The 57,671-nt window shown below is 42.2% G+C and carries 57 protein-coding genes and 1 other RNA gene (1 of these 58 only partly in view); 25 read left to right on the top strand and 33 right to left on the bottom strand.

Annotation, left to right across the window (positions count from 1 at the left end):
- Positions 1 to 74: 74 nt before the first annotated feature.
- From FGG15_RS04520 to FGG15_RS04470, 11 genes are all read left to right on the top strand, one after another.
- Entirely contained in the window at positions 75 to 902 is an 828-nt protein-coding gene (locus tag FGG15_RS04520; RefSeq protein WP_138833646.1) for an outer membrane protein assembly factor BamD, read from the top strand.
- Positions 903 to 921: 19 nt separating this feature from the next.
- Complete coding sequence (locus FGG15_RS04515) at positions 922 to 1,248, top strand: DNA-directed RNA polymerase subunit omega (protein WP_097046104.1); 327 nt, start codon at positions 922 to 924, stop codon at positions 1,246 to 1,248.
- A gap of 3 nt (positions 1,249 to 1,251) precedes the next feature.
- Positions 1,252 to 2,457, top strand: coding sequence for a bifunctional phosphopantothenoylcysteine decarboxylase/phosphopantothenate--cysteine ligase CoaBC (coaBC, locus tag FGG15_RS04510; protein ID WP_138833645.1), 1,206 nt, complete (start codon positions 1,252 to 1,254; stop codon positions 2,455 to 2,457).
- Positions 2,450 to 3,340 carry a type IX secretion system protein PorD gene (gene porD / locus FGG15_RS04505; RefSeq protein WP_138833644.1) on the top strand — a complete coding sequence of 297 codons (891 nt, stop codon included), beginning with the start codon at positions 2,450 to 2,452 and terminating at the stop codon, positions 3,338 to 3,340. Before coaBC ends, porD begins: the two co-directional genes overlap by 8 nt.
- Before the next feature lie 46 nt (positions 3,341 to 3,386).
- Positions 3,387 to 5,039: a DNA repair protein RecN gene (recN, locus tag FGG15_RS04500; RefSeq protein WP_138833643.1), complete on the top strand. Its 1,653-nt coding sequence runs from the start codon at positions 3,387 to 3,389 to the stop codon at positions 5,037 to 5,039.
- A gap of 92 nt (positions 5,040 to 5,131) precedes the next feature.
- Entirely contained in the window at positions 5,132 to 5,944 is an 813-nt protein-coding gene (locus tag FGG15_RS04495; protein ID WP_138833641.1) for an enoyl-ACP reductase FabI, read from the top strand.
- Positions 5,945 to 6,000: 56 nt separating this feature from the next.
- Positions 6,001 to 7,011, top strand: a complete 1,011-nt coding sequence (locus tag FGG15_RS04490; protein ID WP_138833639.1) for a glycosyltransferase family 2 protein — start codon at positions 6,001 to 6,003, stop codon at positions 7,009 to 7,011.
- Positions 7,011 to 7,967 (top strand): CdaR family protein, encoded by a 957-nt coding sequence (locus FGG15_RS04485; RefSeq protein ID WP_138833637.1) that lies wholly within the window; start codon positions 7,011 to 7,013, stop codon positions 7,965 to 7,967. Before FGG15_RS04490 ends, FGG15_RS04485 begins: the two co-directional genes overlap by 1 nt.
- Positions 7,964 to 8,551, top strand: a complete 588-nt coding sequence (gene coaE / locus FGG15_RS04480) for a dephospho-CoA kinase (protein WP_138833635.1) — start codon at positions 7,964 to 7,966, stop codon at positions 8,549 to 8,551. The genes FGG15_RS04485 and coaE overlap by 4 nt, the downstream gene beginning before the upstream one ends.
- 77 nt (positions 8,552 to 8,628) lie before the next feature.
- Positions 8,629 to 10,215 carry a sensor histidine kinase gene (locus FGG15_RS04475; protein WP_138833633.1) on the top strand — a complete coding sequence of 529 codons (1,587 nt, stop codon included), beginning with the start codon at positions 8,629 to 8,631 and terminating at the stop codon, positions 10,213 to 10,215.
- A gap of 5 nt (positions 10,216 to 10,220) precedes the next feature.
- Positions 10,221 to 10,934, top strand: coding sequence for a response regulator transcription factor (locus tag FGG15_RS04470; RefSeq protein ID WP_138833630.1), 714 nt, complete (start codon positions 10,221 to 10,223; stop codon positions 10,932 to 10,934).
- A 276-nt stretch (positions 10,935 to 11,210) separates the two neighbouring features.
- On the opposite strand, the gene FGG15_RS04465 is transcribed toward FGG15_RS04470, so the two are convergent.
- The 8 genes from FGG15_RS04465 to FGG15_RS04430 are packed head-to-tail and all read right to left on the bottom strand — an operon-like array spanning position 11,211 to position 18,618.
- Positions 11,211 to 11,702, bottom strand: coding sequence for a gluconokinase (locus tag FGG15_RS04465; RefSeq protein WP_237561745.1), 492 nt, complete (start codon positions 11,700 to 11,702; stop codon positions 11,211 to 11,213).
- Positions 11,695 to 12,618, bottom strand: coding sequence for a tRNA (adenosine(37)-N6)-dimethylallyltransferase MiaA (gene miaA, locus FGG15_RS04460; RefSeq protein ID WP_138833628.1), 924 nt, complete (start codon positions 12,616 to 12,618; stop codon positions 11,695 to 11,697). Before miaA ends, FGG15_RS04465 begins: the two co-directional genes overlap by 8 nt.
- On the bottom strand, positions 12,615 to 13,454 hold the full coding sequence (locus FGG15_RS04455) for an ion transporter (RefSeq protein WP_138833626.1): 840 nt from the start codon (positions 13,452 to 13,454) through the stop codon (positions 12,615 to 12,617). Before FGG15_RS04455 ends, miaA begins: the two co-directional genes overlap by 4 nt.
- A complete protein-coding gene (locus tag FGG15_RS04450) occupies positions 13,451 to 14,812 on the bottom strand; it encodes an exonuclease domain-containing protein (protein ID WP_138833624.1) in 1,362 nt (453 codons plus the stop codon). Before FGG15_RS04450 ends, FGG15_RS04455 begins: the two co-directional genes overlap by 4 nt.
- A gap of 21 nt (positions 14,813 to 14,833) precedes the next feature.
- Entirely contained in the window at positions 14,834 to 15,493 is a 660-nt protein-coding gene (locus tag FGG15_RS04445; RefSeq protein WP_138833622.1) for a YggS family pyridoxal phosphate-dependent enzyme, read from the bottom strand.
- Positions 15,494 to 15,497: 4 nt separating this feature from the next.
- Complete coding sequence (locus tag FGG15_RS04440; RefSeq protein ID WP_138833620.1) at positions 15,498 to 16,733, bottom strand: DUF1015 domain-containing protein; 1,236 nt, start codon at positions 16,731 to 16,733, stop codon at positions 15,498 to 15,500.
- A 3-nt stretch (positions 16,734 to 16,736) separates the two neighbouring features.
- Entirely contained in the window at positions 16,737 to 17,624 is an 888-nt protein-coding gene (locus FGG15_RS04435; RefSeq protein WP_138833618.1) for a 3-hydroxyacyl-CoA dehydrogenase family protein, read from the bottom strand.
- 28 nt (positions 17,625 to 17,652) lie between these two features.
- Positions 17,653 to 18,618 carry a Gfo/Idh/MocA family protein gene (locus FGG15_RS04430; RefSeq protein ID WP_138833616.1) on the bottom strand — a complete coding sequence of 322 codons (966 nt, stop codon included), beginning with the start codon at positions 18,616 to 18,618 and terminating at the stop codon, positions 17,653 to 17,655.
- Between the two features lie 115 nt (positions 18,619 to 18,733).
- Here FGG15_RS04430 and FGG15_RS04425 point away from each other — a divergent pair, with 115 nt between their 5' ends.
- Positions 18,734 to 19,375, top strand: coding sequence for a protein-L-isoaspartate(D-aspartate) O-methyltransferase (locus FGG15_RS04425; protein WP_138833615.1), 642 nt, complete (start codon positions 18,734 to 18,736; stop codon positions 19,373 to 19,375).
- A gap of 4 nt (positions 19,376 to 19,379) precedes the next feature.
- Here the strand turns inward: FGG15_RS04425 and smpB are convergent, their stop codons facing one another.
- On the bottom strand, positions 19,380 to 19,841 hold the full coding sequence (gene smpB, locus FGG15_RS04420; RefSeq protein WP_138833613.1) for an SsrA-binding protein SmpB: 462 nt from the start codon (positions 19,839 to 19,841) through the stop codon (positions 19,380 to 19,382).
- 68 nt (positions 19,842 to 19,909) lie between these two features.
- On the opposite strand from smpB, the gene FGG15_RS04415 reads away from it, so the two are divergent.
- On the top strand, positions 19,910 to 20,650 hold the full coding sequence (locus FGG15_RS04415; RefSeq protein ID WP_138833611.1) for a DUF6503 family protein: 741 nt from the start codon (positions 19,910 to 19,912) through the stop codon (positions 20,648 to 20,650).
- Here FGG15_RS04415 and FGG15_RS04410 read toward each other — a convergent pair whose 3' ends face one another.
- On the bottom strand, positions 20,651 to 21,178 hold the full coding sequence (locus FGG15_RS04410) for a SixA phosphatase family protein (RefSeq protein WP_237561744.1): 528 nt from the start codon (positions 21,176 to 21,178) through the stop codon (positions 20,651 to 20,653).
- Between the two features lie 80 nt (positions 21,179 to 21,258).
- Here FGG15_RS04410 and FGG15_RS04405 point away from each other — a divergent pair, with 80 nt between their 5' ends.
- Entirely contained in the window at positions 21,259 to 22,824 is a 1,566-nt protein-coding gene (locus tag FGG15_RS04405) for a PorP/SprF family type IX secretion system membrane protein (protein WP_138833607.1), read from the top strand.
- Between the two features lie 12 nt (positions 22,825 to 22,836).
- Here the strand turns inward: FGG15_RS04405 and FGG15_RS04400 are convergent, their stop codons facing one another.
- The 5 genes from FGG15_RS04400 to clpB all read right to left on the bottom strand — a co-directional run bounded on the left by FGG15_RS04400 (position 22,837) and on the right by clpB (position 29,161).
- Positions 22,837 to 23,433, bottom strand: coding sequence for a TetR/AcrR family transcriptional regulator (locus FGG15_RS04400; protein WP_138833605.1), 597 nt, complete (start codon positions 23,431 to 23,433; stop codon positions 22,837 to 22,839).
- 72 nt (positions 23,434 to 23,505) lie between these two features.
- A complete protein-coding gene (locus FGG15_RS04395; protein ID WP_138833603.1) occupies positions 23,506 to 24,570 on the bottom strand; it encodes a dipeptidase in 1,065 nt (354 codons plus the stop codon).
- 51 nt (positions 24,571 to 24,621) lie between these two features.
- Positions 24,622 to 25,089 carry a RidA family protein gene (locus FGG15_RS04390; RefSeq protein ID WP_138833601.1) on the bottom strand — a complete coding sequence of 156 codons (468 nt, stop codon included), beginning with the start codon at positions 25,087 to 25,089 and terminating at the stop codon, positions 24,622 to 24,624.
- Between the two features lie 5 nt (positions 25,090 to 25,094).
- Positions 25,095 to 26,408, bottom strand: coding sequence for a gluconate:H+ symporter (locus tag FGG15_RS04385; RefSeq protein ID WP_138833599.1), 1,314 nt, complete (start codon positions 26,406 to 26,408; stop codon positions 25,095 to 25,097).
- 152 nt (positions 26,409 to 26,560) lie between these two features.
- Positions 26,561 to 29,161 carry an ATP-dependent chaperone ClpB gene (clpB, locus tag FGG15_RS04380; protein WP_138833597.1) on the bottom strand — a complete coding sequence of 867 codons (2,601 nt, stop codon included), beginning with the start codon at positions 29,159 to 29,161 and terminating at the stop codon, positions 26,561 to 26,563.
- Positions 29,162 to 29,305: 144 nt separating this feature from the next.
- Here clpB and ytxJ point away from each other — a divergent pair, with 144 nt between their 5' ends.
- The gene (gene ytxJ, locus FGG15_RS04375; protein ID WP_138833595.1) at positions 29,306 to 29,695 is read left to right on the top strand and encodes a bacillithiol system redox-active protein YtxJ; all 390 of its coding nucleotides are present in this window, start codon (positions 29,306 to 29,308) and stop codon (positions 29,693 to 29,695) included.
- Between the two features lie 76 nt (positions 29,696 to 29,771).
- Here ytxJ and FGG15_RS04370 read toward each other — a convergent pair whose 3' ends face one another.
- Positions 29,772 to 30,977 carry a hypothetical protein gene (locus FGG15_RS04370; protein ID WP_138833593.1) on the bottom strand — a complete coding sequence of 402 codons (1,206 nt, stop codon included), beginning with the start codon at positions 30,975 to 30,977 and terminating at the stop codon, positions 29,772 to 29,774.
- A 251-nt stretch (positions 30,978 to 31,228) separates the two neighbouring features.
- Here FGG15_RS04370 and glyA point away from each other — a divergent pair, with 251 nt between their 5' ends.
- The gene (gene glyA / locus FGG15_RS04365) at positions 31,229 to 32,503 is read left to right on the top strand and encodes a serine hydroxymethyltransferase (RefSeq protein WP_138833591.1); all 1,275 of its coding nucleotides are present in this window, start codon (positions 31,229 to 31,231) and stop codon (positions 32,501 to 32,503) included.
- A 46-nt stretch (positions 32,504 to 32,549) separates the two neighbouring features.
- Here glyA and FGG15_RS04360 read toward each other — a convergent pair whose 3' ends face one another.
- The 9 genes from FGG15_RS04360 to FGG15_RS04325 all read right to left on the bottom strand — a co-directional run bounded on the left by FGG15_RS04360 (position 32,550) and on the right by FGG15_RS04325 (position 40,649).
- Positions 32,550 to 33,197: a hypothetical protein gene (locus tag FGG15_RS04360; RefSeq protein WP_138833589.1), complete on the bottom strand. Its 648-nt coding sequence runs from the start codon at positions 33,195 to 33,197 to the stop codon at positions 32,550 to 32,552.
- 174 nt (positions 33,198 to 33,371) lie between these two features.
- On the bottom strand, positions 33,372 to 34,040 hold the full coding sequence (locus FGG15_RS04355) for a response regulator transcription factor (RefSeq protein WP_138833587.1): 669 nt from the start codon (positions 34,038 to 34,040) through the stop codon (positions 33,372 to 33,374).
- Between the two features lie 18 nt (positions 34,041 to 34,058).
- Positions 34,059 to 36,149: a tetratricopeptide repeat-containing sensor histidine kinase gene (locus FGG15_RS04350; protein WP_138833584.1), complete on the bottom strand. Its 2,091-nt coding sequence runs from the start codon at positions 36,147 to 36,149 to the stop codon at positions 34,059 to 34,061.
- A gap of 107 nt (positions 36,150 to 36,256) precedes the next feature.
- On the bottom strand, positions 36,257 to 36,466 hold the full coding sequence (locus FGG15_RS04345) for a hypothetical protein (protein WP_138833582.1): 210 nt from the start codon (positions 36,464 to 36,466) through the stop codon (positions 36,257 to 36,259).
- 20 nt (positions 36,467 to 36,486) lie between these two features.
- A complete protein-coding gene (locus FGG15_RS20055) occupies positions 36,487 to 36,645 on the bottom strand; it encodes a hypothetical protein (protein WP_161991920.1) in 159 nt (52 codons plus the stop codon).
- A 139-nt stretch (positions 36,646 to 36,784) separates the two neighbouring features.
- Complete coding sequence (locus FGG15_RS04340; RefSeq protein WP_138833580.1) at positions 36,785 to 37,519, bottom strand: LytR/AlgR family response regulator transcription factor; 735 nt, start codon at positions 37,517 to 37,519, stop codon at positions 36,785 to 36,787.
- 129 nt (positions 37,520 to 37,648) lie between these two features.
- Positions 37,649 to 39,145 carry a hypothetical protein gene (locus FGG15_RS04335; RefSeq protein ID WP_237561743.1) on the bottom strand — a complete coding sequence of 499 codons (1,497 nt, stop codon included), beginning with the start codon at positions 39,143 to 39,145 and terminating at the stop codon, positions 37,649 to 37,651.
- Between the two features lie 41 nt (positions 39,146 to 39,186).
- Complete coding sequence (locus FGG15_RS04330) at positions 39,187 to 39,582, bottom strand: acyl-CoA thioesterase (protein ID WP_138833576.1); 396 nt, start codon at positions 39,580 to 39,582, stop codon at positions 39,187 to 39,189.
- Positions 39,582 to 40,649, bottom strand: a complete 1,068-nt coding sequence (locus tag FGG15_RS04325) for a glutaminyl-peptide cyclotransferase (protein WP_237561742.1) — start codon at positions 40,647 to 40,649, stop codon at positions 39,582 to 39,584. Before FGG15_RS04325 ends, FGG15_RS04330 begins: the two co-directional genes overlap by 1 nt.
- Before the next feature lie 76 nt (positions 40,650 to 40,725).
- On the opposite strand from FGG15_RS04325, the gene ffs reads away from it, so the two are divergent.
- The 4 genes from ffs to fsa all read left to right on the top strand — a co-directional run bounded on the left by ffs (position 40,726) and on the right by fsa (position 42,905).
- An RNA gene (ffs, locus tag FGG15_RS04320) (signal recognition particle sRNA small type) lies at positions 40,726 to 40,824 on the top strand.
- 58 nt (positions 40,825 to 40,882) lie between these two features.
- Complete coding sequence (locus FGG15_RS04315) at positions 40,883 to 41,692, top strand: SDR family oxidoreductase (protein ID WP_138833574.1); 810 nt, start codon at positions 40,883 to 40,885, stop codon at positions 41,690 to 41,692.
- 36 nt (positions 41,693 to 41,728) lie between these two features.
- Positions 41,729 to 42,145: a hypothetical protein gene (locus FGG15_RS04310; RefSeq protein WP_138833572.1), complete on the top strand. Its 417-nt coding sequence runs from the start codon at positions 41,729 to 41,731 to the stop codon at positions 42,143 to 42,145.
- 103 nt (positions 42,146 to 42,248) lie between these two features.
- A complete protein-coding gene (fsa, locus tag FGG15_RS04305; protein ID WP_138833570.1) occupies positions 42,249 to 42,905 on the top strand; it encodes a fructose-6-phosphate aldolase in 657 nt (218 codons plus the stop codon).
- A 35-nt stretch (positions 42,906 to 42,940) separates the two neighbouring features.
- Here the strand turns inward: fsa and FGG15_RS04300 are convergent, their stop codons facing one another.
- Positions 42,941 to 44,326, bottom strand: a complete 1,386-nt coding sequence (locus tag FGG15_RS04300; RefSeq protein ID WP_138833568.1) for a TlpA family protein disulfide reductase — start codon at positions 44,324 to 44,326, stop codon at positions 42,941 to 42,943.
- A gap of 171 nt (positions 44,327 to 44,497) precedes the next feature.
- On the opposite strand from FGG15_RS04300, the gene FGG15_RS04295 reads away from it, so the two are divergent.
- Positions 44,498 to 46,129, top strand: coding sequence for an ABC-F family ATP-binding cassette domain-containing protein (locus FGG15_RS04295; protein ID WP_138833566.1), 1,632 nt, complete (start codon positions 44,498 to 44,500; stop codon positions 46,127 to 46,129).
- Here FGG15_RS04295 and FGG15_RS04290 read toward each other — a convergent pair whose 3' ends face one another.
- Complete coding sequence (locus tag FGG15_RS04290; RefSeq protein ID WP_138833564.1) at positions 46,130 to 46,849, bottom strand: hypothetical protein; 720 nt, start codon at positions 46,847 to 46,849, stop codon at positions 46,130 to 46,132.
- Between the two features lie 224 nt (positions 46,850 to 47,073).
- Between FGG15_RS04290 and FGG15_RS04285 the strand changes: the two genes are divergently transcribed.
- Positions 47,074 to 47,625 (top strand): fasciclin domain-containing protein, encoded by a 552-nt coding sequence (locus FGG15_RS04285; protein ID WP_138833562.1) that lies wholly within the window; start codon positions 47,074 to 47,076, stop codon positions 47,623 to 47,625.
- Here the strand turns inward: FGG15_RS04285 and pheT are convergent.
- Complete coding sequence (gene pheT, locus FGG15_RS04280) at positions 47,617 to 50,037, bottom strand: phenylalanine--tRNA ligase subunit beta (RefSeq protein ID WP_138833560.1); 2,421 nt, start codon at positions 50,035 to 50,037, stop codon at positions 47,617 to 47,619. The two genes, FGG15_RS04285 and pheT, sit on opposite strands and share 9 nt — an antisense overlap.
- Positions 50,038 to 50,166: 129 nt before the next feature.
- On the opposite strand from pheT, the gene FGG15_RS04275 reads away from it, so the two are divergent.
- On the top strand, positions 50,167 to 51,408 hold the full coding sequence (locus tag FGG15_RS04275; RefSeq protein WP_138833558.1) for a peroxiredoxin family protein: 1,242 nt from the start codon (positions 50,167 to 50,169) through the stop codon (positions 51,406 to 51,408).
- On the opposite strand, the gene leuB is transcribed toward FGG15_RS04275, so the two are convergent.
- Complete coding sequence (gene leuB, locus FGG15_RS04270; RefSeq protein WP_138833556.1) at positions 51,401 to 52,519, bottom strand: 3-isopropylmalate dehydrogenase; 1,119 nt, start codon at positions 52,517 to 52,519, stop codon at positions 51,401 to 51,403. The genes FGG15_RS04275 and leuB overlap by 8 nt on opposite strands.
- Positions 52,520 to 52,545: 26 nt before the next feature.
- Entirely contained in the window at positions 52,546 to 53,718 is a 1,173-nt protein-coding gene (locus tag FGG15_RS04265; protein WP_138833554.1) for a 2-isopropylmalate synthase, read from the bottom strand.
- 146 nt (positions 53,719 to 53,864) lie between these two features.
- Here FGG15_RS04265 and FGG15_RS04260 point away from each other — a divergent pair, with 146 nt between their 5' ends.
- Positions 53,865 to 55,409 (top strand): hypothetical protein, encoded by a 1,545-nt coding sequence (locus FGG15_RS04260; protein WP_138833552.1) that lies wholly within the window; start codon positions 53,865 to 53,867, stop codon positions 55,407 to 55,409.
- Here the strand turns inward: FGG15_RS04260 and FGG15_RS04255 are convergent.
- The 3 genes from FGG15_RS04255 to panB form a co-directional block, all read right to left on the bottom strand.
- Complete coding sequence (locus tag FGG15_RS04255) at positions 55,399 to 56,079, bottom strand: RluA family pseudouridine synthase (protein WP_237561741.1); 681 nt, start codon at positions 56,077 to 56,079, stop codon at positions 55,399 to 55,401. The two genes, FGG15_RS04260 and FGG15_RS04255, sit on opposite strands and share 11 nt — an antisense overlap.
- A gap of 41 nt (positions 56,080 to 56,120) precedes the next feature.
- Entirely contained in the window at positions 56,121 to 56,471 is a 351-nt protein-coding gene (locus FGG15_RS04250; protein ID WP_138833550.1) for a four helix bundle protein, read from the bottom strand.
- 107 nt (positions 56,472 to 56,578) lie between these two features.
- On the bottom strand, positions 56,579 to 57,397 hold the full coding sequence (gene panB, locus FGG15_RS04245; RefSeq protein WP_138833548.1) for a 3-methyl-2-oxobutanoate hydroxymethyltransferase: 819 nt from the start codon (positions 57,395 to 57,397) through the stop codon (positions 56,579 to 56,581).
- Positions 57,398 to 57,468: 71 nt separating this feature from the next.
- Here panB and FGG15_RS04240 point away from each other — a divergent pair, with 71 nt between their 5' ends.
- Positions 57,469 to 57,671, top strand: the 5' portion of a protein-coding gene (locus FGG15_RS04240; protein WP_138833546.1) for a nuclear transport factor 2 family protein. It continues 280 nt past the right edge of the window; the window shows 203 of its 483 coding nt (coding positions 1–203); it begins with the start codon at positions 57,469 to 57,471; its stop codon lies beyond the right edge, outside the window.

Raw genomic sequence — 57,671 nt, 5'->3', positions numbered from 1 at the left:
AAGCTGCACGGACACTTATTTTTGGAAGTGGATTTCTATTTTTTAAATCCATTGATTATCACTAATTTTGCAAAATGTTTTTGAAAATGAGGTCGATTCTTCCTTTACTCTTTGCCGTAATTTTATTTTCATCCTGTAGCGAGTACCAGAAAGTGCTTAAAAATGAGGATGTAAAGGCTAAATATGATTTGGCCCAGAAATACTATGACGAAGGGGATTATAAAAGGGCAAAAAGATTATTTGAGCAGATTGCCCCTCGGTATGTGGGCAAACCTCAAGGAGAGCGGGTGATGTTCTTTTTCGCGGACTCTTATTTCAAGACCAAGGATTATTACTTATCTGGATACCAGTTTGAGCGATTCATTAAATCGTATCCAAGAAGTGATAAGATTCAAGAGGCTTCCTTTTTAGGAGCAAAGAGCTATTATGAATTGTCACCGGCCTATTCCTTAGATCAAACTGATACTGACAAAGCTTTGGCCAAACTACAAACCTTTATCAATACCTATCCAGAATCGGAGTTTTTTGATGAAGCCAATGCCATGGCCAAGGAGCTGACCTCCAAAAAAGAAAGAAAGCAAATAGAAGTAGCCAAGCAGTTCAACAAGTTGGGGAAATTCAACTATCCTATCTTAATTTCGGCTATCACCGCCCTGGATAATTTTATTTCTGATAACCCAGGTTCTGTTTATAGAGAAGAAGCACTCTATTATAGGATAGAGGCGTCCACCAATTTGGCAGTTAACAGTACAGAGAACAAAAAGCAGGAACGTCTGGAAGACGCGTTATCAGCGTATAACAATTTATTGCGTTATTTTCCTGAAACCCAATTTAAGAAGAAAGCGGACGACCTGTCCGAGAAAATACAGAAAGAGTTGAGTGTATACACCAGCTCCAAATAACATTTTAAACTATCCGTAAATGCAAGATTTGAAAAACACCAAAGCTCCCGTTTCTACAGTGACCCACAACAGGAACGAATTTGATGAGAAAACGGACAACATTTATGAGGCCATTTCCATCGCGTCCAAGCGAGCCATCCAAATCAATTCTGAAATAAAAAAGGAATTGCTGGAAAAGTTGGAGGAATTCGCCACTTACAGCGATAGCTTGGAAGAAGTTTTTGAAAACAAGGAGCAGATAGAAGTTTCCAAGTTCTACGAGAAACTTCCAAAGCCCCATGCTTTGGCGGTAATGGAATGGTTGGAAGACAAAATCTACTACAGAAACACAGAGAAAGACGCCTAAGAAATGCTTAGCGGTAAAAATATTCTTTTGGGCGTTACCGGGGGAATTGCCGCATATAAGACCACATTTCTTGTTAGGTTGCTGATAAAAGCTGGTGCCAAGGTCAAAGTTGTAATGACCCAGAGTGCTGGCTCTTTTGTTTCTCCTTTAACGCTATCCACACTTTCTAAAAATCCAGTGTTATTGGATTTTGTTAACGAGGAGGATGGAAGTTTATCATGGAACAATCACGTGGAATTGGGCCTGTGGGCAGACCTTATGATCATTGCCCCAGCTACAGCCAATACGCTGTCCAAAATGTCGCAAGGCATTTGTGATAACCTGTTGTTAGCAACCTATCTTTCGGCCAAATGTCCAATCTTTTTTGCACCGGCCATGGATTTGGACATGTATAAACATCCATCCACGACAACTTCATTAGAAAAACTGACTTCCTTCGGAAACACAATGATTCCGGCTGAATCTGGTGAATTGGCCAGTGGACTACACGGCGAAGGCCGAATGGCAGAGCCCGAAAATATCGTTGCTTTTATCCAAAATGAATTGTCCCAGGGCTTACCCCTCAGCGGCAAGAAAGTATTGATTACAGCCGGCCCCACCCATGAACCCTTGGATCCTGTTCGATTTTTGGGCAATCGTTCCTCTGGAACCATGGGCTTTGAATTGGCCAAAAAAGCTGCCAATTTGGGAGCAAAAGTCATTTTGGTATCTGGACCTACCAACCTATCAGTGGATGAGGAAACCATTCAGTTGATTCGAATTACTTCCGCCCAGGAAATGTACGAAGCTTGTCATGAACATTTTGATGATGTGGATGTAGTCATTGCGGCCGCTGCGGTGGCGGACTATCGACCTAAACATGTGGCCCAGGAAAAGATGAAAAAGAAAGATGGAGACCTCCAAATTGAACTGGAGCGAAATCCAGACATCCTTTTATCTCTAGGAGCGCGCAAGGACAATCAGTTTTTGGTGGGCTTTGCCCTGGAAACAGAAAACGAGCTAGAAAATGCCAAAGACAAGTTGGAGCGTAAAAATTTGGACGCTATTGTGTTGAACTCCCTTAAGGACGACGGTGCTGGTTTTGGAGGAAGCACCAATAAAATTACCTTTATCGATAAGAATTCCGGGATTAAAACGTTTGGATTGAAGACAAAGCCCGAAGTTGCTTCGGACATTTGGGAAGAAATTATCTCCAGAATCCATGCATAGGATCATTATACTTGTTTTTTTGTTTTCAATAGCACAAATCTCGTTTGCGCAAGAACTCAATTGCACCATAACGGTCAACTCTGACCAAGTGAGTCAGACCAACCAGCAGATATTCAGGACTTTGGAGCGTTCACTCAACGATTTTGTGAATAAAACCAAGTGGACCAACCGCGTGTATCGGGACAATGAACGGGTCAATGCCCGGATGTTCATAACGGTCACCCAATATGAATCGGACCGATTTGAGGCCAACATCCAAATTCAATCTTCCCGTCCGGTATTCAATACATCCTATGAAAGCCCCATCTTCAATTATAAGGATGACGCTTTCAATTTTCAATATCAGGAATTTCAACCTTTGGTATACAACGAGAACGTCTTTGATTCCAATTTGGTGGGCGTAATCACCTATTATGTGTATGTGATTTTAGGTTTGGATGCCGATACCTTTTCGTTGGAAGGCGGGGATGAAATGTTCCGTAAGGCTCAGAATATAGTCACCCAGGCACAAGGATCTAATTTCTCAGGTTGGAACCAAGAAACAGGGGAGCGTTCCCGATTTGAATTGGTAGACAATTTGATGAGCAACTCCTTTAGGGAGTATCGAATCGCCATGTATAATTACCACAGGAAAGGACTGGACATTCTTGGGGATAATAATAGCACAGGCAAACAGGTTGTTGCCGGAAGTATGCGTTTGTTTGAGACCTTGATCAAGCGCCGACCCAATGCTTTTTTGATCCAGACTTTTTTTGATGCCAAGTCGGAAGAAATTAGAAATATCTTCTCCGATGGCCCCAAGGTGGACATTGTAAAACTCAAGGAAACTTTGAATCGGGTGGCGCCATTTTATTCCAATACCTGGAACGAAATAAATTACTAGTCCATTTCTCCAAAGAGCTATATCTTTACGGTGAAAATCCGCTAAGTTGCTAACAAATCTTTCCATTCAGAACTATGCTTTGATTGATGATGTGAACGTGCAGTTCGCGGAAGGCTTTACTACCATAACAGGCGAAACAGGAGCGGGAAAATCCATATTATTGGGTGGACTTTCTTTGGTGTTGGGAAAACGGGCGGACCTAAGCTCCCTAAAAAACCAAGCACAGAAGTGCATTATTGAGGCTGAATTTGATATATCCAAATACAGGTTGGAGGGTTTTTTCCAATCCCATGACCTGGATTATGAGCATGACACCATTTTACGGCGTGAAATTTTACCAAGCGGCAAATCCCGAGCCTTTGTAAACGATTCCCCAGTTACCTTGGATATCCTAAAAGGATTGGGCGAACGTTTAGTGGATGTCCATTCACAGCATCAAACTCTACGATTGACCGAAAATGACTTTCAACTTAAGGTAGTGGACGCCTTGGCTGGAAACCAAGACAATCTACATACATATCGAGCCCATTTGGAGGCCTATAGAAAGGTATCCAAGGAATTAAGGGAACTACAGGAATTTCAATCCAACTCCAATAAAGAACACGATTACAACAGTTTTTTGCTGAAAGAACTGGAAGCTGCTTCACTTAAAGAAGGAATGCAAGAAGCGCTGGAGGTGGAATATGAGCAGTTGAACAATGTGGAGCAAATCATGGAGCAATTGTCACAAGGACATCAACTGCTGAATGACGAGCAATTGGGCTTATTAGGGAGATTGGCCGATTTAAAACGAAGCTTTCAACATTTAGCGGATTTTGGGGATACCTATGCCAAGCTAAACGAACGGGTGCAATCCATATTTATTGAAATGGACGATGTGGCAGGAGAATTGGAAGTATTAAAGGACGGGGTAGAGGCCAACCCCGAGCGCTTAGAGTCCATTAATGGACAGCTTCAATTACTTTATGATCTTCAAAAAAAACATCAGGTAAATTCTGTTGCAGAACTTCTTGCCATTAAGGAGGATTTAAGCACAAAGGTAGATGCCGTAGAAAATATCGAGTCCAATATCTTGGAAAAAGAACAAGAGCTGCAGCTGGTAGCAAAGAAAGCGGACACTTGGGCGGCAAAAATCACGGAGGCCAGAAATAAGGCCATCCCCAAGCTAAAACATACGCTTCAGGAAAACTTGTATGCATTGGGAATGCCCTCGGCTACTTTCAAAATAGAGGTACATCCTTCGGATTCCTTTAAATCCAATGGAAAAGATGACCTCATATTCCTGTTCTCCGCCAACAAGGGTTCGGAATATGGAGAGTTGAAGAAAGTGGCATCCGGAGGTGAATTGTCCAGAATCATGCTCACGATAAAGTCCCTACTGGCGCAATTTGAACAATTGCCTACCATGATGTTCGATGAGATAGATACCGGCGTTTCGGGAGAAATATCCAATCGAATGGGAGAGATTATGAAACAGATGAGCCAAACCATGCAAGTCTTTTCCATTACCCACTTGCCCCAGGTGGCATCCAAGGGGAGCCATCAATTTAAGGTTTTCAAAGAGGAGAGTGCGTCTGGTACCAGTACCCGAATGAAAAGATTGAACGAGGAAGAACGGGTAAAGGAGCTGGCAGAAATGTTGGGAGGAAAAGCGATTTCCGATTCCGCTTTGGCACATGCCAAACAATTATTGCAATAGCTTATGCCCGCAGTTGGGGGAACTTCGAGAAGAGCGGATAAAAATCAATTAGAATAAATATCTTTGCCGCTAAACCAAACAATAGAATAAGAATGGCGTACAATCTTTTAAAAGGTAAGCGAGGAATCATTTTTGGAGCCTTGGATGAAAACTCCATAGCTTGGAAAACTGCAGAGCGTGTTCACGAGGAAGGCGGAACCTTTGTGCTGACCAATGCACCCATCGCCATGCGAATGGGACAAATCAAAGAACTTGCTGCAAAGACCAATTCGGAAATTATTCCAGCAGATGCTACAAGCGAGGAGGATTTGCAGAATTTAGTAAGCCAATCCATGGAAATTTTGGGCGGTAAATTGGACTTTGTGCTGCACTCCATAGGTATGTCTGTCAATGTACGTAAAGGACGTGCCTATACCGATGAAAAATACGATTTCACGACTAAAGGATGGGACGTTTCCGCACTTTCGTTTCATAAGGTAATGCAGACCTTGTTTAAGGCGGATGCCATGAACGAGTGGGGAAGTATTGTAGCCTTGACTTATATGGCGGCCCAGCGCACATTCCCAGATTATAATGATATGGCCGACAACAAAGCCTATTTGGAATCTGTGGCCAGAAGCTTTGGTTATTTCTTCGGAAAAGAGAAGAAGGTAAGGGTCAACACCATATCCCAATCCCCAACCCCAACAACTGCTGGGCAAGGGGTTAAGGGCTTTGGAGGATTTATTAACTATGCTGAGAAAATGTCACCTTTAGGTAACGCATCAGCAGCGGATTGCGCAGATTATACCATCAGTCTGTTTTCGGATTTAACCCGGAAAGTGACCATGCAGAACCTGTTCCATGATGGTGGTTTCTCCAATACAGGGGTGAGCCAAGAAGTCATTGATGAGTTCAGCGAATAATATTAAAATAAGGTAGCGGAGGCCATCCTTGTTCAGGATGGCTTTTGTGTTTACGGATGAACCTATATTTCTCCATAATAGTCCCGGTTTACAACAGACCTGATGAGGTGCACGAACTACTTCAAAGTTTGCAAGAGCAAGAATTCACTGATGACTTTGAGGTGGTTATTGTAGAAGACGGATCTTCGGAAAGGTCCGATGATATTGTGGAAGGATTTAATGATAATCTGAATATTTCCTACTATTTCAAACCCAATTCGGGCCCTGGGGATTCCCGAAATTTTGGAATGCAAAATGCTAAAGGAAATTACTTTATCATTTTGGATTCTGATTGTATTTTGCCTCCCCAATACCTAGTTGAGGTTGAAAAAGAGCTCAAAGCCAATTTTGTACATTGCTTTGGAGGTCCGGATGCGGCACACGAGTCATTTACAACAGTTCAGAAAGCCATCAACTATGTAATGACCTCAATTTTTACCACAGGTGGAATCCGTGGAGGAAAGAAATCAGTTGGTAAATTCCAACCACGAAGTTTTAATATGGGTATTTCCAAAACCGCTTTTGAAAAAGCGGGAGGGTTTGGGAGGATTCATCCCGGGGAAGATCCAGACCTGACCTTTCGAATTTGGAAGGCCGATTTCGATTCCCGATTGTTTCCGAAAGCCTTTGTCTACCATAAACGAAGGATTGACTGGAACAAATTCTATATTCAAGTAAATAAATTTGGAAGTGTAAGGCCCATTTTAAACCAATGGCATCCTGGTACCGCCAAACTGACCTATTGGTTCCCAAGTTTTTTTATGTTGGGACTGATGACCTCGATTGCTTTGATCTTTGTCAAAATTTACCTGCCCTTACTGTTGTACGGTATTTATTTTGCTCTATTGTTTGTGGGTGCTGCAGTCCAAAACAAGAATCTTTTGGTTGCATTTTATGCCATTTTTGCGGTACTAACCCAATTCACAGGATATGGGTTGGGTTTCCTTAGATCCACAATCTTGCTTAATTTTAGTAAGAAGGAACCAGAGGAGCTGTTTCCTAAATTGTTCTTCAAAAGAAAATCATAGTGGTCAAAAAATTCTTGCAAGGCCTAAATAGAAGAAAAGTAAAAGTGTTTTTCATCTTTTTACTGTGTTCCTTCCTTGCTTGGTTTTTAAGCAACCTATCCGAATCCTATGAATCCAGGGTCAATTTTGATTTGAATTATAGGAATTTGCCTGACACCTTGCTGCTGGGGAACAATGCCGTTAATACCATGGAAGCCAAACTCCGGACCAGTGGATTTCAGTTCCTTTACTATAAGTTTTGGAACAAAAGGGTCAATGTAAATTTAGGAGACGTTCAATATCGGAACGGAAGATATATGCTTTCGGAAGATGCCCTTAAAAAACAAATTGAGCAGCAGTTGTCCCAGAATATTTCACTTTTGGATTTGGATAGAAGACAGCTAACGGTGGACTTATATCAGGTAAACTCTAAGGAGGTTCCTGTAGTGGCCCAACTGGACGTACAGTTCGCACAAAACTTTATTTTGGATGGGGCGCCTGTCATTAAACCAGCAACGGTTACTGTCAAAGGGCCAAAAAAGGAAATCGATACCATAAGGCATATTTTTACTTCCAAATTGGAAATGGCACAGGTATCTTCTGATTTTTCAGAGGAAGTGCTTTTGATATTTCCCAGAAATTTGGTCAACAGTATTTTTTCTACCAATAGGGTGGAAGTGTCCGGTGCAGTCGTGAAGTTTTCCGAAGAAGTTTTTGAGGTGCCGGTAAAGGTGGTCAATCTTCCGGAAGGGTATCAAATCCAAACGTTTCCGAACTCCGTTTCTGTACTGTGCAAGGCAACCGTGGAGCGATTAAAATCACTTTCCGCTGCTGATATTAAGGTCATTGCGGATTATCGGCAGCTTAGAAATTCCGATAGCAACGAATTGTTCTTGGAAATTCTGGAAACCCCTGAAAAAGTGTATGATCTAAGGCTCTTGGTCAACAAGGTTAATTTTGTATTGGAACAGCAATGAGGATTGTAGGGCTAACAGGGGGTATCGGGAGCGGCAAAAGCACAGTGGCCGAAATGTTTAGGGCACTAGGAATTTCCGTATATGACTCAGATGTGGAAGCCAGAAATCTGATGACCAGTTCTGCCCAAGTAAAAGAGGCTATCGTGGAATTGCTGGGAGAGGCATCCTATGAAGATGGGAATCTGAACAGAACTTTTGTGGCTTCCAAAGTATTTGCCGAGCCAGTACTGTTGAAGGCTCTTAATAGGATAGTGCATCCGGCAGTACGGGAGCATTTTGCCCATTGGGTTACAAAACAGGAAGGCCCATATGTGATTCAGGAGACCGCTTTGATTTTTGAAAATGGGATGCAGGATCAATACGATCACATCATTTTGGTGTCAGCGCCGTATGAAATTAGATTGGAGCGTGTAATGCGAAGGGACCAAGCGATAAAAGAACAGGTTTTGGAACGCATGCGCAATCAACTGGAAGATGATAAAAAGAAAGATTTATCACACTTCATAATCGATAATTTGGATTTGGAAAATACGCGCCGACAAGTGATAAAACTTCATGAAACACTTGCTAATCAAGCAAATTGAAGCATCATTTTAACATTTTTGTTAAGGTTAGGTTAAACGATAAAAGGCCTAAATGTTAAATTTCTAATTTTACCCCAATGAACAAGAAGTTATTTGTTCTTCTCGTCATTCTTATGAGCTTGTCCCTTATCGGGATAATTTTTGTTCAAGTGTATTGGATAAGAACTTCGATAAATGACAAGGAGGAGCAATTCTCAAGAACGGTCACCGATATACTGGATAGAGTAGCGAGTAGGGTGGAGAAAAGGGAGATGAAGGATTATTCGGATCGTTTGGCTTCCTTGGTAGATAGTGTTGGGCAGCCAAAGACTACGCAGTTCAGAAATTTTTTGTTTGTTGATAGAGATTTAAATTCGGATGAGATTCTCTTCTACTCCCATGGAATTTTGGAAGAGGATTACAACATATCATCAACGTTCTTTGATAACAATTTACAAGGGGATGTGGATTCCACAACCATTACCAATTTTACCAGTAAACGGACTAAGGCCGTTTTTAGGGAGGAATATGGTTTGGATGGGAAAAGTTATAGTCTAACACCTATTCAACGCGCTGAAAAAATTGGCGGACTTTCCAGTATTGAAAAATTGGCGATGGAGGATGTTTTTATGGAATACGCCAAAAGTCAGCCTATTCATAAACGGGTAAGTACCCAAGAGCTGGAACTGCTGTTGGGCCAGGAATTGGGTGATAGAAACATCGACATCGATTATGAATACGGGGTGTATAGTCAGGGTTATCCCACCAAGGTAAGGTCCAAAAAGTTCAAGTTTTCGGAATCGAAAATGTATAAGGCGCGGATTTTTAAGGATAGTGAAGGGCAGACCAGTTTTTCATTGCTGCTCACATTTCCGTCCATGAATAAGTTTTTGTTTCAGTCCATTATGGGCATGGCACTCTTATCGTTGATTTTCACCTTGGTGATCATGGTAGCCTATTCAAGTGCCATTTATCAATTGATAAAGCAGAAGCAGATTTCGGAGATCAAAACGGATTTCATCAATAACATGACCCATGAGTTCAAAACTCCAATAGCAACCATTAATTTGGCGGTAGAAGCCATTCGAAATCCAAAATCCATTGAGGACAAGGACAAGGTGTTAAGGTACTTGGGGATGATTAAGGACGAGAACAAAAGGATGCACGCTCAGGTTGAAAATGTACTTCGGATATCCAAATTGGAGAAAAATCAGTTGGACATCAGTAAGGATCGGGCGGACGTTCATGAGATTGTGGAGGATGCCATCACCCATATTGAATTGATTGTTGCAGATAGAGGCGGATATGTGCATGCACATTTGGATGCGGAACGATCGGAAATTCTGGCAAACGATACGCATTTCACCAATGTTATTGTCAACATGTTGGATAATGCCGTTAAATATTCACCAGAATCCCCCAAAATTGATGTATATACAGAACTGGCAAAGAACAACATCATAATCAAAATACAGGATCAAGGTGCAGGAATGAGCAAAGCGGTCCTCAAAAAAGTGTTTGAGAAGTTTTACCGGGAACATACCGGCGACATACACAACGTAAAAGGTCACGGCTTAGGTTTGGCCTATGTTAAACGAATAATAGAAGATCATCAGGGAGAGGTTTATGCAGAAAGTGAAAAAGGAAAAGGAAGTACTTTCTATATAAAACTCCCCTTAATTTAAAAAATATGGAGATAGAGAAAAAGAAAATTCTTTTAGTGGAGGACGACCCCAATTTTGGGATCGTGCTCAAGGATTATTTGTCCATGAACGACTTTGATGTTGTATTGGCCAAAAATGGAATGGAAGGGTTTGAAAAGTTCAAAAAGGACAATTATGACGTGTGTATTTTGGATGTCATGATGCCTTATAAGGATGGATTTACCCTAGCTCGCGAAATACGCGAAAAGAATGAAAACGTTCCAATCATTTTCCTCACGGCAAAGACCATGAAAGAAGATGTGCTAAAAGGATATAAGGCTGGAGCTGATGATTATCTGAATAAACCATTTGATTCTGAAGTGCTATTGATGAAACTTAAAGCAATACTTCAGAGAAAGGCTTCCAGTACATTGGCAGACAGCAAACAATTTGAATTTCAAATTGGTAATTTCCATTTGAATTCAAAGCTTCGTTTCCTCACCTATTTGGAAGAAGAACCTATTAAACTGTCACCTAAGGAAAACGAATTATTGCGTTTGCTTGCGTTGCATGAAAATGACCTAATGCCAAGAGAATTGGCCCTGACCAAAATCTGGAGGGACGATAATTACTTTACTTCCCGTAGTATGGACGTATATATTGCCAAACTGAGGAAATATTTGAAGCGCGATGATGTGGTAGAAATCCTGAATATCCACGGGGAAGGATTTAGATTGGTGGTCAAAGCCGAAAATCAATAGAAAACACACCTTATGTAATCAACCACCCAATTGGGTGGTTTTTTTATGCCAAAAAATCTATTTAATTATAGTTCGAGTAAAATTGCGATTATTGAATTGACCAACAGATAAATGCGATTTGTGTCGGGTCGAGAGCAGTCGAGACCTATTTGAAAAACTAAGGTTCAATGACTTCTCGACTGCCTGCCTGTCGGCAGACACGGCGCTCGAAGTGACAGATTCCCACAAATACAGAGATTGTATATCAGAATAATCATTTCTTACAACGAACTTGCGTTATTCAAGCTGTTTAATAACCTGTTCAGTAATTTCGGTGGGCTGTAAGGCAATGGATACCGTGATGGCATCCTCGGGAGGCTCCAAGGTATCAAATTGGGATTGGAGCAGGGTGGAGGTCATAAAATGCCCTTTACGGCTCTCCAACCTAGATTTTATTAATTCAAAAGAGCCTTCCAAAAATACAAATGCCAGTTTTTCGTTCATTCCTTGCCTCAGCAAATCCCTATAACTTTGTTTTAAGGCAGAACATGCGATAACCGCTCCAGTGCTTTGATATTCTTTGGCCAATTCGTTTAATCGTAGCAACCAGCCTTGTCGGTCGTGGTCATTCAAAGGCCGACCAGCCGACATTTTTTTAACGTTGGCTTCTGGATGGTAGTCGTCGCCGTCAAAAAACGGGATTCCCAATTGTTCAGAAAGCATAGTGCCAATGGTTGACTTGCCCGTTCCGGATACTCCCATGACGATTAATACCGTTATCTTACTCACTGCGTGTTTTATTTAATTCAATGTTGATTTTCTTTGAGACTTCTTTGAAATCCGTATCAAAATCCACCCATAGGATGTTTTCATTTTTACGTAACCAGGTAAGCTGTCTTTTTGCAAATCTCCGCGTATTTTTTTTGATTTCAGAAATGGCAAAATCCAACTCAAGCTGACCATCAAAATACTCAAAAAGTTCCCTGTACCCAACAGTTTGAAGCGCATTTAGCTGCTTATGGGGGTACAGATTTTTTGCTTCTTCCAATAATCCCTGATCCATCATAAGGTCAACACGCTCATTGATGCGATCGTAAATGAGCTCACGGTCTGCCTGTATTCCTACATACAATGTTTGAAAAGGCCTGGTATCTTTCTTCTGTTTAAGAAAGGAGGAGTAGGGTTTACCGGAAACGATGCAAACTTCCAACGCACGGATTAAACGATGTGGATTCTCTAAATCCACCATTTGATAATATCTAGCATCTTTGGACTTGAGTTCGGATTGCAAGGCATCCAATCCTTCTGTTTCCAATTTTTTATTTAAGAGGTCTCGAATTGAAGGGTCAACTTTGGGAAATTCATCCAAACCTTGAACAACTGCATCCACATAAAGTCCGCTTCCGCCCACCAGTACTGCGACATCCTTGGATTGAAAAAGTTCTTCCAGTTTTGTTAGTGCATCACCTTCAAAATCACCCACAGAATATGGTTCCTCAATACTTTTATGCTGAATAAAATGATGGGGGACGGTATTGAGTTCGTCTTTGGAAGGTACTGCGGTACCGATTCGCATTTCCTTGAAAAACTGACGTGAATCCGCTGAAAGGATTTCGGTGTCAAAATATTGGGCAATTTGTATGCTAAGGGCAGTCTTTCCAATGGCAGTAGGCCCCACCACGGCAATCAAGGTCTTGGAATTCATAATAAATCGCCACAGTTATAACAGTTGGTGGCATCGTCCCGATGCCCTTCAGCTGCACAGCTAGGGCAGGCTTGGGTATTGGTGTGTACCACACTGGCGGCCGTTTGCCCCTTTTTATGTCTGGAGAATTCAACGGTAACAATCCCAGTAGGTACCGCAATGATCCCATAACCCAAAATCATGATTACGGTGGCCAAAAACTGTCCCAGGTTGGTTTGAGGGGCAATGTCGCCATAACCCACGGTAGTCAAGGTCACTATGGTCCAGTAAATACTTCTGGGAATACTGGTAAATCCGGCTTCGTCACTTTCTATTAGGTACATTATGGTTCCCATAATTACAGAAAGAATAAGGACCACATAAATAAAAACGGCAATTTTGGCCCTGCTTGCTTTCAGTGCTGCTTTTAACTGGGACGCCTCGCCCATAAACTTCACCAACTTCAGAATCCTGAAAATCCGCAATAACCTAAAGGCCCTTACAGCCAATAGCACTTGGGATCCAGCCAAGATATAGGAGAGATATAGTGGAATGGTGGAGACAAAATCGATAATTCCGTAAAAGCTGAAAACGTACTTCCATGGCTTTTTTATACTGATGAGACGGGCAATGTACTCCAGCGTAAAGAAAATGGTAATGACCCATTCCAGGGTAAGTAGCACTTTGTGATAGTGCACATCTATCTCCTTGACACTTTCCAGCATTACCAAAACAACACTGAGCACAATTAAAATGATCAGGACCAAGTCAAATAGTTTACCCAAGGGGGTATCGGCTTCATAAATTATCTCATGAAGCGTGTTCTTCCAACCCGAATGTATTTTATGTGCTTTCAAGCGGTAGAGGTTAACTCCAAAACCTTGAGCCTACTGTTTTTTCTTAGGTACGATTCTACAATAAACGTAGTATTCTCGTCGCTGGTCATAGGGGTTATAATGGATTCTAAGATATGAATATTATTTATTTGATGGTTAAGCTCCACATATCCAAAACCTTTTAAAATGCCATCCTTAATCAAGATAAAACTACGTTCTCCCACTTCCCGGCCTTTGTCCAAAACGGCTATGCTTTTGCCCAACAAGCTGTATTTTTGGAATGCTGAACTGGCTTTTTGGTTGTAAACCGGAGCATTTTCGATATCGGTGCACCCTTGGGCGCATCCATTTTGGATATGTTTGCATTCAACATCCAATCCCAAAGAAGAGGGGCAAAGCTCGAACTCCTCGCTAATTTTTTTTAGAAAATTTTTGGCCGAAACCGCTCCGCTAAATCCAAGGTTCTGCTTTCTCCGAAATTTATTTTTTACAATTTCAACTTCAATATGCGGGGTTCCATTCTGATGGAAATTAATGACATGGGAAAACAATTTCTTTTTAGCAATGCTGTTATGCCTCGGATTGTTATTTTGCAGTTCTTGATACTCCTTGAGAATGGCCACCAGTTCACTACCAGTTCGTTCAAAGGAGACTTTTTTGGTTTCTTTCTGAAGTTTACGGGCCAGTTGCCCTACATTGGTAAAGTGCTGGTTGACTCTTTTCTTGGCATTCTTGGTCTTTCCTAGAAAAATGATTTCCCCCTCTTTGTCGTGCATATAGTACACACCAGTTTCCGATGGTAGATCGGATACAATATCCAGCTGGGTTGGCGAAAGCTCTCCTTCTGTTTCTTTTCTCACCACCTCTTTGACAATGGACTTGCTTGAATCCTTATCGAGCAACATCTTAAACAGTTTTAGGGTAGCTATGGCATCACCATTGGCCCTGTGCCTATCACTCATGGGAATCCCAAGAGATCTTACCAATTTGCCCAAACTGTGGGATTCTGCGTCGGGCAACAGTTTTTTGGAGAGGTCAACCGTGCAAAGGGTCTTTCGCTGAAAGTCATATCCCAATCTTCTGAATTCCGTACGAAGGATTCTATAATCAAACTGGGCATTGTGCGCTACCAGAATCGCTCCTTCCGTGATTTCCACTATGCGTTTGGCTACCTCATGGAATTTTGGAGCGGTACGCAGCATCTTGTTGTTGATGCCAGTAAGTTTGGTAACAAAAGGTTGGATTTCCCGCTCCGGATTGACAAGACTCATGAATGTATCCACCACCTGATTTCCATCATATTTGTGGATGGCAATTTCCATGATTCCCTCTTCGTTGTATTTACCTCCGGTGCTTTCTATATCGAGTACGGCGTACATGAATATGGTTGGAAAAAGGGATTAGTTATAATTCCGTGCTCCAAAGATACTACTTCCTATGCGCACCATGGTACTACCTTCCTTTATGGCTATGGAATAATCCCCGCTCATACCCATGGAGAGTACAGAAATGTTTGATAATTGGTCTTGCACTTTATCAAATATGAATTTTAAATGGGCAAATTCCTTTCGTATCTGATTTTGGTCTTCAGTTAAGGTAGCCATGCCCATTAAACCCTTGATTTGAACATGCTCCAACTGGGCAAAGGTTTCTGAAGATATCATTTCATGCAGCTCTTGTTCATCCAAACCAAATTTGGTAGACTCTTCGGCAATATGCATCTGTAAAAGACAAGGGATTACTCTCTTGTGCTTTTTAGCTTGTTTATCAATCTCCACAAGGAGCCGTAAACTATCCACCCCATGGATCAAACTCACAAACTCAGCCATATACTTCACCTTATTTCGCTGCACATGCCCAATCATATGCCATTCAATATCCTTGGGAAGCTGCTCCCACTTTTGGGCCATTTCCTGGATTTTGTTTTCCCCAAAAACCCGTTGGCCAGCCTCGTAGGCTTCCATTATAGTTTCAATAGGTTTGGTTTTGGAAACGGCTACTAAAGTAACCTCCTTTGGTAAGGAATCATTGATGTTTGTAAGGGTCTCTTTAATAGACATGCTGCTAAAATTCGTAAATAGCCAACCCACTACGGAGTTTGGGCTCAATATAAGTACTCTTGGGCGGCATTACCAAGCCTGCATCGGCAATGGCCTTGATTTCATCCATGCTAGTGGGGACCAAACTAAAGCCTACCGCAAAATTTCCACTGTCTATGGCGTCTTTCATTTGAATGACATTGTGTTTGCCATACCCATAAGAAATACGTTTATCATTCCTTAAATCATGAATGCCCAGGATAGGTTCCAAAATGGTCTTATATAGGATTTGGGTATCCAGTTCGCTAAGGGCATCAGTGATTTTATAGACCTTTTTGCGCAAATAGAGCGAAAAAAATTCCCCATCCAAATACATACTGAAGTGATGTTTTTGAGTAGGTTTATAAAGCCCATCGTCTTTTTTCTCTATTCTAAAAAGTTCATCCAACGCTATTAAAAATTCCTCTTTGGAAAGACCATTTAAGTCCTTTACCATTCTATTGAACTCGTAAATCTTGATTGCTGTTTCCGGAATGAGATAAGCCATAAAATAGTTGTAGGCCTCATGTCCAGTATGCTCGTCATTCTTAGTTTTCTTCTTTTCCGCGAGAAGATGGGAGGAGGCGCTTCTGTGATGTCCATCCGCAATGTAAAGCGCATCCATCTCTTCAAAGGCTTTTTGAAGTTGCTTTATAGTGGAAGAATCCCCAATTTTCCACAGCTGATGATTATACTTGTCCGTAGTGGTAAAATTATAAACAGGACTTTTGGAAGCTTCTGTGCCCAGAAGTGCGCTGATTGTGGAATTATCAGCATAGGTCATCAAAACAGGTTCTGCATTGAATCCTACGGTATCCAAATAATCGGCAAACAATTTTTCCCTACGCTGAATGGTATCCTCGTGTTTGCGTATAACATCGTTTTCATAATCCACCACGCTACAGGCACAAAAGAATCCCAAAGTTTTGAAACGGCCTTTGGATATTTGATAGAGATAAAAACAAGGTTCATTATCCTTTAGGAAAACGTTGTCTTCCAAAAATTCCAAATACCGATTGTGAACCAACCTGAACCGTTCTTTCCCTGAAATATTTTTATGAAACTTAAACCCGGGATTGAGAATATGCAAAAAAGAAAAGGGATTGTACTTTAAAACCGATTTAAGCTCATCTTTTGAATATTCCTCATAGGACCTGGTAGCCACAAATGAAGCTTTATCCTCAGCAGGACGAATGGCTTTAAAAGGTTTAATGATAGCCATGCCCTAGCTAAATTGATTCGCTACTTTTTCCGCCTTTCTGGATTCGGAGTAATCATAGAATCCTTCCCCGGATTTTACACCAAGCTTACCGGCCATGACCATGTTGACTAGAAGGGGGCATGGGGCATATTTCGGGTTTTTGAACCCATTGTACATGACCTTCAAAATGGAAAGACACACGTCAAGTCCAATAAAGTCCGCCAGTTGCAACGGTCCCATGGGGTGGGCCATACCCAATTTCATAACGGTGTCTATTTCCTGAACGCCTGCCACTGCATTGTAAAGCGTTTCAATAGCCTCATTGATCATGGGCATCAAAATACGGTTGGCCACAAAACCAGGATAATCGTTGACCTCAGTGGGCGTTTTGCCCAATTTCACAGAGAGATCCATAATGCTTTGGGTTACGTCATCTGAAGTACTATAACCACGGATGATTTCCACCAATTTCATAATGGGTACAGGATTCATGAAATGCATCCCAATTACTTTTTCAGGTCTGTTGGTTGCTGCAGCAATCTGGGTTATGGAAATGGAGGAGGTGTTGGTGGCCAACAAGGTTTTTGCATCGCAGATTTCATCCAGTTCCTTAAAAATGCCCAGTTTTATGTCCAGATTTTCTGTAGCCGCTTCAACCACCAAATCTACTTGGGCCACACCTTCCTTCAACACTGTAAAGGTTGTAATATTATCCAGGGTATTTTCCTTGTCCACAGCAGAGATTTTCTCTTTGACAATCATGCGATCCAAGTTTTTGGCAATGTTTGCCAAACCTATGTCCAAGGATGTTTGGGCAATATCAATAAGGTTGACTTGAAATCCGTTTTGGGCAAAAACGTGGGCGATTCCATTTCCCATGGTTCCAGCTCCAATTACAGCAATAGTTTTCATAAGATAGTTTGCTTTTAGCTTAAGCGAATCAATTTTCGAAGGATTCAATAATCTGTAAGGCCACACGAAGGGCATTGGTTCCTTGTTCCAAGGTCACGATGGGTTCTGTGTCCGTGTTGATGGCATCTGCAAAGGTTTCCAGCTCGTCTAAAATGGCATTGTTGGCTTGAATGTCAGGGTTCTCAAAATAAATTTGCTTCTTTTCTCCCTCGGCGTTTTGTAAGATCATATCAAAATCCCCTGGCTGTTTAGGGGCATCTTTCATCTTGACCACTTCCACCTTCTTCTCCAAGAAATCCACCGAAATGTAGGCATCTCGTTGGAAAAACCTTGACTTTCTCATATTCTTCAAAGAAATCCTGCTTGAGGTAAGGTTGGCCACGCAACCGTTTTCAAATTCAATACGGGCATTGGCAATGTCAGGAGATTTACTGATTACGGAAACCCCGCTGGCGTTGATTTGTTTCACCTCAGAATTGACCACACTTAAAATGGCATCAATATCATGAATCATAAGATCCAAAACCACAGGAACATCAGTTCCCCTGGGGTTGAATTCTGCCAAACGGTGTGTCTCTATGAACATGGGCGTGTCAATCTTATCCTTAACAGCTAAAAAAGCGGGATTGAATCGTTCCACATGCCCCACCTGTCCCTTTACGCTATGTTGATTAACTAGTTCGAGCAGTTGTTCTGCTTCATCCAAGGTGTTGGTAATCGGTTTTTCAATAAAGATATGCCGTCCTTTTTCAATAGCTTTTTTGGCACAATCAAAATGGGAAAGGGTAGGGGTAACTATATCAACAACATCTACTAAATCAATTAATTCATTGATATTTTCAATATAGGAGTAACCAAATTCGGCCGCTACTTTTTTAGCATTGATTTCATCGGGATCATAAAAACCAACAAGTTCGTATTTATCCGATTCGTTTAAGAGCCTTAGGTGGATTTTACCCAAATGTCCGGCACCGAGGACACCTACTTTTAGCATACCCATTGTTTTTGTCAAAAATAAGGATATGCCACCACTCTTCCATGAAAATTAGTGTGCAACCCACTATTAATTTTGCAAGGAACTTTTTAAATTCGTTGGCCAGACCAACAGCATGAAAGATACTCATAAACATAAGGGAATGCGCAACCAATTAACAGAGATATTGGTAGCCAAAGGAATAGCCGATAAAAAAGTTTTGGAGGCCATCAAAACCATTCCCAGACATCTTTTTTTGGATAGTGGTTTTGAGGATCATGCCTATCAGGACAAAGCTTTCCCTATAGGAGCGGAACAAACCATTTCCCAACCCTATACTGTTGCCTTCCAGACTGAGCTTCTTCAGATTAAACCTAATGACAGGATTTTAGAAATCGGGACGGGAAGCGGATATCAAACGGCAGTTTTGTTGCACCTAAAGGCCAAAGTTTACACCATTGAGCGGCAGCAAGAACTGTTTAAAAAGACAAAATTGTTCTTTGCCAAAATGAATTATCGACCCAAAAAAGTTGTTTTTGGGGATGGCTACAAGGGCTTGCCGGAAGACGCGCCATTTGATGGTATCATCGTAACAGCTGGTGCTCCAAAAGTCCCCAAGGCCCTAATGTCCCAATTGAAAGTAGGCGGGAAGTTAGTGATTCCTGTGGGTGTAGACAGTCAGACCATGACCTTGTTCACCCGAAAATCTGAAAAAGAATTTGAAAAGCAGGAGTTGGGGGCCTTTAGGTTTGTACCGCTACTGGAAAACAAAAACTGACCCCTTAACTGTTAAAGTTTTTTTTGATGCGGGATAGATCACGTTTGTTATCCCTGTCCTTCATGGTTTCCCTTTTGTCATACTGTTTTTTACCCTTTGCCAGACCAATGTTTACTTTGGCTAACCCCTTTTCATTTATAAATAGGTTGATTGGAATTATGGTAAGTCCAGAAGTGGCTACCTCCCTACGTAGTTTTTTTAGTTCTCTTTTGTTGAGCAAAAGTTTACGCTCCGCTTTGGGTTTGTGATTGTAGTAACCCCCATGGCTGTACTCATCCACTTGCATATTGATCACAAAAAGCTCCCCACGCTCATTGAACTCGCAAAAGCTTTGGGACAGCGAGGCTTTGCCCAATCTGATGGATTTGATCTCGGTCCCTCCCAAAACTATCCCAGCCATGTAGGTGTCCAAAATTTCGTAATCAAATCTGGCGCGCTTGTTTTTTATGTTAATGTTTTTCTGCATTGGGACAAAAATAGAAACTCTTTGTAATGTTGTATTGAATTTTACGATTATCTATGAAACCGATGTTTATGAAACCTGTTTTTTTTGGATTGATTTTGGTATTCACCTTGTCCTGTAAACAACAAGCCAAAACCCAATTAACAGCCCAAGAAATTGTAGACAAGTCCATTGAAATCAGTGGGGGACAACTGTATAAAACCCAAAGGACATCATTTAAGTTCAGGGGTAGAAAATACAGTTCGCAGATTGATAATGGTAAGAAGCTGTTGGAACGTATCACCTTCTTGGATTCTGTAACAATCAAGGATGTCAAGACCAATTCGGATTTGAAACGCTATTTCAATGATTCCCTAGTATCCTTACCCGATACTCTGGCTTTCAAATACGCAAATTCCGTAAACTCCGTACATTATTTTGCACGATTGCCCTATGGTTTGAACGACAAGGCGGTGCACAAAGAGCTACTGGGAACTGAAGCCATCAAGGGGGTGCCTTATTTTAAGCTAAAAGTAACCTTTGATCAAGAAGGGGGAGGTAAGGACTTTGATGACACCTATATCTATTGGTTTAACACCGAAACTTTTAAGGTGGATTATTTGGCCTATGACTATCACACCGATGGAGGAGGACAACGTTTTAGGGAAGCGTACAATGAAAGATTCGTGGAAGGAATTCGCTTTGTGGATTATAATAACCTCAAACCCAAAACCAAAGGAACGTCCCTGTTGGAAATTGGCAAAATGTTTGAAAAAGACGGTTTGGAGCTTCTGTCCAAAATTGAACTTGTTGACATTGAAGTTACTCCCTGACTAGTCAATCTGCAAACGGATATCTGTGGCTTCCCCATTAATGATGCGAATAACAAAAAGACTGCTGTTATCCGAGTCATCCATAGGTTGATATTTATCAACCCCCAACATTTTATTGACAAAATCAGGGGTGGTGTTGCTGTGTCCCACAACTAGCACATTCAATCTTTCGTTGGAATTTTTAAACGCCTCGATATCCAATGAAGCCGGATCGTAGTACTTGATGGGAATATCTTTCTTTACAGAGGTTGGCGCCGCTGTCATGGATGTTCGTTCATAATTTGTGGAGTATACGGCATCCAAATCAATAGGATCAAACACCTCGGCCCATTTAATGGCCCTGTTTAAACCATCCTGATTCAATTCAGGATCTCTATTTTCGGGGTCGGTTCTGTCCTTTTCCGCATGCCGTATAAAATAAAATGTGGAAATAACGGGATCTTCTGTAATTTCCATATCTTTAGTTGTCTCGTTGCATGCAACAGCTGCAATAGAACAAAATGCAATGGCGATAATAAGCTTGGTCATTCGCATAAATACTGATCTAAGTTTCCCTGAATTTTACACTTGTTGTGTTTAAAAGTAACGTTTAAATTTCAGTTTATCGTATGCTCAAACATTTGGCATGGCTATTACTGCTGCTTCCTGTGTCGATTCTTAGATCGCAGGAACGCACCTTGCCTGCTGATTTTCGGCAGCACAACCTGAGTCAATTTAACGCCAGCCTCTTGAACCCCACCTTTGCCTTGGATTGGAACAGGCCCAATGCCATGTCCATTTGGACACGGTGGCAATGGCAGACAGTTGACGGGGACCCTACCACTATTTTTACGAATTACACCCAACTCATAAACTCCAATGCAGCAGCTGGGGTTGGATTTTTGCAACACAACACGGGGACTTTTTTGAATACAGGTTTGAACCTGAACTATGTGCATGCTTTCCCTTTGGAAAACAACATTCGAATAGTTGTGGGAGCCAATATGTTTGGTTTTAGGGAAAAACTCGCGGACGATCGCTTTATTCCCAATCCAGATATTGAATTGCCTGAGTTGGAAACTACCAATGACTTTATTCTGACTTTTTCACCGGCAGTTCGTTTGCAGGTAAACCAGTTTAATTTGGGTTTGTCCATAGAAAATGCCATTGACGTAAATTTTTCTGAGAGCGCCTCAGGTAGGGGAGATGGAGGAACTGCTGTTGTAGGTACCATCAGCAACGATTTTCCCGTTTCTTTGTTCAACGGACTGGGTCAAAGCTTCGTGCGACCGTTACTATATTTAAAGTCAGTTCCGGATGGAGACACTCAGTTTGGGATCAATGGATTACTCTCCACTTCAAGCTTTTGGGTTCAAGGTGGATATAATAGTTTTTATGGCATCTCTGGAGGAGTAGGAGTAACCTTTGCAAATCAATTTTCTATTGGTGGCCTCATAGAAAAAGGAACAGACAATACTTTAAGGGACGAGAAATCCACATTTGAACTCATTCTCTCATATCACGGAGCAGCATCAGATAATCGGAAAAAAGTAGTTGACTTTGATTGGGAAAATGATGATGAACTTGCCCGCCTACGCATGCAGGAGGAGGAAGTCAGAAAACAAGAATTAGAGAACCAAAAACAGGAAGCGGAAAACAAAAGGCAGGAAGAAGAAAATAGGAAACAAGAGGAAGAAAACAGAAAACTTAAAGATGAAGAAAGAAGACAATTGGAGGAGGAAAATAGATTGGCAGCTGAACTAAAACGCAAAGAACAGGAACGCACGGCCGTGGAAGCGAAGAAAAAACAGGATTCCATTGCTGCTGCCGCACTGGATACTGCCAGATTATTGGCAGAACAAAGACGGAAGGATAGTATAGCCAAAGTTCAAAATGAAAAGGTAGAACTTCAAGGCAACGAAAAATATGAAGAGGTCACCAGTGCTGATGGTCTTGAACCCGGATTTTATCTAATTGCCAATGTTTTTGGAACCAAGAAATACCATGACGCCTTTATGACCAAACTAACCAAGGATGGATTGAATCCTAAATCATTCTTTAGGGCTTTGAATAAATATAGGTACGTGTATTTAGGTCGTTACAATACTATGAATGAGGCCCGTAGGGCACGAGACAGTAAGTTGGATGGAAAGTATCCGGACAAGACCTGGATTTTTAGAGTGCGGGCAAAATAAGGAACAGGTTCTTTATTTTTTGATTTCCCGCTGCACCAACTGTTCCAAATACGCAATAGTATTCACCAAGTACTTACGATCCCTGGTCATAGTTGACATGGTAATTGCACCTTGAAGCATGGTGAACAATTGTTTGGCAAATTGAAGTGGGGGGACGGGTAGGTGGATTTCCCCATGGTTAATGCCATTTTCCAAAACCAACGCAATCTTGCCTTCAATTTCTTTAATGGTTTCCTTAACGGCAGCCGACAACAAGTGGTTGTTGTGTTGCGCATCTACTCCAACATTTACTATAGGACATCCTCCCATGGGCAAGGTGTACACATCATATTGCCTATAAAACCGCAACAGCGAATGGATTTTATCCATGGAACTTCCTTCGACGGCCAATTTATCATCTATGATTGCCAATAAATGGTTGCGATTATACTCAAAGGCAGACATAGCAAGGGATTCCTTGTTCTCAAAGTTTCCGTAAATGGCTCCCTTGGTAAGTCCAGTTGCTTCGGTAAGATCACTCATGCTGGTTCCCACATAACCAAACTTGTTAAATATGGGCGCAACTGTCTCTATGATGTAAGCTGTGGTTCGTTCGGCTTTGGTAGACATTTTGGGTTTAGTTGGTCTTAGCTAATATATAAAAATATACTGTTGGGTATCAACATGCGGAATTTTTTAACATCACCTCCAGACCCGCTGTAAAAAGTTTATAAAGTTTTGGCTCATAATATTTTCAATGGCCTCGGTATTGTATCCTCTATTAGACAATAGCTCTGGAACCTGCTGCAAATCAGCTATGGTGTCCAAGTCTGAAGGGGATTGTTCCTTGCCAAAGGCACCATCCAGATCTGTACCAATACCTACATGGTTCGCATTGCCCGCCAGCTGGCAGATATGATCTATGTTGTCAATCATATGTTCAAGGGTTACCCCCATAGTTTTAGGGTTTGACTTACCGCGCACCCAATTAGGAACCATCATCCAGGCGTCCAACGGCATCCCGATAACTGCCTTGCGTTGTATCAATTCCTTAATTTGATTATCGGAAAATTGCCGATTGTGGTTTACCAATGCTCTACAATTACTGTGACTGGCCCATACCGGTCCATTGTAGCATTGCATGGTTTCCCAAAAACTTTCATCGCATAAATGGGTGGCATCAAGAATAAGATTCAACTCCTCAATTTTTTTCAGGAGTTCCTTTCCCTTGCTACCAATACCTCCTACAGAATCCGTTCCATGGGCATACACCCCAGGGCCATAATGTGCAGGTCCAATGGCTCTAAGCCCGGATGCATAGGCTTGCTCTAGATAACCCATGTCCACAATGGAATCAGCGCCTTCCAAACTAAGTATATAACCAATGGGTTTGTGACCTTCTTTATTTTGCCATAATTCCAAATGGGCATTCAAATGCTGAAGATTCGCAACTTGAACCATTTCACCGGCCTTTTCCATGGCACGGTACCAGGCAAGCTGTCCCTGGGTTTGTGCCCAAGCTTGGTGTTGGGAATTCCAACCGGGCAGTGGATTGTTTCGGTCGGAAAAGCGCGCTATCTGTGTTGCTACGCAGAGTCCAATATTTCCTTTTCGCATCGCCTCTAGGGAAACAGTGTTCTTCTCACGGTCGGGTTTGTCTGTCAGTCCTTTTTCCAGCTCACGAATCTCGGAAACGTGAAGTCGAAGATCTCTGTTCCATTCCAGGGCATTCATGGCTAGATCCAAGTGCGCATCAAATATGAGCATGAAAGTGTGTTGTATTAAATATTGAAATGCATCTTTTCAAAAAGCAAGGCATCAGCTCTTTAGTTGAAACATGGCCTCAATTTCCACAGGAATATTCTCAGGAAGCATCATGCCCACAGCGCTTCGAACGCCTATGCCGTTTTCGGTTCCAAAAACATCGGCCATAAGCTCGCTAAAACCATTGATCACATAAGGTTGTTTCCCAAAATCTGGTGTGCAATTGACCATCCCCAATACTTTGACCACACGCTCAATGCGATCTAAGCTTCCAAAGTGTGTGGTGATTGTGGATAACATGGTCAAACCAACCTGTCTTGCAGCCAATTTAGCGGCATCTTTGTCCAAATCATCTCCTGCTCGCCCTATCATAAGCGACCCATCCAGATTTACAGGACCTTGGCCAGACACGTACAGGAAATTATCCACGACCAAAATAGGTCTGTAAACCCCAGCTGGCGGTGGTGCGGGTGGCAGTACCAGGCCTAGTTCTTTTAATCGTTCCGAAGGTAATGTGGTCATAGTATTTAGATTATCATATTCATTGCCAGGACACCCAATAATCCCATAATACCCACCAAGGTTTCCATCACGGTCCAGGTGGACAATGTTTCTTTTACAGAAAGGTTGAAATATTCTTTAAACATCCAAAATCCGGTGTCGTTGACGTGGGACAGCATTAAACTACCAGAACCGATGGCGAGAACCATGAGTTCAGCACTTACATTGGCGCTGGAAGCCAAAGGCAAAACAATGCCTGCTGCAGTAAGTCCGGCTACGGTAGCAGAACCTACGCTAACCCGGATGGCAGTGGCAATCAACCAGGCCAAAACCAAGGGGGATACGGCCGAACCTTCCAAGCTGGAAGCTATGTATTCGCTAACCTTGCTATCTATTAAAACCTCTTTAAGCGCACCCGCTCCGGCAATAATCAATAAAATCATGGTAATGGTGGACACCGATGTGGAAATGGACTGCATCACCGTTTTCATGTCCTTGCCTCTTGCAATTCCGAGGGTGTATATGGCCATCAGAACAGAAACGAGCAAGGCAATCACGGGATTACCAAGAAACATCATAATGTCCCTCAGGATTCCTTCGGGCAGCAGATTTTCGGCCGCTATGGCAAGGCCTATCAAAATGATGGGTAAAAGTGCGGTCAATATACTAATGGCTGTGGAAGGCAATTTCTCCTCAGGAATCAAAACGGGATTATAAAATTCTTTCAGGGGTTTGGCCTCTACATTTTTGATGGTTCTGGCAAACAAGGGTCCTGCTACCAGTATGGCGGGAATTGCAATGATAATTCCATACATCAAGGTCTTTCCAATATCAGCACTGAACATGGCAGCAATGGCTGTTGGTGCAGGGTGGGGAGGAAGATATCCATGGGTCACTGAAAGGGAAGTCAGCATGGGGAGGCCCACATAAAGCAGTGGTAAACCCGTTGAGATGGCAATGGTAAAAACCAGAGGAATCAAAATCACAAAGCCTACGGAATAGAACATGGGAATTCCCACAATAAATCCGGTAACCACCATGGCCCATTGCACATTTTTAATTCCAAAGACATCCACTAGTCTTGTGGTAATTCGTTGGGCGGCGCCACTATCGGCAACCAATTTACCCAGCATGGCTCCCAGACCCAGAATCAGGACAAGGAAACCTAGTGTATTTCCAATACCTCGCTGTACGGAACTGACAATGTCCGGAAGCTGCATCCCTTGGAAGATTCCAACAAAAAGGCAGACTATGATGAACGCCAAAAAGGCATTCAATTTAACTCGAGCTATTAGGACAAACAGGATTAAAATGCCTAGAACGGCAATAATTATTGGCATGGCTGGATTTTATAAAAGCCCCTAAAATAAAGATTTGCTATGAGATATTGTGTTCAGATGTATGCTATTTTGTGATTATCTGGAATAATTTGAACAAACTAAAAAGCCCCAATATTTAAGAAAATTGGGGCTTTTTATAAGCGGCGGCTAGCTTAATTTACCAGCTCACTTTGGTTTCTGAAAACCAATTTATCATCAAAGGAGTCCAGAAGTATTATACTTTCGGCCTGAATTTTTCCTGCCAGCAGTTCTTTGGATAGATTGTTCAAAACTTCTTTCTGAATCAATCGTTTTACCGGCCTTGCTCCAAATTGCGGATCATACCCTTTGATCGCCAAATAATCAATCGCTTCTTCGGTGGCATCCAAAGTAATATGTTGTTTGGATACCAACTTCTTGAGCTGATCCAATTGAAGACGAACAATTTCCTTGATGTTGGATTTATCCAAAGGAGTGAACATGATGATATCATCAATCCTATTTAAAAACTCTGGACGAATGGTTTTGTGTAGCAATCCCATTACTTCCACCCGGGCTGCCTCAGCCGCATTGTTCAGATCTGTTGCATCCGCAAATTTTTCTTGGATGATTGGACTTCCCATATTGCTGGTCATGATAATGATGGCATTTTTAAAATCCGCTACCCGACCTTTATTGTCTGTGAGTCTACCTTCATCCAAAACCTGCAATAAAATGTTGAAGGTGTCCGGATGGGCCTTTTCTATTTCATCCAAAAGCACCACAGAATAAGGTTTCCTCCGTACCGCTTCGGTCAACTGACCTCCTTCGTCATAGCCCACGTATCCAGGGGGTGCTCCTACCAATCTACTTACGGCGTGCCGCTCCTGGTACTCGCTCATATCAATGCGGGTGATGGCATTTTCATCATCAAAAAGATAGGCCGCCAAGGTTTTGGCCAACTCCGTTTTTCCCACCCCGGTACTTCCTAAAAACAAAAACGAACCAATCGGTTTTTTAGCATCTTGCAAGCCGGCCCGACTTCTTCGTATGGCATCGGATACAGCTGTAATGGCCTCCTCTTGACCAACTACCCGCTTGTGGAGTACGTCTTCCAACTGCAATAGTTTTTCCCGTTCACTCTGCAACATTTTCGTTACGGGAATCCCAGTCCATTTGGCAACTACCTCTGCAATATCCTCATTGGTCACCTCTTCTTTGATCAAGGTGCCTGCGGTTTGTTGAGCAGCCAGTTCATCTTGTAACTTTTGAAGATTTTCTTGGGATTCCTTGATTTTACCATAGCGCAGCTCGGCCACTTTGCCGTAATCTCCATTACGTTCGGCACGTTCCGCTTCCAACTTGTAATTTTCAATGTCCTGTTTCGTCTTTTGGATATTGTCCACCACACTTTTCTCGCTTTCCCATTGTGCAAAGATTTCATTACGCTCTTCCTTCAGATTGGCCAGTTCCAGATTCAAGGTTTGCAACTTGGCCTTATCGTTTTCGCGTTTGATGGCTTCTATCTCAATTTCCAGCTGCATGATTTTTCGGTCCAGCACATCCAGTTCCTCTGGTTTGGAATTGATTTCCATCCGAAGTTTGGAAGCCGCTTCATCCATAAGGTCAATGGCTTTATCAGGCAAAAAGCGGTTGGTAATATAGCGCTGTGACAGTTCCACCGCAGAGATGACCGCCTCATCCTTGATACGCACTTTGTGGTGGGTCTCATATTTTTCCTTGATTCCCCTCAAAATGGAGATGGCACTTTCGGTATCGGGCTCGTCTATGATCACTTTTTGGAACCTGCGTTCTAAGGCCTTGTCCTTTTCAAAATATTTTTGGTATTCATCCAAGGTAGTGGCACCAATGGCCCTCAGTTCCCCACGGGCCAAAGCAGGTTTTAGGATGTTGGCCGCGTCCATGGCACCTTGACCACCTCCAGCTCCAACCAAGGTGTGAATTTCATCAATGAACAATACAATGTCCCCATCAGAAGAAGTTACTTCCTTGATCACGGCTTTTAAGCGCTCCTCAAACTCTCCTTTAAATTTGGCTCCTGCAATCAGGGCTCCCATATCCAGGGAATAGATAATCTTGTCTTTTAGATTTTCTGGAATATCACCCTGAACAATTCTATGTGCCAAGCCTTCGGCAATGGCGGTTTTACCAACACCAGGTTCCCCCACAAGCATGGGATTGTTTTTAGTCCTACGCGAAAGAATTTGCAATACCCGCCGAATTTCCTCATCCCGCCCAATTACGGGATCCAACTTTCCATTATCCGCCAACTTGTTGAGGTTTTTGGCGTATTTATCCAAAGAATTATAGGTGTCCTCAGCACTTTGGGAGGTAACTTTTCCCCCTTTTCGCAGTTCTTGGATTGCAGCGTTTAAGTCTTTTTCGCTTACCTCTTGATCTTTGAGTATTTGGGCAATCTTGCTTTTGGACTTGAAAATTGCCAAGAGCAGATGTTCAATGGACACAAATTCATCGCCCATCTTTTTGGCAACAATATTGGCTTCGTTCAAAGATTTACCGGCATTTTGGGAGAGCATAATGTCACCACCTGAAACTTTGGAGAAGCTCTCCAATTCCTTGTCCAAAATTTGGTCAAGCAAGGAAGTGTTCACGTTCAATTTTTTTAAAATGAAGGGCAGAACGTTTTCATCTACAAGACCAATGGCCTTGAAAAGGTGTTCGTTTTCTATGTGTTGATGCCCCATTTCCTGCGCAAGCTGTTGAGCCTGTTGTAGGGCTTCCTGTGATTTTATCGTAAAGTTGTTAAAGTTCATCTCAATCGTTTTGTATAGGGATTGTCAACAACCCTACCATTTGTTCCAGACGGTCAAAATGTCGCTAAAAGCCTAAAAACACAGGACATTTCGTCAGTTTGTAAGCTTTTTGCCCAAGCTCGACATAACTTATAAATTTGCAGCATGGGATTATTCGGTAACGTATTTGGGAAAAAGGAAGAAAAGGAAAAGACAAGTTCAAAAGTACCATGGATTCCTTTGGAATCTTTGGAGCAATTGGAAACGATTGTGGAAAAATCCAAAACCCGGACTCAAATCATTTTTAAGCATTCCACTACTTGTGGTATTAGCCGAATGGTTTTGAATATGTTTACCGGAAGCTATGATTTGGGTGATGAAAATGATATCTACTTTTTGGATTTGCACGCGCACAGAGGGGTGTCCAATGCGGTGGAAAGTAAATTCCGGGTAAGGCATCAGTCCCCACAGCTACTGATCATAAAAAATGGGGAGGCAAGTTTCCATACCTCGCATGGAGCAATCGCGGATACGGATTTAAAGGAAGTGGTTTAGGAAGGAATAAAATAAATTCGAGCGCCCATTTTCTGGGCGCTCGAACTCACTTTATCTAGTATCTAATATGCAGTTTCTAATCATTGAATTGATTATCCGCCACAAACTGGTTTTGTGCTATGATGGACTTCAATCTGGCTTTTAAATCTTCTCCAGCATCGTAGACCATTTGTTCATTGGTAGGGAAGGGTACGGCCCTTACATTCAAAAGGTTCACCAAGTCTGTATCCAAGGCTCTTTTATCGCCTCTGTAGTTGGCATATATATGCTCAAAGACAAATTCACTAGCCAGGGGATAGGAGTTGATTTCCTGTCCGTTAGCCAAATTGGTGAAGCTTACCTTGGCCCCAATTTGGGCGGCTTTAAACTGTGTGAACTGGTAGAAATTGCATCGTACCGTTCTAAACTTATCCACTTTGATTCGGTTGCCCAAACTATCCTTTACGGCATTCCCGTCATCATCCAATAAGTATTCAAATCCGTCCTTGATTTGTTTTTCCTTAATGATCTGCTTTTCATTGATCTGCTCTGGAGAAATACTGATTTCCCTGAAATTTAGATTGAGTGCATAATCATAATTCACATTTTCCAAAGGATTGGTGTGAAACTCCGTCCAAAAGTTATTGATACCATAAGCATTGAAATCCATTAGCTCGGTCTCCAATCGCTCAGGGATGATCTGTTCGGTCTCATTCCCGATATCAACTCGCACATACTCCAAACCTTTGTTATAGGCCTCGTCCATTTTGGCAATGGTTTCCTTATAACCCGGATTAATGTCCTGTAAATACTTCAATTCACTATAAACGGATCTGTACTCAAATTTCTCCTTGGCATTGGTCAACATATTGTTGGCATTGCTGTACAAATATTCCGAAAGATTGGTTTTGGTAGCCAGAATTCGGCTATCGAAATTCTGGAAATTGAACCTGGCTTCCCGGCCTTCTTCGTAAATAGGAAGAGGCATTAAAGGTCTTATCCTTTGTTGCATTTCCTTCAAATGAAGGTATTTGTTGTATATGTTTTCCAAGTTCGCCGGATTGCCATCTTGTTGCAAAAAAGCAATCTGTTCAAGCTCTCGCTGTGTATGCTTGGCAAAGGCATCTTCCAACAGTACCACATAGGGTTGATGCCCTTTTTTGGTTTTGTTTTCCGAAAGATTCTTGATGGCCTTGTTCATGGCAGAAACGTAATTTCCGCTATTCAAAGCTTCCTGGGTCTTTTTTACGCCTCCGCAGGCGACAAGTAGTACTAGGGTACCAAAGAGTAGTATTTTCTTCATGGCTTTCTGATTTTATTGGTTATGGTTGGTTTTTCAACAGCCGTGCCAAAAACCTTCAAATTATTAACGAAAAAGGTTCAACGGTAGTATAAAATCGATGAAATGCACAAAAGCAGGTCATTTTTCAGTGGTGAAATTGAGCTTGAGTGTTGTTAATTGTTGTTTGATAAAATTGATTTTTGGCACAATTTTTTTCAGTTCCGTTAGCTTTTCTATTCGTACTTTTAGCACTTCTAAATTCATAGGCAAAAATGGAAAGAGATCACCGAATTTTTGAACTCATTGAAGACGAAAAAGAAAGACAGCTGGAAGGCTTGGAACTGATTGCTTCCGAAAATTTTGTAAGCCCCCAAGTCATGGAGGCTGCGGGTTCGGTACTTACCAATAAATATGCGGAAGGCTACCCTGGAAAGCGCTATTACGGAGGCTGTGAGGTAGTGGATCAGGTTGAGCAATTGGCCATTGATCGGGCCAAAGAATTGTTTGGTGCCGCCTATGCCAATGTACAGCCACATTCGGGTTCCCAGGCCAATGCCTCGGTGTACCACGCCTGTCTTCAACCAGGTGATACCATTTTAGGGTTTGATCTCTCCCATGGAGGGCATTTGACCCACGGTTCCCCAGTGAATTTCTCCGGAAAACTCTACAACCCCGTTTTTTATGGGGTGGATGAGGAAACTGGGATGTTGAACTATGATAAAATCCAAGAAGTTGCAGATAAAGAAAAACCCAAACTGATCATCGCAGGGGCGTCTGCCTACTCACGAGACATGGATTTTAAACGGTTTAGGGAAATAGCGGACAGCGTTGATGCCATTTTAGTGGCAGATATCTCCCACCCAGCTGGCTTGATTGCCAAGGGTATTATGAACGATCCCATTCCGCATTGCCATATTGTGACCACAACCACTCACAAAACCTTACGCGGACCAAGAGGGGGGCTCATCTTGATGGGAGAGAACTTTGAAAACCCGTTCGGTATTCGATTAAAGAATGGCAACTTGAGAAAAATGTCAGGCCTTTTGGATTTGGCGGTTTTTCCGGGCAACCAAGGAGGGCCTTTGGAGCATACCATAGCGGCCAAGGCGGTAGCCTTTGGTGAAGCCCTTACGGATGACTTCTTGCATTACATTATCCAAGTAAAGAAAAATGCGGAGGCCATGGCCAAGGCATTTGTGGCCAGGGATTACAAAGTAATCTCCGGTGGAACAGACAATCATATGATGCTCATTGACCTAAGGAACAAGAACATAACCGGAAAAGATGCCGAAAAGGCGTTGGAACTTGCAGCTATTACCGCCAACAAGAATATGGTTCCCTTTGATGATCAATCACCCTTTATAACTTCCGGAATACGTTTTGGAACTTCTGCGGTAACCACTCGCGGACTCAAGGAAGCTGATATGGAAACCATTGTGGGTTACATAGATGAGGTACTTATGGATGCTACCAACGAGAATAGCATAGCGGGTATAAAGCAAAAGGTGCATGACCTCATGCATTCAAGACCATTGTTCAGTGCTTAAACTGGACAAGGAGTTTCTTTACAGCCCATACTGGTAGAAAGGAGTTTTAGTCCAATAGGAAAAAATCTTCTTTCTTCATGGTTTTGCTTTCCAAGGAATAGACCATCACATCGTGTTGTGGGTCATCTTCAAAATACAGGCCCCAGTGATCAAAGTAACTTTGTTCCCAATTTTCCAACGAAGCTCCCTTTTGGGAAGCGTCTTCAAAAACGGATACAAAGATTTCATAGGGCATTTCCGTCAGGCCTTTGGTGAAATACACAAAATGTTCGCTGGCCTTGTTGATAATGGCCCCCAATTGGTCCGGGATGCTGTAATCTTGGATTCTAGTTATAATAACGGAAGTGTCCCTAAAGTGGATAGACAACTCGGCGATGTCTATGTTTCCGTCATTCAAATTGCTCAACTGCTCAAAAGCAGTGTCAAAAGAGGATTTTCCATTTTCGGTGCAGGAAAATCCACCCCAATTACCAGTGCTGAAATGGTGCAAACCTTCGGTAAGACCAAAGTTGCAAGAAACATCTAAAATTAATTCGGTTCTCTCAGTTGCTCTTTCATATTGACATTTTACCGTCAATTCCGCGAAAAAATCTTTTTCAAGAACCCTAATGAATTCGTCCAGTCCTTCTGCAGCAACAAATGTCCTGATACCAGTTAGGGGGAAAATGAGATTGGATCTTTTTTGGTATGGCATTGCGTTTCTTCATCGTGTTCCCTATCAAAGTTAAAACGAAACTTTATCAATCTGTTGGAGGAAATCCTTAAAAATTCTGGGGATTTCCCGCAATTTACCCCCCTTTTTAGGGGTTTTTCGGGAAAAAAGAAAAAACGGCCTTCGGGAAATCACCCTCTGGTGATTACAAATCGACTATATGAACCCTCGGTTTTTTGCCGCTAAAATCAAGGCAAGATCATTCTCGTTTTCGGTACCAAAAAGGGTTTTCATATGCCTTTTTCGGTTTTCTATGGAAGAAGGTGACAAACGAATATGTTGTTCCAAATCCTTGTTTTTGGTTCCAATGGATAAATGGTAGAGAATCTTCTTGTCCTTTTCATCCAAGTCAATATCGTTCTTCAACTTTTTACGAATGGCCGCCAAGGCTTTGGAGGAATAATATGGGGGATTCAGTGTTACGGTCTTCACCGCATCTTCTAAAGTTTGGGGGTCTATATCGTTTTTGATCAGGTAACCATCCGGGTCCACAGATTTTAATATGCTGTTGATCCTAAAATTATCGCTGAAGGAAGACATGAATATAATCTTGGTCTCTGGAACCAGTCGCCGTGCCAACTTGCCCAAATCTTCTCCGGTATTGGGTTGATCTTCATTGGGTGGATACAATTGCACGTCTAAAAACAGGATATCATATTTAAAAGAGTCCACGGATTCTTCGATCATCCGTTTGCCCAGTTCATAGGAATTGGCCGTATCCACAATAATGGAATATCCTTCAAAAACTATGCGCTCTAGGATATACTTGTATCCCAGCATCGTCATCTCATGATCATCAATGGTTAAAATTCGTAGTGTTTTCATACGTTCCGTATTTAAGATTTAGGCATTTTGCATTTCAATTTGTCCCTCCAAACCTGAAGGGTTTTGCGGTCCAATATACTTGGCGGGCATCTGGACCGTGATGGTGGTCCCGTTTCCTTTTCCACTGTCCACGTGCAGGGTTCCGTTCATTTTCTCTGCTCTGGAGGTCAGGTTTCGAAGACCAATACCGTTCCTGCCCTTGTTCACATCAAAGCCAACTCCATTGTCCTGTATGGTCAGGGTCAACGTGCCATCCGACAATTTAAAGGCGATGAGGGCTTCCTCACATTGGGCATGTTTAACGCTGTTTTTAAGGGATTCCTGTACAATTCTATAGCTATTGATCTTAATGTCACCATCCAGGGCATCCCATTCCACATCGTCGTCATAAGTAAAGGAACATTGGATTCCAGAGGAAGCTTCAATGGTCTCCACCAGCTCTTCCAAGGAAACGATAAAGTTATAAAATTTTTCGTACGAAGCTTTGTTCATTTCGTGGGATATGGTGCGGATTTCTTCCTCCACTTCCCGTAGTTTTTCAATCATTTGTGCCCGTTGTTCAACAGCAGATTCATCGCTTTGTTCGTTGAGGACGCCCATGAACATACGTATGCTCAGTAGATCGCCCAACACACTATCATGCAGCTCTTCGGATACGCGTTTCTTCTCCAGTTTTTTACCTTCCTCAAACTTACCACGTTGCGAGAGCATTAGGTTGTAGATTTCCTTATTGGCATCTTGTTGCTTCTGCTCAAATTTGAGCTTGTTGTTACTGGCGCGTTGGGCAAAGATGATATATAGCGCTATGGCGGCCAGCAGTAGCCCGATGGCTACCAAAGTCCAGATGAGTTTGCCCCGGGTAAGGGCCTCGTTTCTTTGGATCACCTCGTCTGTCTCCAAACGGATACGTGCGAATTTGTCACGCGTTACCCGTTCCTCAGATTTAATACTTTCATTTAAGGAGTAATACTCGTTGGAATAGGACACAGCATTTTTACTATCAAGTTTAGTAAGCAATCTTAAGATTTCCAGATGATGGTCATTGTTTGAGGTTTCCGTTGCAATTTCAAGTCCTTCATTGGCATTTTTTAAGGCTTTTAATGTATCCCCTTGAATTGCGAGAAGCTCTGCGTAATATTGCTTTGCTCTAGCTTGATCCATTGAAAAGCCTACACTGTCATTTACGGCAATCGCTTTTAACAGTAGATTCTCAGTTTCCTGAAAATCTGACTTACCCTTAAAAATTGAGTAAGCAAGACTAACCAAACCAGTTGAATAAAGTTCGGGGTTGTCAGATTTAAGGCCATTATCTTTAAAAAACTCATTAAAAGTCAACTCTGCTTGATTGTAATCTTTCCCTTTTAAATAGGCATAAGCAATGTTATGTTGATTTTGCCCCTTTAATCTCACTTGATCGCTTTTGTCCAGTTTTTTAAGTATAACCCCGGCCTTTTGATAGCTCTCCAAAGCTTTTTCTGGACTCTTCATGTTTCCAGCAATTACCCCGAGTAAATTGTAGCAATTATATATTCTAAGATTATCCTCTAAACCATCAAAAATTCTTAAAGCTTCCGTTACATTTTTTTCAGCACCTAAATAATCCATGAAGTAATCTTGGATACCGCCCATACTATATAGTATTCGTCCTTGTAAAGAAAGTGAAGTCGAATCAACAGGTAATTGCTGAAAACTTTTATGAGCTTTTTGATAGTGGTAGAAGGCACTATCCATAACTCCATACGATTTTAGGAAGGAGGCCATATCCCAATGGGATTCCCCTTCTGCTTTATACAATTTACCACGGCGTGCAAGTTCTAGTACCTGATGATTCATTTTTCGGAATCCCACGGAATCTTCCAGACGTTTATAGGCCAAGGAAATTCGGGATAAATGATCCAGCCGAATCGTATCATTGGCAATGCCATAAGCCAAATCAGCAGATTGATTTAAAAACCCTTTTCGGGCAGCTATAGATATCTGTACACTATCCCGGGCAGCATCTATCCAAGCGTTGATTTGTTCAGACTCTTTGGAGACAGGAACAACGGTAGCTTGCTTTCCGCAGGCGCATAGCAAAACCAGAAGCAGTATTAAGAGCTTGTTTTTCAATGTTCTGTGCTAAAATGGGGGTAAAGTTTTGTTTTCTTTTACTACAAGGTATAAAAAAAGCCCCAGACCGGACGGGTTATGGGGCTATCTAATAAGTTTATCAAAGGTTACAACTCTCGGTCATCGTCTACAATGGATTTCCAACGGGCAAACTGAGCTTGCGTTAAAAACTCATGTTCAAGTTTCATTTCGACACTTGATTGGTCAGAGTCTGAAACCACCATGTTTTCTGATGTCTCACGGTTATTGGCATAACCACAACAAATTAGCAAAACGGCAGAACAGCTATAAATGATGAATAGAGTAAATTTTCTCATTTGACTAGTTCAATTTTTACTTACTGTCTATCGTCATCACTTTTGTTACCGCCAGTGGCATTTTGATCTTCCAGGCTTTCCATTAGGTTTTCGGTTTCACTTACACTGTCTGCTTCACAAGAGAACAATCCCATGGTCAATACTACTACGGCAAAAATACTTACAACCTTTCTCATCATCTTTCTATGTTTTTTGGTTAGAAAATTTGGTTTATGCAGCCAAGTTATCCTAGTGACCCAAAAAGCAAGCGGGTGTCCCAAATGTTTTAGTAAACGGGCCTACTGTGTTAGAATTTTGCAGAAGTGTGTAAGAATTACACTAATTATAAGTGTTAATTGCAGTTTTGGAGAGCATTTCCTTTAGGGTGTCCACTTTTTCCCTGTAGGTCTTGGAGAAGGGAAGTTCGTCCTGGTTCTCAGTCCTTAGGGTGCATATGGACTTTCCGTAATTGATACGGCGTACATAGCGGCTGTTGATAATATAGCTTTGGTGGATACGGACAAAGCTCTCTGGCAATTGCTCCTCAAACGACTTTAAGGTTTTAAAGGCACTCACCACATGGCCGTTGCGCATAAAGAAGTCCGTGGAATTGTTATCGGATTTTAGATATAGGATCTCGGTGGTGTCCAAATACCTATAGTCATTATAGGTCTTAAGGCAAAGGGTGGCGGGGACATTTTGTTGGGGGTAGGTTTTTCGCAACCTTAAAATGGTCTTGCGCACATCAAACTCGTTGTGCGGCAAGACCCAATAATCAAAGAAACCACTTTTTATAGCGTTGTATGCATATTTTTTTGAGGATGAGTACCCTATAATAATGGGTAGGCTACTCAAGAACTGGTTCAGTTCTGAGACCATATGAAAATAGCCCATACCTTCTTCCTGAAGATTGATTAAGACCATATCTGGGGCAAATTTCAAAATGGTATTTAAACCGGTTTCGGGATTGGTGGCAGTACCTACACAGCTAAAGTCTCCATATTCTCTCAAGTACACTTGTAATTGGAGCTTGGAAGCAGCATTGGAATCGATAATGGTGTAGGTATAATCCATATGTAAAACCCTGGCTGCAAGTTAATAACGTCTCAAAAAAACTCGTTGCATTTTTCCCTTAAAAAAACTGGGGGATTCCCGCAAAAACAGCTTTTTTCGAGGGTTTTTATCATAAAAATTCCAAAAAACTCAATTTTCCGGAACAAATTCGTATGCGCCAATATCTGGATTGGGCAACCTATCCGTACCTCGAATGTCCAAGGGAATTGGGGGAGCTATATCGGGGTCGGCTGCATCTAGGGCAAACGAATTGACACCTATATGAAATTGGTTATCAAAAGGTAAGAAAAAATCCGGGTCACTATCAAAAATTACATCAATATAACGATCTGCGTCCTCAAAGTTATATAGTGGGTTATTTTCAAAACCATTGTCCGTACTGTTGAACTGCAGCAAGCAATTTCCAAAGCTGAAATTAAAGGCCGCAGCGGCATCTGCTTCCAAACTAAACTCCACAGGCATACTTCCAGCAACAATACAGTTAATGAAATCCGCTTGTTCCAAATCCATGGTGGTGGATCCCTCAAAATTATTCAGGGCCAGGGCAGTGCCTTTTCTAAATCCGTTGCCCCAATAGTTGGCCAGGGTACAGTGGGTAAATTGGTATCTGCCACCCAAATGGGCCAGGAAGCTGTAGCCGCCCGCGCCACCCAAAACAGTATTCTCTGCCAGTATACGAGCCGAGGTGGCCCAGAGATTATGGTTAAGGCTATTATAGATCTGGCTGTTGCGGAGGGTAAGGGTAGGGATGTCCCAAGGTGCTGCGCCATCCACCCTTAAACCCAGAGTGGCATTTTTTAGCGTGAGATGTTCCAAATGGTTGTTGGTACTTCCTGTTCTAAACCAGATGGTGCCCCATTGGCCCGGTTCCTGGGCATAGGCAGGCTCCAAGCGGTCGCCCTCAAAAATGACTTCGTTTTCCAAAAGTTCTTGATCCTCGCTTAAGCTGCCATTTACATGGAGGGAGGCTCCGTTCTCCACAATCAAGCCAGAATTGTTGTGAAAATGTACCCGTGCACCAGCTTGTATGTTTAAGGTATTTCCATCAGGGACGGCGGCATAGCCGTAGATTACGTACGGTTTTTCATTGGTGAAGAGCAATTGGTCAGGTTCCAGATAAAAACCTTCCACCCGTATCTCATTGCCATCTTCATCCTGTCCTACCACCAGGGTTTCCTTAGTGCCATCGGATTGGGTTGCCGGATAGAGGAAGACGGCATCTTTAACCAAGGTGACCAAGGGTACGTTTTGCGTATTGGGACCGGTTCCAAACAAAAGGTTTTCCGTGTATAAGAATTCGGTCTGGTTGGTGGGAGCCACATCATAGGTGGTTTCAATAAAGACAAAAAGGCTGTCCTTGGCCAATAGTGGAATGTCTGTGAACTCCTTGCCGGCCAGCCCATCCACGTTGAGTCGGTAACTGCTGCTTTGCCCGGTCTCCAACCCAATAAAGGGAATCAAAATATCCCGCACGCCCTTGTTGTATACCTTTAAGGTATAGGTGGCGCTCCCAATATTGGCGAAAATGGTATCCAGGAAAACGGTGTCCTTGGAAAAGGACAAATTACCCGAGTCGTGTTCGTAGTCAAAATCTTTACGGCATGAGGCGGCAAGGATGATGAGCATCAAGCCCGCGCAGATTGCCATAGATTTGAGATACCAGCGGTTCACGTTCCCTTGAATAGTTTTTGAATGGCTTCCGGGACACGTTTGGGTCGTAAGCTTATTGCGTCCAAAAGGCACCATTCTGTAATAGCCTTAACTATAAGTTGCCCTGTTTTATTGTGATGGATCTCAACTACCCGGATAGAGAGCGGGCCTTGGGTTTTCTGAATATGTGTTTTCAGCAGGAGCTCGTCCCCCAGCAAGGCAGAACGTTGGTAGGAGATGTTGTGGTTTTTGACCACCCAGATCATGTTTTTGCGGATATCTGGATTCGTGGCTGCTTCCCAATGTTTTTTGGAAATGTTCTGTACCCATTCCACGTAGCGCACGTTGTTTACGTGCTGGTTGTCGTCCAGATCCTGTTCCTGTACGGTCAGGACTTCGGAATAGGATTGCATCAGTCTTTTTTTCGGATTTGAACCTCGAAGAGTTTGTCCCAGTTTTTTCCGGTGACGAAGAAGGTGCCCCGTTCTTTGTGATAGGCCACCCCATTGAGTACGGAATTACCTTCGTCCCAATTGGCACCCTTCCTAATTTTGTTCTTGAGCCCTCCAAAGTTGATGACCCCTTCTATGGCCCCAGAAGTGGCATCAATGATCATCATGCTTTCTTTTAGGTAAACATTGGCATAGATTTTCCCATTCACGTACTCCAGTTCATTGGCCTTGTTAAAGATGGATTTGTTGGTCACGGTTTCTATATAGCCCATTTCCTCTAGGGTCCCTGGATCCAAGAACCATATTTTTTCGGTGCCGTCGCTTTTGTAGATTTTGGAGCCATCATTGCAAAGGCCCCAGCCCTCACGGCTTTTTCCATAACTGAAATCCTTTTTTTTCTCCAGGGTATTGGGGTCATACACATAGCCCATTCGCTTTTGCCAGGTGAGGTGGTACAGCTGATCATTGAGCAAGGTGATGCCTTCCCCAAAAACATCGGTGTCCATATCAATTTTATCCAAAACCTCGCCGGTTTCAAAATTTACCTTACGCACCGTGGAGAATCCTCTTTTTCCAGTACTCTCGTATAAAATCCCATTGTGAAATTCCAGTCCTTGGGTATAGGCCGTTTGATCGTGCGGGTAGGTATTAAGGATTTCATAGGTGTAAATTTCCGGAGAAGATTCGGCCAAAAGTTTGATTTTTTTCTTGATTTCTACCATCTGGTCTCCCAGGCGAATTTTGGCTACCAGTTCTTTATTTCCCAGCGTCTTGGCGCTTAATCGGATTTGACCGTTGCTTTCCGATAGTTCTTTTGCGTCCAACGTATAATGGACGGAGGAAACATGGGCTTCTTTCTTGTTTTTAAGTGTAATTCCGACTTCTTGGTTTTGTTGGAATTTATTACCGTTACCTTCCAATTGTATGGCAAAAAATTTGGTAGGGTCGGCCTCCCCGCATCCGAGGAAAAAGAGCAGGAAACCAAATATGGAAAATAGCTTGACCATGGTGCTAATCGCTTTTTTCATTGTGTTGAGACTTGGTTATCGAAATTAAGAATGAAATGGGATTGCAGCAAATTTAAAATGGTCGTATATTTGCATTTGGCAAGTCCTACACGACCAGCTCCTGCAGAATCCCCCAGGGCGGGAACGCAGCAAGGGTATGTGGTTGTAGCGGTGCGATGTAGGTAGCTTGCCTTTTTTTGTACCCTAAATTCTCCTGATCATGTATCTTTCCAGCCCAATTTCAAATTGCAAACATGGATAAAAAAGTTGTACTGATCACCGGCGGTTCCTCAGGTATAGGAAAATCTGTGGGGACTTATCTTACCGAAAAGGGATACAAGGTCTATGGCACTACGCGAAATCCTAATAAACACCCTGATTTTTCTGCTTTTGAACTTATCCAATTGGATGTGAAACTTCCAGAGAGTGTCCAACAAGCGGTAAGTGAGGTCATTGCCAAAGCAAGTAGGTTGGATGTGCTGATCAACAACGCCGGAGTTGGCATAACGGGTCCCGTTGAGGAAACTCCCCATGAGGAGATCCTGAATGTGTTTGATACCAATTTTCATGGCCCCATCCATATGATGAAGGCCGTTTTGCCCCAAATGCGCAAACAAGGTGGGGGACTGATCATCAACACTACTTCCATTGCCGGTTATATGGGACTGCCCTTTAGAGGATATTATTCGGCTACCAAGGGTGCATTAAATTTAGTAACCGAATCCCTCCGGATGGAAACCAAGAAATTTGGGATATCCATCACCAATTTGGCTCCTGGCGATTTTGCCACCAATATCGCTGCCGGTCGTTATCATGCTCCGGTGATTAAGGATTCGGCTTATGAGGAAGACTACCAGCGCAGTTTGGACTTGATGAACGAACATGTGGACGCCGGAGGAGATCCCCTGCAAGTGGCAAAGAAAGTCCATCAGATCATTCAAAAGAAAAAAACCAAGGTGCACTATCCCGTTGGGGAATTTACGCAAAGGCTTTCGCTGCTGCTGAAAAGAGTGCTTCCCGGCCGGGTTTACGAGAAGCTTTTGCTCAACCATTACAAGCTGTAAAAACACGATGGCATGTTTTTTGATTTCATTATAAACATGAAACCAAAGAACATTACAACCATCATTTTATTGGCAGCATCAACTTTTCTTTTTCAAGGCTGCGACGAGATTTACGAGTGCGTTTTCAACATCAATCCAGAACTTCATGATAGACCTTTGGAAATCGGTTTTGTTGGGGAAAGGTACTATGACGAGGTAACTGCGGAGATCAGTAACGAGGTCAACGACAACGACTATATTTACGATTTTGTGGTCTATGGCGATCTTCCGCCAGGCATTTCCTATGACTTTAGACGTAGGTCCGTGGAGCTCTTTGGGCAACCAGAGGAACGGGGTACTTATAGATTTACCGTGGAGCTCTTTGTGGAATCCTATGATTACTATGGCTACGATGGCAGTCCAACCTGCTCGGATTCAACCACAAGACAGTTCACAATTCAGGTAGTGGAATAGGTACTGCCTAACATTTATTTTATCCCATTTGTGAAGCCGTGCCTTCTTAATGTTGTAAATTCGCAACGAATTCTATTACAACATAAAAAACAGCTTAAGCAGGATGAAATTTTTTATAGACACAGCCAACTTGGACCAAATTGCCGAAGCAGAGCAATTGGGTGTTTTGGATGGGGTTACCACCAACCCTTCGCTCATGGCCAAGGAAGGTATTACCGGAACTGAAAATATTCTAAAACATTATGTGGACATCTGCAACATTGTGGATGGGGATGTTTCCGCAGAAGTGGTTGCCACTGATTTTGACAACATGGTCAAAGAAGGGGAGGAGCTTGCCAAACTTCATGATCAAATTGTGGTAAAAGTACCTATGATCAAAGACGGGGTAAAAGCCTTGAAATATTTTTCAGATAACGGAATCCGAACCAATTGCACCCTGGTATTTTCCCCTGGACAGGCATTATTGGCTGCCAAAGCTGGAGCTACCTATGTGTCTCCTTTCTTGGGAAGGTTGGACGATATTTCTACGGATGGTCTTAATCTGATTGCGGAAATCCGTCAGATTTATGACAACTACGGATTTGAAACGCAAATCTTGGCGGCTTCCATTAGACATACCATGCACGTGATCGATTGTGCCAAGATTGGAGCGGATGTTATGACCGGCCCACTTTCATCCATTACAGGATTGTTGAAACACCCGTTGACGGATATAGGTTTGGAGAAATTCTTGGCGGACTACCGCAAAGGAAATTCCTAAACAGAAAGAAAAATGATTTTGGAAAAGCCCTGAATTTATATTTGGGGCTTTTTTAGATTGGCGAAGGCATCCACAATCACATTGTCCTCTGTGATCACGCATTTATAAAGATCGTCCAAGATCATGGTTGTCTGGATTTCCTCAAAGTCGGCGGCATGGAATTGGTTGGCTTTATCCAGATTGTACTCTTCCAATAAGTTTTGCCATTGGGTGTAGCCCGTTTTTACATTGATGCCCACAAAGCGGTACTCTGGATGCTTCTTCTGATACTTGGCCACATATTTAACAACATTCTTTAGATGCTTTTTTTGTGATCCCGTCCAGAAGTAAAAAACCGTTTTCCCATCCTTTCCTATTTCCTTGATCGACACTGGCTCGTTATTTACATCTACGATGGAAACATCTGGAAGCTCCTTATTGGGCTGTAGTTTTTGGATACCATCGTAGAGGTCGGTTATCTCTTGTTTATGCTCGTCACTGGAAGAGAGTTTTCGGAACTTATCAATAAATATCTGACACTCTTGACTGGCGGAATGTTCCCTTAACAGATAATCCATAGCAATGTTTCGGAACAGCAAATTCCTAAGCTCATTGTCATCAACCAAACTATCCACCAAGCTCAATTTGTGCTTGTTGTAGTGCAATCGTCCCAAGGCTGGCTTTTCCATTACTCCGCAATCTTCCATGCAGGCCATATAGGACAAATTCCCAAAATGGTATTTGATGTAGTCAAAATAAGGTCGAAAATATGCCAGCTCCCGATCATTGAGGTTCACGGTTTTGCGGTAAGCGTAAAAACTATCGGGAAGGCTAGGAAACTCCTCGCCTCCTGTTTTCTTCTTATGGTAAAACGGGTAGGCTTCCCTATGGGTATAACTTTGAAAATTTACAGAAGCCTTGGCTAAGTTAATGGCCTTTTCAGACAATTGGTTTTCCGCAACCAATTCGTTCAAATGTTCCAGCTTGGCAGCCTGGAGCGAATCCATCTTTGATCGGAACTCTTCCGGGGGAAGATGAAACAGTCCATATACTTCATGTTCCTCCTTTTCATTGGCTAAGAACATCTCAATCAAAAAATTGTTGATTTCACTTCCTTCGCCGGAAAATACCAAGGACTCATCAAATTCCATTGTATTCAATCGAATGAGAATGCTATCGCCCTCCTGTAAGTATAGATATTGAAGTTCCGGATTGTGGTCAAAATGATAGAGCCCTTCCTCTATACCCTGAAGTTTAAAGGAGAAGCGGTTTCCGGTGTCCAGTTGAGCAGAATCGATATACGTGTCGTTTCTGTACAGAACAACATACTCGCTGGTAGGATTCACTATTTCCCCTCCAAAAAAGACCGTAGGACATTCTCCTGATTTATCAGTACACGACAAAATCGAGAAAAGGGAGAGGCCGAGTAAAAATCTAATCATACAATGGAAACAATCACATTTGACCAACAAAATTAAGTATAGCTGAACCCATAGCTTGTTAATGGCTAGTTAAATGTTGTAAAAGCTTGTTTTTGTGTAGTTTAATAATCTTGTTTTAAATTGGAAATACGAATAGGTTTTAGCTACTTTTGCAGCAAAATTTATCGTTGCATGTTATCAGTATCAAATCTATCGGTACAGTTTGGAAAAAGGGTGTTGTTTGATGAGGTCAATGTTACCTTTACCCATGGAAATTGTTATGGTATTATTGGCGCCAATGGGGCGGGAAAATCTACTTTTTTAAGGATTTTATCCGGGCAGAACGAAGCCACATCTGGAAGTGTGAACCTAGAGCCAGGAAAGCGAATGTCCATTTTGGAGCAGGATCACAATGCCTATGATGAATTTCCGGTTTTGGAATCGGTAGTGATGGGAAACAAGCCTCTCTTCAAAATCAAGAAGGAGATAGACGCCCTTTACGCGGATTATTCCGATGAGAATGCAGAAAAGATTGGGGAGCTTCAGGTACAGTTTGAAGAAATGAATGGATGGAACGCGGACAGTGATGCTGCGGCGCTTTTGTCCAACTTGGGAATAACCGAAGAACTGCATTATACCAACATGGCCGACATGGATTCCAAACTCAAGGTTCGGGTACTATTGGCGCAGGCACTATTTGGTAACCCAGATGTGTTGATCATGGATGAGCCTACCAACGATTTGGATTATGAGACCATTAATTGGCTGGAGAACTTTTTGGCCAACTACGATAACACGGTCATCGTGGTATCTCACGACCGTCACTTTTTGGATGCGGTTTGTACCAGTATAGCCGATATCGATTTTGGAAAGATCAACCTTTTCTCCGGAAACTATACGTTTTGGTACCAAAGTAGCCAGTTGGCAGCCAGGCAACGTGCCCAACAGAACAAAAAAGCTGAGGAAAAGGCCAAGGAACTCCAAGAATTTATTCAACGATTCAGTGCCAACGTGGCCAAGAGCAAACAGGCAACCTCCCGTAAAAAGATGTTGGACAAGCTGAAGATTGAGGATATTAAGCCTTCCAGTAGAAGATATCCCGCAATCATTTTTGACAGGGAACGCGAAGCCGGTGATCAGATATTGAATGTTGAAAAACTTTCCGCTACTTCAGAAGATGGGGATTTGCTGTTCCAGGATGTCAATATTAATCTGTCCAAAGGAGACAAGGTGGCCATTATCTCCAGGGATTCAAGGGCTACAACCGCTTTCTATGATATCATTAACGATGTTCGAAAGGCGGATAGTGGATCTTACCAATGGGGAGTTACCACAACCCAGTCCTATTTACCGGCTGATAATGCCTCTTTCTTTAACGAGGACATTAACTTGGTAGACTGGCTGCGTCAATGGGCAAAGACCGAAGAAGAGCGCGAAGAGGTTTACATTCGTGGATTTTTGGGTAAAATGTTGTTCAGTGGGGAAGAAGCCTTAAAGAAGTGTACAGTACTATCAGGAGGAGAAAAGGTGCGTTGTATGCTTAGCCGTATGATGATGCTTAGGGCCAATGTATTGTTGTTGGATGAACCTACCAATCACTTGGATTTGGAAAGCATCACAGCCTTTAACAATTCACTGAAAAACTTTAAGGGTACGGTGCTTCTGACCACCCATGACCACGAATTTGTGCATACGGTAGCTACTCGGATTATAGAAATCACCCCCAAAGGAACCATTGACCGTTATTTGAGTTTTGACGATTATATGTCCGATAAATCCATAAAGGCACAGCGGGATAAGATGTATGCCTTCGAGACAGTCTAATTAAGCATTAAAGTATTTACTGTTCCATATAGCGGGGTTGAAGTTCTTTCCCAAAGCGAAGCCGTAAAAAATGACCACGGCTGCTATCCATTTGAACATAAAAAAGAAGATGATCCAGAATTCAGCTGTGGAATTATTTTTGGAGAACAAGCCATCCGGTACCAAAAGGGTTATCACGTAGCTCAACAATAGGGTAAACAACACCAGATTGACCATGCCCTTAAAGGGCCATACCAGCCATTTTCGTAGTGGGTGCAGATCATTGCCCCATTGATGCACCAAATAAAAGTAGTTGTTGCCCATAGGAACAAAAAGTAGGGGGTCATCCTTGTCCTTAAGCTTGAATAATTTTGAAGGAGCCATGATCTTATAACCTCCCAACTGGATTTGATGCTGTGCTTCTAATTTTTTGATTTCATTTAAGGCATCCATAGGGATCTCACCCTTGAAATATTGACTATCCAAAAACCGAAGCCGATAATCAATACAGATTTTTTTGATGTGCTCCAAATGATAAATTCGGTCAGTGTCCAGCAGGTCAAAATGGAATAGGTTAGGGCCGGTTTCCATCTTAGATTTTAATTGGTTTTTAATCCGCTTGTCCTCTTTTTGAACCTCGGCTAAGTAATTTCGGATTTCGTGCAGCAGGGCATCTCCGGAACTTTCTTTGTTTCGAAGCTTGTTTAGTTTTTTCTGAATGTTGGTGGAAGGCAAAATCATCTTTTTTTCACTGCAATTCCTTCAAAGTTAGTGATTTGAAAAAATGATGGAAACAAAGTGGTGAAAGTGTAAATGTTAACATTTTGTTAAATATCCCGTCAACCCTTTATTTACAGCAAGAATTAGTCAAAATAATGTATCTTATCGATGTTTTTGGTATTTGAACGTAAAATCATACGATTATTCACCTTCAAATTGAAAGCCCCAAAGATTACTATAAGATTATGAAAGCCCCCTTAACCAAAATCCTACTTGGCCTATGTCTTGTCTCTTCGGCATGGGTTTCCGCTCAAGAAATGGCTGAGAATACTAAGGAAACCATAAGGGAAAATCACCAATCTGAACAGCATAAAATTCTTTTCGCAGCCGTAAAGGCTACGGAAATGGATGCCATATTGGACAATGCAGGACCTTTTACTGTTTTTGCTCCATCCGATGCCGCCTTTGAGCGCTTTTCCAAGGGTAGAATAGAAGAATTGATGAACTCGAAGGACAAGAGTGCACTGAAATCACTGTTGGGGTATCATATTGTTGCTGGCCATCTTACCGCTTCCCGTATTTTAAGAGCCATGTGCAAGGGGAATGGAAAGGCCAGTTTCACCACCATTCAAGGGAAAAAGCTTGTAGCCCATTTGGATGGTTACGATATTGTGCTAACAGATCCTGTGGGCAACACTGCCAAGATAACTACAGCTGATGTGAGTCAGGGCAATAGGGTAATCCACGAAATAGACAGTGTTATTGTTCCAACGCTCGCTTGGGGGTCATTACCTTAGTTCTGCACCCAATTCCTTTTGATAGCGAGTCATCAACTTGGACATGATTTTGTCAATCTGCTTATCTGTTAAGGTCTTCTTTTCATCCAAAAGGGTAAAGCTCACTGCATATGATTTTTTTCCTTCTGGTAGATTTTTGCCTAAATAAACATCAAACAAATTGACTTTTTTAAGGAGTTTCTTTTCCGTACCCCATGCCAGGTCGTAGACCTGTTGGAATGAAATCTTTTCATCCAACAACAAGGCCAAATCCCTGGAGACCTCCGGATACTTTGGAATCTCTTGGAAAACCACATTTTGGGTACTGATCAAACCAAGAATGGCATCCCAATCCAAATCGGCATAGAATACTTCCTGTTTGATATCAAATTCTTTTAAGATTCCTTTGGAAACCAAACCAAAAGTAGCAATCTGTTTTCCTCGGGAGCTACATACCAAACCTTCTGTCAGCGCCTTTTCGCTAATGGGAGAGGTTTTGATGTCCTTTAAGCCCAAACGATCAAAAATGGAATCCAAAGTTCCCTTCAAAAAGAAAAAGTCGGTCGTTCTGGAACCAACGGCCCAGCTATTTCTATTTCTTTCTCCGGTAACGAAAAGAGACAGATGCTGATTTTCCTGATTTTGATTGTCAACTTTATGATAGGTTTTACCAAATTCAAAAAGGTGCAAATCGGTTTTCTGCCTGTTGATATTGTATGCAATGGTCTGCAGACCGGAAGACAACATTTGGGTTCTCAAAACCGACAAATCCGCGCTCAATGGATTCAGCATTTCTACTGTATTGGTAGCCATTTCCAAGCGCTGTTCGGTTTCTGAAGCAACCAAACTATTGGTCATAGTTTCGTAGAAACCTTGGGCGGCCAGCATATTGGCTACCACATCTTGAATTCTATGGTTTTCAAATTTCGAGGTTTGAGCTATAGAAGCGGTTAACTTCTCCTTGTAGTCAATGTTATTGTAACCGTAAACCCTTAAAATTTCTTCAATTACATCAACCTCGCGCTCCACATCCACCCGATAGTTGGGAATGGTTAGTCCCAGTCCAGATTCGGTAACATTGTTAACCTTAATCTCCAACGAAGACAATATGGACTTAATGGTATCTCTTGGAATTTCCTGACCAATCAAAGAATTGATTTTCTCAAAGGTGAGGAAAACATGTCTTTCCTGAACCTTTTTGGGATACAGATCCACTACTTCTGAACTAATATCCCCGCCAGCAATTTCCTTGATTAAAAGAGCGGCTCTTTTAAGGGCATACTCTGTGATGTTGATGTCAATGCCCCTTTCAAATCGGAAGGAAGCATCGGTATTTAGGCCATGGCGTTTGGCTGACTTTCTAATGGAAATCGGATTAAAATAGGCGCTTTCCAAAAAGATGGCTGAGGTATGCTCGGTAACCCCTGAATTAATTCCCCCAAAAACACCGGCGATACACATGGGATTGTCACTATCGCAGATCATGAGGTCGTCTTGGTACAGTTCCCGTTCCACATCATCCAGTGTGGTGAACTTGGTACCTGCCGGTAAAGTTTTTACTTCAATTTTACCACCTTTGATTTTGGCGGCGTCAAAGGCATGCAGCGGTTGACCCAGTTCATGCAGTACGTAGTTGGTCACATCCACTACGTTGTTTATGGGTGATAGACCAATGGCCTTTAACCTATTCTTTAACCAATCTGGGGATTCCTGGACAATGAGATTGCTGATCGTTACCCCACAATATCGTGGTGCCAAGTCACTATCCATTACCTCTACATCAATTTTGAGCGATCTGTTGTCAATCAAAAAATTACTGGTGGAAGGGGTTAAAAGCCCTTTTTGAATTTCCTGTTGTTCAAGACCTGCCTTTAGATCCCTGGCCACACCAAAATGGCTCATGGCGTCCGCTCTATTTGGAGTTAACCCAATTTCAAAGACTTCATCGTTTTCAATGTCAAACACTTCGGCACAAGGGGTTCCAGGTTCCAAGATGTCACTAAGAACCATGATGCCATCATGGCTCTCACCTAATCCCAATTCATCTTCCGCACAGATCATTCCGTGGCTTTCCTCTCCTCTAATCTTCCCTTTCTTGATTTGCCATGACTCCCCTTCTTTGGTGTATAAAGTGGTCCCGATGGTGGCTACAGGAACTTTTTGTCCAGCCGCTACATTGGGCGCTCCGCAAACAATTTTCAGGGGAGTTTCTGCACCAACATCTACGGTGGTAACCTTAAGCCGATCGGCATTGGGGTGTTTTTCACAGGTAAGGACATGGCCAACAACCACTCCGTTCAAACCTCCCTTAACAGATTCAAAGCTTGAGATACCTTCCACCTCAAGACCCAAATCCGTAAGCAATTCCCCGGTCTTTGCTGCTTCCCAATCAATCTGCAAAAACTGCTTCAACCAGTTATAAGAAATCTTCATACCCCAATTTTAAAGTGGACAAAGATAAAAAATAGGGGAAGACATTCCATGCAAATGAAGACAGGATTTGGCATATAGGGTGTAAGATTTCAAAGGGAATTGCGATATTTAGTACAAATTCTATTAGGTATGGGAAAAGTTGGGTTGGTAATCCTGAGTACATTTTTATTGTTGTTGTCTTGCGAGGGCAGGGAAACACCCCTTAAACTTGGTGATTGGTGGGGGGCCATGGATGTTTCAGAAACGGAGTCGCTGCCTTTTAATTTTTCCATTTCCAAAGATGACAATGGTTCCTATATTATGAAAATGTACAATGCTGAAGAAGTTGTTGTTGTAGATGAATTTGAGATGAATGATGGGGTAATCCGAATTCAAATGCCCATTTTTGAAGGATATATTGAAGGGACCTACAGCGAAAATAGTATTCAAGGAAGTTTTATCAAGGAAAGTCTAAATCGGGTGGTTCCCTTCCATGCTGCGTATGGAAAGCGTGATCGTTTTGAGGTTACCAAGGACCCTGCCACGGATGTTTCCGGGGTGTGGGAAACCTATTTCAATTTTGGGCAGGACAACCAATATCCAGGCAAAGGCATATTTAAGCAAACCGGAAACAAGGTTACGGGTACTTTTAGGACACATTCCGGGGATTACAGATATTTGGAAGGAGCCATTAATGGCACTACGGTAAAACTTTCAGCTTTTGATGGTGCCCATGTATTTCTATTCACTGCCGAAGTAGCGGATAGCACTATGCAGGGGACCTTTTATTCAGGCAATCACTTTGTCTCTCCGTTCCAGGGTAAACGTAACGATGCGTTTGAGCTAATAGATGCTGATGAACTTACTTTCCTAAAGGAAGGGTATGATCGATTTGAATTTTCCTTTGAAGATGTAGAAGGTAAGTTGGTTAGCTTATCTGATGAGCGCTTTCGTAACAAAGCCGTGTTGGTACAGATTATGGGAACCTGGTGTCCCAATTGCCTGGATGAAACCCGCTTTTATGTCGATTTTTTGAAGAATAATCCAAGCCTGGATATAGAATTTGTGGCTCTGGCATTTGAGTATGCAAAGACCAAGGAGAAGGCCTTCGAAGGCATTGCTAGATTACGGGAAAGGGTAGGAGTGGACTATACCATACTTTTGGCACAATATGGAACATCGAGCAAACAAAAGGCAAATGAAAAATTACCCATGCTCAATCATGTGATATCCTATCCAACCACCATTTACATCGATAAACAAGGTAATGTGAAAAAGATACATACCGGGTTTAATGGTCCAGCTACTGGAGAAAAATACGAGCTGTTCAAAAAGGAGTTTTCTGAAACCATCCAAGAGTTGACCGAAGAAGTGGAAATTGCTGCTAAATGATGGTAGATTTTCCTAGATCGATATTTTCATCGTTCATATTGAAATCATCACCGTTGTCCACGATGTTTTCGGCCACAAAATCTCCCACCTGGTTGGTTCCATATTGACTTTTGGAGTCCAAATCCGGAGTAACCACACCCTTCTTTAGGGATTTATCCACAGCCTCGCGTACTGCCATGGCTTCTTCATAAAGACCAAAGTGCTCCAGTAACATCGCAGCAGATAGGATAGAAGCAATGGGATTGGCAATATCCTGCGCTTTGGCTTGCGGGTACGAACCATGAATGGGCTCAAACATAGCGCTGTCCTCACCCGCAGAGGCTGAGGCCAATAGTCCAATTGAACCACCAATTACACTACCTTCATCCGAAATAATATCCCCAAACATATTTTCTGTAAGGATCACATCAAACTGACTTGGATTAAGAATAATTTGCATGGCAGCATTATCTACGAACATGTACTCCAATTGTACATCGGGATAACTTTCCCCAATTTTGGTCACTACTTTTCGCCACAGGCGTGAAGATTCCAAAACGTTGGCTTTATCAACCAGGGTAAGCTTATTACGCCTGTTTTTGGCAGCCTTAAACGCCAGATGGGCTATCCTACTGATTTCCTGTTCTGAATATTCACATAAATCCGAAGCAACGGTTCCGTCTTCGTTCAAATGTTTTTGACCAAAATAGATACCACCAGTCAACTCCCTATAAATGGTAAAATCGGTTCCGTCAATGACTTCTTGTTTTAAAGGGGAATTTTGAATCAGGGAGGGAAAAACCTTAACGGGTCTAATGTTGGCAAAAAGCCCAAGCTCTTTTCTTAGCTTAAGCAAACCTTGTTCCGGTCGCACCTTGGCATTGGGATCATTGTCGTATTTGGGGTCACCTATAGCACCGAACAAAACGGCATCTGCTTCTTTGCAAAGATTAAGGGTAGTATCCGGCAAAGGGTTTCCTTTTCTGTCAATGGCAATGGCCCCCACTACAGCTTCCCTATAAATGAATTGGTGATTGAAAGTTTCCTCAACAGCTTGCAAGCATTTTACCGCCTGGGCCAAAACTTCGGGTCCAATACCATCTCCGGGCAGCAAAGCAATGTTCAAGTTCATGCAATGGTATTTTGTGTCACTGGAATTTAGGCCATGCTTTGAATGGAAATCCCACTAGTGTCAATGATCTCATGAATATCTTCATCCATGATTTCCTTTTTGCGATCAGCGAATTTCAGGAAATTTTCATAGACAACATCCAGTTGCAATTTGGTGAGTTCGTAGCCTACATTTTTAGCTCTATAGGCCAAGGCCGCACGACCACTTCTAGCGGTTAGCACAATAGAGGACTCGCTTACGCCCACATCTTTTGGATCAATGATCTCATAGGTTTCCCTTTGTTTGATTACCCCATCCTGGTGAATTCCAGAGCTATGCGCAAAAGCGTTAGAGCCTACAATAGCTTTGTTAGGTTGTACAGGCATGCCCATTTTTTGGGAAACCATTTGGCTGGTGTCCAAAAGTAGTTGACTATTGATGTCGGTATCTAAGTTGAGATAAGGGTGCTGTCTTAAAATCATCACCACTTCTTCCAAAGAGGTATTACCAGCCCTTTCCCCAATACCGTTGATGGTACATTCAATCTGACGTGCCCCATTGATGACACCGGCTATGGAATTGGCGGTGGCCAATCCTAAATCGTTGTGGCAGTGACAAGATAAAATGGCCTTGTCAATACCTTTGACATTTTCCTTGAGGTATTTCATTTTGGCTCCATATTCTTCAGGCAAGCAGTAACCTGTGGTATCTGGAATATTCAAAACGGTTGCCCCAGCCTTGATTACCGCCTCGCACACACGGGCCAAATATTCGTTATCCGTTCTACCGGCATCCTCAGCGTAAAATTCCACATCCTCCACAAAGGATTTGGCATAAGAAACCGCTTCAACAGCACGTTCTATGATTTTTTCACGGGTTGAATTGAATTTAAACTGGATGTGGGAATCCGAAGTTCCAATCCCAGTATGTATTCTAGGACGCTTCGCTATTTTTATAGCCTCCGCGGCCACCTCAATATCTTTTTTAACGGCTCGGGTAAGTCCACAGACCGTTGCATTTTTCACCAATTTGGCAATTTCATGAACGGAATTAAAATCCCCCGGACTTGAAATAGGAAAGCCAGCCTCAATAATGTCCACTCCCAACTCATCCAAGCGTTCGGCAATGACCAACTTTTGTTTTGTGTCCAATTTGCAACCCGGGACCTGTTCTCCATCCCTAAGGGTTGTGTCAAAAATTTGTACCTTATCTTTACCCATTATCTAAGCCAGTTTTTGCTAATATACACGAAGATAATTCAGTGCTAGGCAAGAACCATAAATTGCTAAAATCCATTACAACGTTAAATTGTATTTCAGTAAGTTTAATTATCTGAATTACAAATGTTTAAAGTATATTTTTTACGATGACAAATACCCATAAGGATGCCTTGTTTGTGTTGATCGAGTCCCTTTCCAAATCTGAAAAGCGACAGTTTAAGTTGTATGTGGGGCGACTTGGGGTGAATACGGATGCGAAGTTTTTGGCGCTGTTCAATTTGTTGGACAAAATGAAAAGCTATGATGAAAAACAGATATTGGACAGTGGAATCGTAAAAAAAGCACAACTTTCCAATTTGAAGGCTCACCTGTACAAGCAAATCTTGGTGAGCCTGCGATTAAATCCAGTAAACCAGAACATCAGGGTCCAGATTAGGGAACAATTGGATTTTGCCACCATCCTGTATCAAAAAGGACTGTACAAACAAAGCTTAAAAATCTTGGACAAGGCCAAGAATTTGGCCATGGAACATGAAGAGAAAAATGTGGCCTATGAAATTGTGGAGCTGGAGAAAATAATTGAAACCCAGTACATTACCCGTAGTATTCCGGATAGGGCCAATGAGCTTGCCGAGCAGGCCAAAGAGTTATCAGAACACAATGTGATGACCAGTAAACTCTCTAACCTTTCCTTGCAACTCTATGGAATGATGCTGAAAGTTGGCTATGTAAGAAACGATGAAGACTTGCAGAATGTGCGCAATTATTTTGAGGCGCAACTGCCTTCCTACGATATTGAACAGTTGGGGTTTCGAGAAAAGCTTTGGTTGTACAAGGCACATCTGTGGTATAGTTTATTGACGCAAGACTTTTTATCCTCCTATAAATATGCTAGTAAATGGGTAGATCTCTTTTATGAGAACAAGGAAATGATCTCATTAAACCCAGTGTTTTTCCTAAAAGGAAATCACTACCTTTTGGAGTCCCTCTTTTTTGTCAAGTACGCATCCCAGTTCAGGGGAACCTTGGAAAGATTGGAGGCTCAAGTAAATCATTCAGGATTTCCAAGTAATGATAACATTGCCTCCCTTGCCTTTTTATATATCAACTCCAACAAATTGAACCTACATTTCTTGGAAGGCACCTTTGAGAAGGGGTTGTATTTGGTCAATATCATTGAGTACGGCATTAAAAAACACCGACCGCGTATAGATGAGCACCATATAATGCTGCTCTACTATAAAATTGCCTGTCTGTATTTTGGCACCGGTGATCATAAAAACTGCATTGTTTACCTCAAAAAAATCATTTCCAACAAGAATCTAAAAATGCGGGAAGATTTGATGTGTTTTGCCAGGGTATTAAGTTTGGTGGCACATTATGAGGCCGGTATGGATTATCATTTGGAGGTGCAATTGAAGAGTACGTATAAGTTCTTGCTAAAAATGAATGACCTGCATGCGGTACAAAAGGAAATGATCAAATTTCTACGAAACCTTGGGGAAATCTACCCCAGTGATTTAAAAAATGAGTTCCAAAAGTTGTATAATGAACTCAAAAGGTATGAAAATCACCCTTATGAGAAACGGGCCTTTCTGTATTTGGATATTTTGTCGTGGTTGGAAAGTCATTTACAGAACAAACCTGTTGGGCAGGTGATTCGAGAGAAGGCATTGGCCGTTACCCGTTGATGCAGGCATTCCAAATGGGATCGTCCGGTGGTGGAGCCACCAACTTGATGTTTTCTTTTTTTACCGGATGCTCCAATTCCAAACTTCTAGCATGTAAATGAATCCCCCCATTTTTATTACTACGGGCTGCACCATATTTTAAATCCCCTTTGATGTGACAACCAATGGCCACTAATTGCGATCTAATTTGATGGTGCCTTCCGGTTTTAAGGTCAATTTCTAGGAGGGAATATGAATTCAACTGCTTAATCAATTGGTATTCCAAAATGGCCTTTTTACTTTGGGGCACTTCTTTGGGATACGCATAAGATTTGTTCTGTTTGGGGTTTCGTACCAGCCAATGCACCAATTCAGCCGATGCTGGATTCGGGGTTTCCTTAACAACGGCCCAATACGTCTTTTTGGTTTTTCCTTCGGAAAACAACTTGTTGAGTCGGGGTAGGGCTTTGGAGGTTTTCGCGAACAGCACAATGCCCGTAGTGGGCCTGTCCAAACGGTGGACGACGCCCAAGAACACATTCCCAGGCTTATTGTATTTGTTCTTGAGATAGCTTTTGACCACTTCACTTAATGGAATATCCCCCGTTTTATCTCCTTGGACAATATCACCCGCTCGTTTATTGACTACAATGAGGTGGTTGTCCTCGTAAAGGACCTGAAGATTTGACACGTTTGATTTACGGATTTCTAGATTTTTCGAGAACTCAGATTTCACCTTAGAGTGGATTTAAATTTGGATGTCATTTTGACTATGGAATCCAGCTTCTTTAAAAGTAATTCCGAATTTTTGTTACTTATAAACTGCATATCGTTGGAAATTAATAGCTGGGTTTCCAGTTCATACATTGACCCAATTGCAATTTCTAGAAACCTGCTGAATTCTTTATTTGATTTTCTGGAACATCCCTCTGCAATATTGCTGGGTACAGAAATCGAAGCTCTTCTTAGTTGATTGGTGAGTCCAAATTTTTCAGAATCCGGAAACGAAGCGGTGACTGAATAAATTTCTGAACAAAATGTTCGACTTCTTTTCCAAATTTCCAAATCTTTAAATCTATGCATTCTACAGTATTTTGAAGCTCTAGACTTTGAGGTTGGATGGAATTTTGACTTCCAATGCGCCAAAAATCCAAGAATCCATGAAGCTTAATTAATAATTGAAAATTAAATCAATATTGCTCATTCTCATTGGGGAAATCCCGACTTTTCACGTCATCCACATATTGGGAAATGGCATTGCCCATGTCTTCATAAAGATTCATATAGCGTCTTAAAAACCGAGGGTTGAACTCGTGAGTCATTCCGAGTAAATCGTGGACAACAAGAACCTGCCCGTCAACTCCACCACCAGCACCAATACCAATAATTGGAATGGAAACGCTTTCCGCTACTTCTTGGGCCAATTTGGCTGGAATTTTTTCCAAAACAATGCCAAAACATCCAATTTCCTCCAGCAGCTTGGCATCTTCCTTTAATTTTTCGGCCTCTTGTTCTTCCTTGGCCCTTACGGTATAGGTTCCGAATTTATAGATGGACTGGGGAGTAAGGCCCAGATGCCCCATAACCGGAATACCAGCTTCCAGAATTCTTCCAATAGATCCTTGAATTTCGGCACCGCCTTCAACCTTTATGGCATGCGCACCGCTTTCTTTCATGATACGAATGGCAGAGCGCAAAGCTTCTTTGGAATCGCCTTGATAACTCCCAAAGGGAATATCGACCACCACCAATGCCCGCTTGGCAGCTCTAACCACTGAGCTAGCATGATAAATCATCTGGTCCAGGGTGATGGGTAAGGTGGTTTCATGACCAGCTATTACATTACTGGCGGAATCGCCCACTAAAATGACATCTACCTGCGCGGCATCAACAATTTTGCCCATCGAATAATCATAGGAGGTGAGCATGGAAATCTTCTCTCCGTCCTGTTTCATTTCTATCAAGGATTTCACCGTGACCCGCTTGTATTCTTTTTTTGCGACTGACATTCCGTTCGATTTTAGGAGCTAAATGTAAGCAGATTTGTTTAAATTGGACTGCAATCAAAAAACGTTAAACCATGAAATCACTATTGACCCTTGTACTATCGCTAGTTGTAGTTATCAATCTTTCTGCCCAAGGACCAAATGCTTCCGGCTATGATGACAGAGAAGATGTTAAAAAGGTCATTGAATCTTTTTTTGATGGATTCCACAAACAGGATTCCGCAGCCATGAAAAGCTTGGTTGCAGATGACGTGGTTTTGCAGACCACGGGGCGCAA

Source organism: Flagellimonas algicola (assembly GCF_005937185.1).
Classification (GTDB): Bacteria; Bacteroidota; Bacteroidia; order Flavobacteriales; family Flavobacteriaceae; genus Flagellimonas; species Flagellimonas algicola.
The sequence above is the reverse complement of the archived record's forward strand: the minus strand, read 5'-3'. Positions and strand labels throughout refer to the sequence as shown.

Excerpts from the sequence above, each read along its gene's own strand:
- FGG15_RS04360 (WP_138833589.1), bottom strand. The coding sequence starts at position 33,197 with ATGCCATACCAAAAAAGATCCAATCTCATTTTCCCCCTAACTGGTATC.
- FGG15_RS04395 (WP_138833603.1), bottom strand. The coding sequence starts at position 24,570 with ATGCTCATATTTGATGCGCACTTGGATCTAGCCATGAATGCCCTGGAA.
- FGG15_RS04295 (WP_138833566.1), top strand. The coding sequence starts at position 44,498 with ATGTTATCAGTATCAAATCTATCGGTACAGTTTGGAAAAAGGGTGTTG.
- FGG15_RS04335 (WP_237561743.1), bottom strand. The coding sequence starts at position 39,145 with ATGCTCATCATCCTTGCCGCCTCATGCCGTAAAGATTTTGACTACGAA.
- clpB (WP_138833597.1), bottom strand. The coding sequence starts at position 29,161 with ATGAACTTTAACAACTTTACGATAAAATCACAGGAAGCCCTACAACAG.
- FGG15_RS04275 (WP_138833558.1), top strand. The coding sequence starts at position 50,167 with ATGGGAAAAGTTGGGTTGGTAATCCTGAGTACATTTTTATTGTTGTTG.
- FGG15_RS04425 (WP_138833615.1), top strand. The coding sequence starts at position 18,734 with ATGAAAGATACTCATAAACATAAGGGAATGCGCAACCAATTAACAGAG.
- FGG15_RS04405 (WP_138833607.1), top strand. The coding sequence starts at position 21,259 with ATGCTCAAACATTTGGCATGGCTATTACTGCTGCTTCCTGTGTCGATT.
- FGG15_RS04430 (WP_138833616.1), bottom strand. The coding sequence starts at position 18,618 with ATGCTAAAAGTAGGTGTCCTCGGTGCCGGACATTTGGGTAAAATCCAC.
- FGG15_RS04385 (WP_138833599.1), bottom strand. The coding sequence starts at position 26,408 with ATGCCAATAATTATTGCCGTTCTAGGCATTTTAATCCTGTTTGTCCTA.
- FGG15_RS04470 (WP_138833630.1), top strand. The coding sequence starts at position 10,221 with ATGGAGATAGAGAAAAAGAAAATTCTTTTAGTGGAGGACGACCCCAAT.
- FGG15_RS04490 (WP_138833639.1), top strand. The coding sequence starts at position 6,001 with ATGAACCTATATTTCTCCATAATAGTCCCGGTTTACAACAGACCTGAT.
- FGG15_RS20055 (WP_161991920.1), bottom strand. The coding sequence starts at position 36,645 with ATGATGAGAAAGGTTGTAAGTATTTTTGCCGTAGTAGTATTGACCATG.
- FGG15_RS04400 (WP_138833605.1), bottom strand. The coding sequence starts at position 23,433 with ATGTCTACCAAAGCCGAACGAACCACAGCTTACATCATAGAGACAGTT.
- FGG15_RS04355 (WP_138833587.1), bottom strand. The coding sequence starts at position 34,040 with ATGAAAACACTACGAATTTTAACCATTGATGATCATGAGATGACGATG.
- FGG15_RS04445 (WP_138833622.1), bottom strand. The coding sequence starts at position 15,493 with ATGTCTATTAAAGAGACCCTTACAAACATCAATGATTCCTTACCAAAG.
- FGG15_RS04300 (WP_138833568.1), bottom strand. The coding sequence starts at position 44,326 with ATGATTAGATTTTTACTCGGCCTCTCCCTTTTCTCGATTTTGTCGTGT.
- coaBC (WP_138833645.1), top strand. The coding sequence starts at position 1,252 with ATGCTTAGCGGTAAAAATATTCTTTTGGGCGTTACCGGGGGAATTGCC.
- ytxJ (WP_138833595.1), top strand. The coding sequence starts at position 29,306 with ATGGGATTATTCGGTAACGTATTTGGGAAAAAGGAAGAAAAGGAAAAG.
- panB (WP_138833548.1), bottom strand. The coding sequence starts at position 57,397 with ATGTCAGTCGCAAAAAAAGAATACAAGCGGGTCACGGTGAAATCCTTG.
- smpB (WP_138833613.1), bottom strand. The coding sequence starts at position 19,841 with ATGCAGAAAAACATTAACATAAAAAACAAGCGCGCCAGATTTGATTAC.
- FGG15_RS04310 (WP_138833572.1), top strand. The coding sequence starts at position 41,729 with ATGAAACCAAAGAACATTACAACCATCATTTTATTGGCAGCATCAACT.
- FGG15_RS04450 (WP_138833624.1), bottom strand. The coding sequence starts at position 14,812 with ATGTACGCCGTACTCGATATAGAAAGCACCGGAGGTAAATACAACGAA.
- FGG15_RS04325 (WP_237561742.1), bottom strand. The coding sequence starts at position 40,649 with ATGAAAAAAGCGATTAGCACCATGGTCAAGCTATTTTCCATATTTGGT.
- FGG15_RS04265 (WP_138833554.1), bottom strand. The coding sequence starts at position 53,718 with ATGGGTAAAGATAAGGTACAAATTTTTGACACAACCCTTAGGGATGGA.
- FGG15_RS04495 (WP_138833641.1), top strand. The coding sequence starts at position 5,132 with ATGGCGTACAATCTTTTAAAAGGTAAGCGAGGAATCATTTTTGGAGCC.
- FGG15_RS04285 (WP_138833562.1), top strand. The coding sequence starts at position 47,074 with ATGAAAGCCCCCTTAACCAAAATCCTACTTGGCCTATGTCTTGTCTCT.
- FGG15_RS04475 (WP_138833633.1), top strand. The coding sequence starts at position 8,629 with ATGAACAAGAAGTTATTTGTTCTTCTCGTCATTCTTATGAGCTTGTCC.
- FGG15_RS04440 (WP_138833620.1), bottom strand. The coding sequence starts at position 16,733 with ATGGCTATCATTAAACCTTTTAAAGCCATTCGTCCTGCTGAGGATAAA.
- fsa (WP_138833570.1), top strand. The coding sequence starts at position 42,249 with ATGAAATTTTTTATAGACACAGCCAACTTGGACCAAATTGCCGAAGCA.
- FGG15_RS04330 (WP_138833576.1), bottom strand. The coding sequence starts at position 39,582 with ATGCAATCCTATTCCGAAGTCCTGACCGTACAGGAACAGGATCTGGAC.
- leuB (WP_138833556.1), bottom strand. The coding sequence starts at position 52,519 with ATGAACTTGAACATTGCTTTGCTGCCCGGAGATGGTATTGGACCCGAA.
- FGG15_RS04515 (WP_097046104.1), top strand. The coding sequence starts at position 922 with ATGCAAGATTTGAAAAACACCAAAGCTCCCGTTTCTACAGTGACCCAC.
- FGG15_RS04250 (WP_138833550.1), bottom strand. The coding sequence starts at position 56,471 with ATGCATAGATTTAAAGATTTGGAAATTTGGAAAAGAAGTCGAACATTT.
- FGG15_RS04410 (WP_237561744.1), bottom strand. The coding sequence starts at position 21,178 with ATGACCAAGCTTATTATCGCCATTGCATTTTGTTCTATTGCAGCTGTT.
- FGG15_RS04520 (WP_138833646.1), top strand. The coding sequence starts at position 75 with ATGTTTTTGAAAATGAGGTCGATTCTTCCTTTACTCTTTGCCGTAATT.
- FGG15_RS04315 (WP_138833574.1), top strand. The coding sequence starts at position 40,883 with ATGGATAAAAAAGTTGTACTGATCACCGGCGGTTCCTCAGGTATAGGA.
- glyA (WP_138833591.1), top strand. The coding sequence starts at position 31,229 with ATGGAAAGAGATCACCGAATTTTTGAACTCATTGAAGACGAAAAAGAA.
- coaE (WP_138833635.1), top strand. The coding sequence starts at position 7,964 with ATGAGGATTGTAGGGCTAACAGGGGGTATCGGGAGCGGCAAAAGCACA.
- porD (WP_138833644.1), top strand. The coding sequence starts at position 2,450 with ATGCATAGGATCATTATACTTGTTTTTTTGTTTTCAATAGCACAAATC.
- pheT (WP_138833560.1), bottom strand. The coding sequence starts at position 50,037 with ATGAAGATTTCTTATAACTGGTTGAAGCAGTTTTTGCAGATTGATTGG.
- FGG15_RS04390 (WP_138833601.1), bottom strand. The coding sequence starts at position 25,089 with ATGACCACATTACCTTCGGAACGATTAAAAGAACTAGGCCTGGTACTG.
- FGG15_RS04435 (WP_138833618.1), bottom strand. The coding sequence starts at position 17,624 with ATGAAAACTATTGCTGTAATTGGAGCTGGAACCATGGGAAATGGAATC.
- FGG15_RS04340 (WP_138833580.1), bottom strand. The coding sequence starts at position 37,519 with ATGGATTATACCTACACCATTATCGATTCCAATGCTGCTTCCAAGCTC.
- FGG15_RS04260 (WP_138833552.1), top strand. The coding sequence starts at position 53,865 with ATGACAAATACCCATAAGGATGCCTTGTTTGTGTTGATCGAGTCCCTT.
- FGG15_RS04415 (WP_138833611.1), top strand. The coding sequence starts at position 19,910 with ATGAAACCTGTTTTTTTTGGATTGATTTTGGTATTCACCTTGTCCTGT.
- miaA (WP_138833628.1), bottom strand. The coding sequence starts at position 12,618 with ATGAATTCCAAGACCTTGATTGCCGTGGTGGGGCCTACTGCCATTGGA.
- FGG15_RS04290 (WP_138833564.1), bottom strand. The coding sequence starts at position 46,849 with ATGATTTTGCCTTCCACCAACATTCAGAAAAAACTAAACAAGCTTCGA.
- FGG15_RS04345 (WP_138833582.1), bottom strand. The coding sequence starts at position 36,466 with ATGAGAAAATTTACTCTATTCATCATTTATAGCTGTTCTGCCGTTTTG.
- FGG15_RS04370 (WP_138833593.1), bottom strand. The coding sequence starts at position 30,977 with ATGAAGAAAATACTACTCTTTGGTACCCTAGTACTACTTGTCGCCTGC.